The following is a 55973-nucleotide window of genomic DNA, read 5'->3' on the forward strand; positions in this document are numbered from 1 at the left end:
TATCCGCACAGGATCCATCATCAGTTGGTTGAATTGGGGTATGGCGCCAGCGCCCATGCCAGCGACGGGACTTCGGTGGCGTTTAACGTTCAGGCGCGCCCAACCGGCCAGTTGTTGATCGGCTCATCGCGCCAGTTTGACGCCCCAGGCAATGACATCGATTTTCCGTTGCTGGCCGCAATGTTGGCGCGCGCCAACGCTTTTCTGCCTACGCTGGCACAGATGAACGTCATTCGCTGTTGGACCGGCCAGCGTGCCGCCTCCGCCGACGGTTTGCCGCTGTTGGGCCCGCATCCGCAACACCGTTGGCTGTGGCTGGCGCTGGGGCACGAAGGGTTAGGCGTCACCACCGCGTTGGGCAGTGCTGAGCTGATTTCCGCCCAGATCCATCATCATCGCCCGGCGATTGACGACACGCCTTATCTGGCTGCGCGCATGTTCAGTACGGAGGTATTGCCGGTATGAGCCAAAAGCAGGATCTACTGAATGTGACCCTTAACGGTGAAAGCCTCTGGGTTCCGGAAGGGGTTAGCGTGGCGGCGGCGCTCAGTCTGAGTGGCGAGGACAGCTGTCGCGTTTCGGTCAGCGGGCAAGTGCGCACGCCGTTTTGTGGCATGGGAGTTTGCCAAGAGTGCCGCGTGACCGTAAATGGCCTGCGGCGGCTGGCGTGTCAGACCCTCTGCCAGCCGGGAATGCAGATTGAGAGGACGGAGAATGGGTGACCTCGTGTGCGATGTGTTGGTTATCGGTGCGGGCCCGGCCGGGCTTGCGGCGGCCCGGGCGGCGGCAGAAAGTGGCCAGTCGGTGCTGGTGCTTGATGATAACCTGCGCCCGGGCGGGCAGATCTGGCGTGACGGACCCAACGTGGCGCTACCGGCGCTGGCGCAGCAGTATCGGCGGGCGGTGGAAGCGCTGAGCAACGTGACCCTGCTGAACGGGGTGAAAATCATCGCTTGTTGTGGGCCGCAGAAAATCCTCTACGAAGCTGCGACTGGCAGCGGAGTGGTGGACTATCAAACATTGATCTTGTGCTGTGGCGCACGTGAGTTGCTATTGCCGTTTCCCGGTTGGACGTTGCCTGGCGTCACCGGTGCCGGTGGGTTGCAGGCGCAGATTAAACAGGGATTGCCGATCAAAGGGGAGCGGGTGGCGATTGCCGGCAGTGGCCCGTTACTGATGGCGGTGGCCGACAGTGTGATTAAAGCAGGGGGAGAAGTGGTGAGGGTGGCAGAACAGGCGTCAGCCATGCACCTGGCGGCGTTTGCTGGCGGGTTGTGGCGTTGGCCAGCCAAATTACGCCAGTCATTTGCCCTGTTCAACCGTCATTATCGTCCTGACAGCTTTGTGCTGGAGGCAATAGGTGATCAACGGCTGACGGCGATACGGCTGCAGACGGGCACTCGCGTGACGACGCTGGCCTGCGAACGCTTGGCCTGCGGTTTTGGCCTGGTGGCGAACGTCGAACTGGCGATGCTGCTGGGCTGCCGCCTTAGTGATGACGCCGTTGCCGTGGACGAGAACCAGCAAACCAGCCAGCCGAAAATTTATGCCGCCGGTGAATGCACCGGAATAGGGGGCAGCGAACTGGCACTGACGGAAGGAGCGATTGCCGGGTATGTCGCCACCGACAATCAACAACGGGCGAAGGGATTGATGCGACAACGTGATAAATGGAGGCGATTCGCCGATGCTGTGGCACAGGCTTTTGCCTTGAATCCCGCGCTGAAAGCGTTGGCAGAACCGCAAACTTTGGTGTGCCGTTGTGAAGATGTTTCCTTAGGCCAGCTAAACGGCTTTCCTGACTGGACGGCGGCCAAGCTGAGCAGCCGCTGTGGCATGGGGGCTTGCCAGGGGAAGATTTGCGCGACGGCGGCGCGTCATTTGCTTGGCTGGCCGCTACCGGCACCGCGGATACCATTGACGCCGGTAAGGATCGAAACCTTGGCCCGATTGAACGACATCGAGACTGACGAATAAGCCTGCTACACTCAGGCAAGATGACCGGACAAATCGGGCGGATAACGGATGACGAATGCACTGATTACGCTGGGGCTGTGCCTGCTGTTAATACCGCTTTTGTTGTGGTTGATTAGCCGGGCGCTATCGGCCGCAAAAGATAAAAAGCCGCAAGGTGGTAAACCTAAACCCAGGACCGGCATGCCGCATGGCGATGATGAGTGATCCTTACGGGCGCGTGGGGCAGTGCGCCGACCGCGCCGTTGGTATTACCTTCACTGTGGCCAGTAATAGGTTTTCTCATGCCAGCCTTTACCATACATGCAGGCTTCTATGGTCGCTGAGCGAGCATCTTCGTTACGATCGTTCTGCACTGTCTTGAACGAGGGCTGTTTTTCGTAGCGGTAACCTGCCGGGCAGTCTTTTTTGTCTTTTTTACAGCTTTGGTATTGGTTTTCGTAGCTAAACTCAAAATCTCTCACCACATCGGGAGGGAAACGTTCGTAACCGCGAGCTTTGCATTCAGCATATTCCATGTCGCGGGTGGCATTGCCGGCACCGGGTTTCTCCCACTGGGTGCAGGCGGTTAATGTCATTAATGGCAAAATAATCAAAAAGCTAAACGTCTTCATGGTATCCCTAACTCTTCCTTTCGTCCTGTATTCACACGCTAAGAATCTTCCTAAGCGAGATAGGGCATGAGTGTAATAAACTGATGTTAAAATTGGAAATGATAATAGTTATTGTTTAGGCGAGGTTGATGTAATACCGACAGTGCAGGGCTAAGAACGTTACTCCCAATCATGAAATAGTCCCGCTTGTTATAATGTACCTGCTAACTTTTATTGAATATATATGGGAAGTGATTTTTTAAGATATTTACCTAAAGATTAATTCTTATTATTGGTTACACAAAGGTATTTGAAGAACCGTGAATTAGAATAGGGACTTTTTTATTGCTTTTTATAAATTATCGAAATTAAAACTATTATTAAATTTGCCGGTAATACGATTGCAATTCATGCGCAAATTTTTTAGATTCAGGATCGAGAAGTGATTGTCATGATGATGAAGACGTTAAAGGGAGTTTTATTTTGGCGAATAAATCGGAAGTACCTAAAGACAGTGCTGATTTACCTTCATTATCAGAAGATTGTGACAGGTTAAGAAACCTTTCCGATGTTGGGGATTCATTGGGTTATGGTCGTACTCGTTTTTATCAATGGTGCCGGGGACGCGGTTTTCTCACGCTGATGAATGCGCCTTCAGCAGAGATGATAAGCGCGGGTTACATGGTGACGACGTTATCAGATAATGGTTACTCACGCGTTTATGTGACTGAGGATGGTTTTAATTTTGTGGGTGACGCCTTTCGCGAAGACATTCAAAAACGTATGGTCAAGCTTTAAGGAAATTATAAAAATCTTATTCATTTCAATATACTAACTACGGAATTTTCTTATGCTATCGACCGCGTTGTCTAACAAACATCGCGGTTGGCGAGGACCAATCCGTTGTGCTCCCGATGTTCTTCAGATCACTGGAAATTATCTTATTTTTGTATTGATGTTATCCCAGCGCTACAGCCGCAGCCTATTCTGTTGCTACTATAAAGACTGGTTTTTCCCAGGAGCTCAGGATGAAGCATTACGCCGCGTTATTTGTTACTACCTTGCTGTTGTCTGGCTGCGCTACGCAGTCCGTTCCGCTGCAGCAGGCCGAATTACCGCCTCCTAGCCGACTGTTGCTTTATCAAAATATGCCGCAGACGCCTTATGCGACCCTGGTGGTAGTACGTGACAGCGGAATGTTGGCAGGCAGTTGCCGAACCGGGGTTTATATCAACGGGGAGTTTGCTGCGTCGCTGGCGGCGAAAGAAAAGGCTGAGTTCCGGGTTCCGGTCGGCAATAATGAAATCAGCATTGGGCAGGATATGATCGAAAACAGTCTGTGTATCTGGCGCGATACCAGCGGCCGGCTACCGATGACGTTGCGTGCCGGTGAAAGTCGCTATTTCCGCGTGGCAGGAGATATGCAACGCGGATTTGTTCTGCAGGCCGGCAGGCCGTAATTCTGGCGGGGCAGTCAACGCCCCTGCCACCATCCCCACAGGGTAATCAAAAGCCAGGCCGCTGCGATCCAACATATTACCGCAGCGGCCAGCGCCCAAGACAATCTCATGCTGTTGATAAAGAAATACAGCGAGATCAGGTACACCAGATAGGGTAAAACGGCCCACATGCCAAAAATCAGCGTGGTTCTCAACGCTTCGATTGAGCGTTCGCTGCCGACGATGTAATGGGCAATCAGTGCAAAGGTAGGGAACAACGGCACCAAACCGGCAATATAGTAGCTGCGACTTTTGGCAAGCAGGCCAATGAGTACCACCACCAGTGCGCCAATCAGCGCTTTTACCACGATGCCCATATGTTTCTCTGACGTAAATAAAAACACATTGCCTGAAAGTGTCAGGGTGATCAATCACAGGGGCAGGGGGAAAACGGGCCCGCGGTTATGGCAGGCCGGAAGTGCGGCAGCTTATTGGCGGTAGGCGTGCTTAATCTGCTGAATGCTGTTTTTAAAGATCTCGGCCTGGGTGGGATCTTCAATCTGCGCGATAAAGCGTTCCATGTTGATAATGACTTTCCCGGCGTCGGCCTGACCGATCGATTTCAGGATCAGCGTTAGCGTGGCTTTAAGGCAGGCGACTTCTGTCGCCAGCGTTTCCGGGTTTGCAGACGTAGTAAAGTCAACGTTGCTCATTTTCTCTCCTGATTTTTGAGGCCGAAGCCTGAAACAATGTGCTTTTTGACGCGCACCCACACCGATTGAACTTACTCAGACATGCAGATGCGTATTTAACTGGGCGCGGAGTATAGCATAGCATGCAGATATCCATCTGCATTGATAGCGTGAATCGGCCTGAACTGCAGTTATCCGCATGCTGGACGAGAATTAAACGGTCTTAAGATTATAGTGCATACGCACTACTGATTAATAAAGCGATTGACTTCTCATGACATCCCGTTGCCAGAAGAATAATGCTTAAGTTATTTTGGACAAGTTAATAAGTCGTTGTCCACGAGCTTATTGTTTACGGGCTGATATTATTTAAATGTTTAACGCTGCCATCTTGCTCGATGTAACCCAAACGTGAAGTGAATAATTTTTTTCGTAATAGATTTTGTACTGATGGATAATGCCATTTTTACTATTTTGTTTTATTTCAATGCATTACAGTTTTGTTGTGTTCGTGTTAATATAATCTGTGCTGTGATTGTTTACACAGATTTTACCTGCGGTGTAGGATTGACGCAGTATCATAAACTTGGGCATAGTGGGTAATATTGGTGTCGCCTGCTTTTCATCGGCGGACGACCACTTTATCGGGCTACGCTGAGTGACTAAAATTCAAAAATCAGGCCCACAGCGCAAAGTTAATCGGGAGTAAGTATTAATCTGTGTTCATTCTTGGCTGAAAAACAAGTAATATCTCGGGCTATAACAGAGGCTGATTGCGTTACTCCCTTCTTTTTGGAGATTTTTCCTTGATTAGCGTTCTTCTTGTTGATGACCACGAACTGGTGCGCGCAGGGATTCGACGCATTCTTGAAGATATCAAAGGTATAAAAGTTGTCGGGGAGGCCCAGTGCGGTGAGGACGCCGTGAAATGGTGCCGTGGCAATGCTGTAGATATCGTTCTTATGGATATGAATATGCCGGGCATTGGCGGGCTGGAAGCCACGCGTAAAATTGTACGCTATGCGCCGGACGTAAAAGTCATCATGCTGACTATTCACACTGAAAATCCATTGCCTGCAAAGGTGATGCAAGCCGGTGCCGCGGGCTATCTCAGTAAAGGCGCTGCGCCGCAGGATGTGGTGAATGCCATTCGTACTGTGCAAGCTGGGCAGCGTTACATTGCGTCCGATATTGCTCAGCAAATGGCGTTGAGCCAACTGGAGCCGCAAACGGAAACCCCGTTTAGCTGCCTGTCTGAGCGTGAGCTACAGATTATGCTGATGATCACCAAAGGCAAAAAAGTTAACGAGATCTCAGAACAGCTGAGTCTCAGCCCCAAGACAGTGAACAGTTATCGTTACCGCATGTTCAGCAAGCTGAATATCAGCGGTGATGTTGAATTGACACACCTGGCTATTCGACACGGATTGTTCAATGCGGAGACGTTGTTAAGCAGTGAGTGACCGTTTTGATGCCAAAGCATTTCTCAGTACCGTAACCAGCCAGCCTGGCGTCTACCGTATGTACGACGCTACTGGCACGGTTATCTATGTCGGTAAAGCCAAAGACCTGAAAAAGCGCCTCGCCAGTTACTTTCGCCAACAGGTGAGTAGTCGAAAGACTGAGACGTTGGTTAAAAATATCGCCCAAATAGACGTAACTGTTACTCATACCGAAACAGAAGCGCTATTACTGGAACATAACTACATAAAGTTATACCAACCGCGATATAATGTTCTTTTGCGAGACGATAAATCTTATCCGTTGATCTTCCTCAGCGCGGACAGCCACCCACGCCTGGCGGTTCATCGCGGCGCTAAACACGCCAAAGGGGAATATTTCGGGCCGTTCCCCAATTCTTATGCCGTGCGTGAAACGCTGGCGCTGCTGCAGAAATTGTTCCCGATACGCCAGTGCGAGAACAGCGTGTATCGCAACCGTTCGCGTCCCTGCCTGCAATATCAGATTGGGCGTTGCCTGGGGCCTTGCGTCGCCGGATTGGTGAGTGAGGAAGAGTACCGGCAGCAGGTGGATTACGTGCGCCTGTTCCTGTCCGGTAAAGATCAGCAGGTATTACACCAGTTGATCGAAAGGATGGAAAACGCCAGCAAGACACTGAACTTTGAAGAAGCGGCACGCATTCGCGATCAGATCCAGGCGGTGCGAAGGGTGACCGAACGTCAGTTCGTTTCCGGCAATAGCGACGATCTGGACGTCATCGGCGTGGCCTTCGATGCCGGTATGGCTTGCCTGCACGTGCTGTTTATCCGTCAGGGTAAAGTGTTGGGCAGCCGCAGTTACTTCCCGAAAGTGCCGGGCGGCACCGACATGAGCGAAGTGGTGCAAACCTTTGTCGGCCAGTTTTATTTGCAGGGCAGCCAGATGCGCACCTTGCCGGCGGAAATTCTATTGGACTTTACTCTGCCGGAGAAAGACCTGCTGGCTGAGTCGCTTTCAGAACTTGCCGGCCGGAAAATTCAGATTCAGAGCAAACCGCGAGGGGATCGCGCACGCTACCTTAAATTGGCTCGTACCAACGCGGCGACGGCGCTAACCACCAAGCTTTCACAGCAGTCGACTATCCATCAGCGGTTGGCCGAATTGGCGAAGGTGCTCAACCTTGCCGAAATTAACCGCATGGAATGTTTCGACATCAGCCACACCATGGGTGAGCAAACCGTGGCTTCCTGTGTGGTATTTGACTCGAATGGTCCGCTACGTTCGGAATATCGGCGCTATAATATCACCGGCATAACGCCAGGGGATGATTATGCCGCGATGGCGCAGGTATTGAAGCGCCGTTACGGTAAGGCTCTCGAAGAGAAAAAAATCCCCGACGTTATCTTTATCGACGGCGGCAAGGGGCAACTCGGTATGGCGATTGATGTATTTAACTCGCTGAACGTGACCTGGGATAAAAACAAACCCTTGCTGATTGGCATCGCCAAAGGGGCCGACCGCAAAGCCGGGTTGGAAACGCTGTTCTTTGTACCGGAAGGCGAGGGTATTGCCTTGCCGTCGGATTCACCGGCGCTGCATGTTATCCAGCATATCCGCGATGATTCGCATAACCACGCGATAACCGGGCATCGGCAGAGAAGGGCAAAAGTAAGAAACACCAGCGCGTTGGAACTGATCGACGGCGTTGGGCCAAAACGGCGACAGGTGCTGTTGAAGTATATGGGCGGACTTCAACCATTATTGAACGCCAGCGTTGAGGAAATTGCAAAAGTGCCGGGTATTTCACAAGCATTGGCAGAAAAGATCTACAATGCATTGAAACACTGAGGGCAATGTAGCAACATACTCTTAATTCCCACTCCAGCCAGATAGTTACCGTAGCATTATGCAATTGAATATACCGACTTGGCTTACTCTGTTTCGCGTAGTTCTGATCCCATTCTTTGTTCTGGCATTTTACCTGCCGTTCACTTGGGCTCCGATGGTTTGCGCCGTCATTTTTGTGTTTGCTGCCATAACCGACTGGTTTGACGGCTTCCTGGCCCGTCGCTGGAAGCAAACGACCCGTTTTGGGGCGTTCCTCGATCCTGTGGCGGACAAAGTGATGGTGGCGGTTGCGCTGGTGCTGGTGGCAGAACACTATCACACTTGGTGGATTACCCTGCCTGCGGCGACCATGATTGCCCGTGAAATTATCATCTCGTCGCTGCGTGAGTGGATGGCGGAGATCGGCAAGCGCAGCAGCGTGGCGGTGTCCTGGATTGGCAAAGTCAAAACCATGGCGCAAATGATGTCGCTGGTCGGGTTGCTGTGGCGTCCCGATCGCACCGTCGAGTATGTGTCTTTTGGTTTGCTGTACATCGCGGCGGTGCTGACTTTCTGGTCAATGTTCCAATATTTGAACGCTGCGCGGAAAGATTTGCTGGAACCCTGATCAAAGCGATGCAAAAATCGTCAAACGAACGTAATGAGACAACAATTTTATTGACTCATTACGTCAGGTAAGTAGAATGCATCGCATCAGACGGCAGCGGTGATTTGGCGAAAGATAGCAAAAAAATCAGTAAGTTCTGATTAATGCGGGAATAGCTCAGTTGGTAGAGCACGACCTTGCCAAGGTCGGGGTCGCGAGTTCGAGTCTCGTTTCCCGCTCCAAATTTGATGAAGCTGGTGTTTCACGAGCTTTAGCCTGATAAAGGCAAACAAGAATTTAGGCGCGTTAACAAAGCGGTTATGTAGCGGATTGCAAATCCGTCTAGTCCGGTTCGACTCCGGAACGCGCCTCCAATTTTCCCGAGCCCGGGTGGTGAAATCGGTAGACACAAGGGATTTAAAATCCCTCGGCTTATGGCTGTGCGGGTTCAAGTCCCGCCCCGGGTACCAGGAAAATAAATTCCAGAATAATCAAAGCAATAAGTAGTAATGTCGTGACCGCCGGAAGGCGGTTTTTTTGTGTCTGAAATTCCCCTTTCCCCGATTTTTCTCTTCCGGTTTTATTCTGTTCTCATGCCTTGAACAATTTACTGTTGCCTACAATAGGGGCTATCATCCGGCTGTCAGTTTTAAACATGGATGCATGGCCGTTTTTTAAAGACGGTTGGCGATAAGTGAACTATAACCAGATAGTGCAATAGATAAGGAGTGTTGGATGAGAGGGGGGCTATTTTTATTGGCGATTGTCATGCTATCTGGGTGTTCGGGGTCTTTTGGATCGATCCTGGGTGTGATCCCGCAAAGCTCCGATGTTTGCCCTCAAGGGAAAAATGCCATCACCGGTGAATGCCGTTAGGCAACATCGTCGATTTATTGCCGGGCCGAACCCTTTGGCCAGTGTGGATCTCTTTCGATAACCCAATCAAGCCATATCCGGCTGTTTGATCGCTGTGCCGATCGCCGGATACTGCCTGTTCCAGGCCTTAGAACCTAACCTCCGCTGCCCAGGAACGGAAGACTATTCGCACTGCAGTTTGCCACCCACATCACGGCCACGACGACGGCGATGGAAATGATCGCGCACAGATCCGATTTGCGCATGCTTCTCCTTAGCGAGCGTTGATCCCAATAACCTCGATTGCCGCTCTGTGCAGTTTCTGACAGTACTCGTCGGGTTGCCTTTCAATTTCAGCGATGAGATAGGCGAGAATGTTTTGCTTGCTGATGGGTTTGTTCGCGGAAAGCACCTGAATAACGCCTTTGCCGAGCAGGCTGTATATTTGTTCACGGTATGTCTCGATATCTCTATCGTGGAGACCGTAAAGGGAGTAATCGATCATAGAATTTTACCGCTGGTGAAATTTAAAGTGCCAGCCGAAGCTGGCAGAGAAGCCATTAAAAAAATAAAGTCGTGCAAATTTCACTTAGGCTGATATCTAAGTGGAATGTTAACGATAACGTAGTAAGAATATTCCCATCAATAGGCAGTTGTAAGCCAAACCGCTAATTAGGAAAAACCTCAGGCTAGCGCCGCAGCGGTGATATTTACCGTTGAAGGCCCGGCAAACGGCGCGGTGGCAGAGTCTCAATCTTCTGTCTGTGACCCCAGGCTTTCGGGCAATAACTGCGCCAGCAGCAGGTCGAGAGTCAGCATCAGTCCATAGCGTGCCGTACTGCCGCCGCTGAGTGGCAACACCTTATCCGCCAGCCCGGCCAGCGTAGTGCCCGCAGGGGTTAGGGCGATGCGATAAGCACCGGTCGCGCCGGCCAGTTTGGCCGCGTTCAGCAAATCGCTGTTTTCCCCACTCATAGACAGCAGGATCACGCACTGTTGCGTGCTGAGCGTGGAGGCCGTCATGCGCATCAGCGCCGCGTCCTGGCAGATAAATGCAGGGTAACCCAAGCCCACCAGGCGCTGTTGCAGCTCATTGGCATAAAGCGCCATGCTGTTTACGCCAAAAATATGTACGCTCTTGGATTGGCTCAGCTGCTGGCAAGCATCGATCAGCGCTGCATGTTCTACTTGCTGCAGCTGTTGATGCAAGGTGGTTTCCACGTCGTTGACGCGCTGTAGCCACAGCCGCGGTGGGCCATTAGGCGTGGCTTGGGCGGTCAAATAGCGTGAGCCGCTCACGCTGGCCTGAGCCAGTTTCATGCGCAGATCGCGAATATCGTCGCAGCCAATGGTTTTGGCAAATCGGGTAATGGTGGCCGGGCTGACCCCCGCTTGGCTGGCCAGCAATTCGATGGTGGCGGAGGAGGCGAAGGCAATATCGTCCAAAATGGTCTGTGCGACTTTGGCCTCCTGCTGACTGAACTGATTTTGTCGTGCGCGGATCTGATAGACGATGTCGCCAATATCTTCACAACCGATGGATTTAGCAAAACGGCTGAGGGTGGTGGAGCTGACGCCAGGCAGTTTGCCGATGCCGGCCGCGGAGGCAAAGGCGATATCCATGCCGCCGAGCACGGGTTGGGCTACCTCAGTAGGAGGGGGGGTTGCCGTCGACGGGGAGCGCATTAGCGCGATAAAGTCGTTAAGATCCTGACAGCCAAGGGATTGGGCAAAATGAGCGACGATCTCGGTGCTGACACCTGCTCGCTCTGCCAATTGCTCAATGGTTGCTGTTGATGTAAACCCCGGGTTGTCCAGTATGGTTCGGGCAACTTTTGCTTCCTGGCGGCTGAACGGATCCTGGCGAAACTGAATGTGGTAAACGAGATCCATGACTGCAGTGTCCCTTCTGTAATGCCAACCGGCGATCTGTGCTTCAAATTAGCCTGTTTTTCACACGGCATAAAGCGATAACCAGAAGAATAAGCCAATGAAAATAATTTTCAATCAGGACAGATTTGAAACGAGATGCTCTTCGCATTGTTTATCAGGTAGTGATTTATCACTTTGTTTTTAAACGTTAAAGACAGGTTTTAAATTTTGTGGTTATGAAAAATTAGATCGCCGATCACAGTGTTGAAAAAAATTTTCACGACGAAAATTCTTTAATGCATTGTTTTTAAACGATTAGCCAAAAGTCATAATCAAATCGTATGGAATCAAGGTATTTACAAGAGTGTTACGGAACTGTTTTATATTTGCATCGCCAAGTGGCTAACAACCGGGATACTAAAAATGCAAACCATCGTCTTATGCTGCGCAGCAGGCATGTCGACCAGCATGCTGGTACAAAAAATGAAAGCTGAGGCGCAAAAACGGGCGCTGGATATCGTGATTGAAGCCGTGCCGGTGGCGGATTTCGAGCGCATCGTCGAGCGTGCGGACATTGTACTGCTGGGGCCGCAGGTGAAATATGAACACGCACGCCTTTCCGAACTTGCTGCGCCCTTGGGTAAAACTGTCGCGGTGATCGACATGATGGATTACGGCACCATGCGTGGAGACAAGGTGCTGGATAAGGCGCTGGGCTTGTTAGCCTGATAACACCCTGAGGGGCTTGGCCCCATTTATCCTTTATTTATTCATCGACCGCGGGTTATTTCATGACTCTCGGCGGGATCGCTGCGCCTGAAATAAGGCCGGGGAGGTGATGGTGGATTTGGAAACTAGCGTTATGGAGTTGCTGGTTCATGCCGGCAGCGCTCGCAGTTCGCTGCTTTCGGCGCTGCAACTGGCACGTCGCGGTCAGTTCGCAGCCGCAGAGGTTAAGTTGGAAGAGGCGAAGGCCGGCATCGGGAGGGCGCACGGCATGCAGACGGAGCTGATTGGCATGGATGAGGGGGTTGGGAAAATACCGGTCAGTCTGATTCTGGTGCATGCGCAGGATCATTTGATGAATGCCATGCTGATTCAAGATCTGGCCACCGACATGATCGAGCTTTATCGCCGTTTACCGCAGGGGCAAAGCAATGACTAAGATAACCGTAATTGGCGGGGGCAGCAGCTACACGCCGGAGTTGGTCGAGGGGCTGATCGCCCACTATCAGGACGTCCCGTTAACCGAACTGGCGTTGGTAGATGTAGAGTGCGGCCGCGAGAAAGTGGGCATCATTGCCGAACTGACCAAAAGAATGCTCAAGCGCAACGGGCTGGAGCAGGTGGTGGTGTCGGTACATTTCGAGCTGGAACCGGCCATTCGCGGTGCCAGCTTTGTACTGACTCAACTGCGGGTCGGGCAACTGGCAGCCCGTGCTGCCGATGAACGCCTGGGTTTGAAATACCAGCGTCTGGGGCAAGAGACCACCGGTGTCGGCGGCTTCGCCAAGGCATTGCGCACCATTCCTGTCATGCTGGAAGTGGCGCGTACCGTAGAAGCGGTAGCGCCGGACGCCTGGATCATCAATTTTACCAATCCGGCCGGTATTGTCACCGAAGCGGTCTCCCGTTACAGCAAGGCGAAGATTATCGGCTTGTGCAACGTACCGATCACCATGCACCACATGATCGCCGACATGCTGAAGGCACCTCATGATCAGGTCGATCTCCGTTTTGCTGGACTGAACCATATGGTGTGGGTACATCAGGTAACGCAAAGCGGCATGGATGTGACCGCCCAGGTGTTGGAGATGCTGAGCAATGGCGAAACGCTGTCGATGAACAACATCAAGGATCTGCCTTGGCCGCCGGCGTTTTTGCAGGCGCTGGGTGCGATCCCTTGCCCATATCATCGCTATTTCTACCAAACCGCCGGCATGCTGGAAGAAGAGCTTGAAGCCGCTGCGGCTCAGGGAACCCGTGCTGAACAAGTGATGAAGGTAGAGGCAGAGCTATTTGCACTGTACGCCGACCCAACGCTGGATAAAAAACCAGAGCAGTTGAGCTTCCGTGGCGGTGCTTTCTATTCAGAAGTGGCGGTCGAGCTGATCCGTGCCATTCACAATAACAGCGGCAAGGTGCTGGTGGTGAACACCCGCAATAATGGTGCGATTCAGGGCCTGCCGGATGACGCAGTGATTGAAACCAACTGCGTGATCGACGCACAGGGCGCTCACCCGCTGAGCTTCGGGCCGCTGCCGCTGGCCATGAACGGGCTGACTCAGCAGGTGAAAGATTTCGAACGTTTGACCATTGAGGCCGCGGTGCATGGCGATCGTCACAGTGCGCTGTTGGCGCTGGTGGTGAATCCGCTGATTGGTGGCGTCGGTATCGCAGAACCTTTGCTGGATGAGGTGCTGAACCTTAACCAAGCCTATTTGCCGCAGTTCAACTAAGTCGATATTCCATAATAATAATCACGATGCCGGCTTGGCCGGGCAGGGGGAATGATGGCGGGTTTAAATAGCATTCTGGAACGTTACGTATTGCCGACGGCGTTAAAAATCGCCGGGCAAAAACACATTTTATCGGTACGAGACGGCATAATTCTCAATATGCCGTTTATGTTGATCGGGTCATTTTTCCTGATCTTCGCCTACTTGCCGATCCCGAGCTATGCCAACCTGATGGGGGAGGTATTCGGTGCGGCCTGGCGCGACAAGCTGTTGTATCCGGTCAAAGCGACCTACGACATCATGGCGATTATCTCCAGCTTTGGCATTGCCTACCGGCTGGCGGAAAAATACCGTGGTATGGACCCGCTCAGTACCGGTGCGGTTTCGTTAGTAGCGTTTATCATGACCATTCCTCAACACACCCTTTTTGCCCCGGTGAAAGGTGCCGCGGAGCAGATTGTCAAAGGCGTGCTGCCGATGAACTTTATCGGCAGCCAGGGATTGTTCGTGGCAATCGTGGTGGCGCTGTTGTCGACGGAAATCTACCGGTTCGTGCATAACCGCAATCTGGTGATCAATATGCCTGAAGGCGTGCCGCCAGCGGTGGCGAAATCCTTCCTGGCGTTGATTCCGGGATTTTGCGTACTGGCAGTGATCCTTCTGCTGCGCCTGATCGTCGAAGCCACGCCGTTTGGCGATATCAACACCATGATCGCTACGCTGATCGGTATCCCGATGCATCACGTGGGCGGAACGCTGCCGGGAATGATTTTCTCAGTGATCCTGATTGGCCTGTTATGGACGTTGGGGCTGCACGGTGATGCCATCGTATTGGTGTTCATTCAGCCGGTGTGGTTGGCGAATATGTCGGAAAACCTGGTGGCGTTTCAGAACAACCAGCCTATCCCGCACATTATTACCCAGCAATTTTACGATTTATGGATAGCGCCCGGCGGAACCGGTGCCCTGTTGGGGTTGGTGATCTTCATGCTGGTGCGCAGCCGTAGCGCGCAGATGAAGCAGTTGGGGAAAATCGCCGCGCCGGGTTGCCTGTTTAATATCAGTGAGCCCATGGTGTTTGGCATCCCGTTGGTGATGAACCCGTACTTCTTCCTGCCGTTTATCCTGACACCAGTGGTGCTGGTGATCGTGACCTACAGTGCGATGGCAACCGGTTTGGTGACGCCGCCGGTTGGTATAGCCTTACCGTTTACCACGCCGATTTTCATTAGCGGCTATCTGGCAACCGGAGGCCATATTTCAGGAACGGTGATCCAGGTGGTCAATCTGCTGATTTCAATGGCAATTTACTACCCGTTCTTCCGTGCCTGGGATAAGCAGAAGTACCGCGAAGAAAATCAGGCCGCGGCATCGGCACCCAGCGCTGCGGTTGGTGAACAATCCCTGACGCCATAGCGGGATAAACCATCTTCCTGCGGCAGCGCACCTAACCGCTACCGCAGGAAGGATAAAAGCCGTTTTGCACACGAATTGTTACATCATAACAACGTTATTTTTCTCCTCCCTGGCAACGCCCGCCTAAATTACCTGTCAGATAACCACCCAGTAGCAGGGGGAGAGAAACTCTCACAACAACCTGTATCTGGCAGATGGCTATGAACTCACATTGGCAGGAATGGTATCAATAATGCAGAAGTTCCGACGTTGGACCCAGTTGCAGGTCTCCTTTTTTATCGCTTTCTATCTCGGTGTATTACTCAATATCCCTATTTTTTATCGTCGTTATCAACAGCTTCATAACGATAACCTGCTGTCGATTGGCATTGAAATTGTCGCGGCCTTTTGCCTCGTATGCTTTATCACGCTGCTTATCTCCTTTTTGGGGCGCCGGTTGTTTCGTTTTTTGGCCACGCTGCTGGTCCTGAGCTCGGTTGCTGCCAGCTATTACATGGTGTTGTTCCACGTCGATATCGGCTACGGCATTCTGGCGGCGGTGATGACCACCGACGTTGATTTATCCAAAGAGTCGGTAGGCTGGCATTTTGGCGTATGGATGGTGCTGGTGAGCCTGTTGCCGCTGCTGTTGATTTGGCTGGCCCCGATGCACGAAGCCGCATTCAAACGCGGAAATCAGCTGGCGTTGATCAAAAAAGGCGGGATTATGTTGGCCGCTGGTCTGTTCTGCTGGCTACCGCTTCAGTTGATGGGCCAGGTGCAGGATCAACACGACCGTGAAAATAATCAGATGATGGCGAGCTATGGCGGGGTCGTTGCCGGCAGCTATTCACCGTCTAACTGGCTTTCGGCCCTGGGGCTGCTGACTTACAGTTCCTACAGCCAGGCGGAGGACAGCCGGAATCTGTTTGATCCGGCGGCGCATTTCACCTACCAGCCGCCAAAAGACGTGAATGATCTTTATGTGGTATTCGTGATTGGTGAAAGTGCCAGACGCGATCATATGGGGGTTTACGGCTACCAGCGCGACAATACGCCGAATCTGGATAAGGAAACCAACCTGGCGGTGCTGCAAGGCTATTCTTGCGACACGTCAACCAAGCTCTCTCTGCGTTGCATGTTCGTCAGAGAAGGCGGGGCATCGGAAGAGCCGCAGCGCACACTGAAGGAAATGAACGTTTTCTCGGTGCTGAAGAAGCAGGGGTTTTCCTCCGAGCTATTCTCTATGCAAAGCGAAGCCTGGTTTTATAATAAGACCCAGGCGGACAGCTATGCTCTTCGAGAAAGCATTCAGGCGGAAAAACGCAATGCCGGTAAACCCGTTGATGATATTGCGTTGATCGATGAACTGCAGGATTCGCTGGACCGCCATCCTCAGGGCAAACATTTGGTGATTTTGCATACCAAAGGCTCACACTATATGTACACAGAACGCTATCCGCGGGCTTTTGCTCGCTATCAGCCGGAATGCCAGGGTATTGACGATACGTGTTCAACGGAATCGATGATCAACTCTTACGACAACAGCCTGTTGTACACCGACTATGTTCTTGAGCAGGTGTTCAATCAGTTGCGCAACCGTAACGCTATCGTGTTTTACGCCTCTGATCACGGTGAGTCGATCTCGGAAAATATGCATTTCCACGGCACGCCGCGCGATCACGCGCCGAAAGAACAGCGTACTGTGCCAATTATGGTCTGGGCATCCGACAAGTTTCTCAGTCAGCCCGATCACCAGGCGGCATTTAATCAGTTAAAGGCGCTGCAAAAGGCAAAAACGCCGGTGTTTCATGAAAAGCTGTTCGACAGCGTGCTGGGTTGTATCGGCTATACCTCGCCGGACGGCGGGATTGTGAAGCAGCGTAACTGGTGCCAGGTCAACTGAGTTGCCAGCCGTATGACTAACCGCCGAAAGGCGGTTTTTTTATGCATTAAGCTGGCGGAAAGCCCCCTTAACGAAGACTCTCAATCCAGTGGAAGATCCGCGCCAGGGCGTGCGTGATATCGCCAATGTTAAATAACGCGCCTATCCATATCGCAATCATGATGGCTACGGCAATAACGATCGGCATATCCATTCTACTCATTGGCTATCTTCTTCAATGGGTTAACTTGATTTCAAGCCTGGCATCAAACCTCGCCGGGATAAAATATTAGGCTAATAGTGTCAAAATCCGGTTTGCCGAAATCACACTGTGGCCGCTTATACCCCGATGATTACTGCCGGTGAAAAACGGCGGTCGAGCATGGGGCGCAGAAGGAAGTTTGTGCAAATTTACGCTCGGAGGTTGACCCGATTACGGCAATAAAAAAGCCACCCGAAGGTGGCTTGTCGTTAGAACGCTGTTTAGTCCAGTTTTGGATGCTGGTCGATCAACGTCTGTTTTTTCTTTTCCAACTCGGCAATCTGCTCGTTGATGTCTTCGACTTTCTGTTCGATGTTGTCGTAGTTTTCTTGCAGCAGCTCTTTGGCTTCCGAACGATCCGAAGCCGCCGGGGTGGCACCGCGCAGCGGTTTATTGGCGGTTTTTTTCATGTACAGGCCGGTGATCAGACCGATGACGGCGACGACCATCAGATAATAAGCCGGCATATACAGGTTCCCGGTCGCTTCGACCAGCCAGGCGGCTACCGTCGGCGTCGCACCGGCAACCAGTACCGAGATGTTGAATGAAATCGCCAACGCGCTGTAACGAATATGCGTCGGGAACATCGCCGGCAGGGTGGAGGCCATCACACCGGTGAAGGAGTTCAGCAGCACCGCCAGCACCAACAGACCGACGAAGATCAGACCAATCACGTTACTGTTGATCAGAATAAAGCAGGGGATAGACAGAGCCAACAGACCGACGCTGCCGCCGATAATAAACGGCTTACGGCCGATGCGGTCACTGGCCAGGCCTATGACCGGCTGCACGAACAACATACCGATCATGATGGCGATAATGATCAGTACGCCGTGATCTTCCGAATAGTGCAGGTTATGCGACAGGTAGCTCGGCATGTAAGTCAGCAACATGTAATAGGTCACGTTGGTTGAAATCACGATACCGACGCAGACCAGCAGGCTTCTCCAGTGCTTGGCCGCGATCTCTTTGAAAGAGGTCTTCGGCGGATTTTCGATGGCGTTGCGGTCGTCTTTCTCCATCTTTTCCACGTGCTGCTGGAAGGCCGGTGTTTCTTCCAGCGCATGGCGCAGGTACAAACCGATCAGACCCAAAGGCGCTGCGATAAAGAACGGAATACGCCAGCCCCAGTCGAGGAAGTTGGTTTCACCGACGATGCTGGAGATCAGCACCACCACGCCAGCACCCAGGACGAAACCGGCAATGGAGCCAAAATCAAGCCAGCTGCCCATAAAGCCGCGTTTTCTGTCCGGTGAGTATTCGGCTACGAAGATAGCCGCGCCGGAGTATTCGCCACCTACCGAGAAGCCCTGTGCCAATTTGGCCAGCAACAGCAGAACCGGTGCCCAGATGCCGATAGAGGCATAGGAGGGGATCAGGCCGATACAGAAGGTACTGACCGCCATGATAATAATGGTGATGGAGAGTACTTTCTGGCGCCCGAATTTATCGCCCATCGCGCCAAAGAAGATACCGCCTAATGGACGTACCAGGAAGGGAACGGAAAAGGTCGCCAGTGCGGCAATCATCTGTACGCCAGGGGTGGCGCCAGGGAAAAAGACTTGCCCAAGGGCGTAGGCCACAAAGCCATATACACCGAAGTCGAACCATTCCATTGCGTTACCTAATGCGGCCGCGGTAATGGCTTTTTTCAGCTTGCTGTCATCGATGATGGTGATGTCATTAATATGCATCGGTTTATGTCGTTTTTTTCTTAACTTCATATAATCATCCCTTAATCAATTTTAGTCGTACGTGAATTCGCAATCCTCGTTCACTTCTTCTGCCCAGTTATCAGCGTGGCTAATCTTATTGCGATGTTGCCAGATTCGCCACTGCCTTTTTTGTGTGATGCGAGTCACGTAATAAGTCAATTTTCACCGGGAATATGTCATTTAGGTGACTAATTATTTTGCATCTATAGCTTAGCGTTATATCTTGCGGCGATCAAATTTAGCAGTTTATCTTATCAATTTGCACCGATTTAGCGCATAAATAGATTAATTATTGTTCATAATGGTGGTTTTTTGTCTGGGAAGGGATGAAACAAGTATAGAAAGAACTGCAGTAAAAACGGGCAAAATTAATGCATTCCAGATGAAAAAGCCTGGCGCGATCGCCAGGCTCAGCCTTACTGCGCAGATCCACCAAACTCCAGATAGAGTTGCGCCAGGTTTTGGTATTGAGCGAACCGGTTTTCATCCACGGCCAGCTCCGCCAACCGACGGCGATTTTGCGCATCCAGCCAGAAATTGATCGGCACCGAGCCTTGCCGGTAGCGGCTTTCATTCAATCGTTCAGATTTACGCGCCAGCGCCAATGCCGCCTTCAGGTGTTTCTCCTGTGCCATCAGTTGCGTACGTAACGATAGGGCATCATCAATATCGGCCATGGCTTTATACAGCGCCTGCTTGAATTCCAGCAGCTGCAGTTCATAGTCGCTGCGAGCGATTTTGATATCGACGTCCATTTGCCGCCATTCGAGGAACGGCAGCGACAGTCCGGCACCTACCGTTGCCAGCGGATTACGCAAAAACTCCAGCAATGCGGTGCTGCTGGCACCTAATGAGCCCGTCAGGCTGAAGGCCGGGTAGTACTGGGTGCGTTTGATGTCCACGTTAGCCAGAGTTTCACGCAGTCGCCACTCTTTGGCACTGATATCCGGGCGATGGCGCAGCACGCTGGCCGGGATGCCGGCATTGATTTGCGGCAATGGACCGGTCGGCAGGCTCTCGGGCTCAATCAACGTATTTCCCGGCGGCACACCCAGCAGTACCGTCTGTTCGTTCAGCGCCTGTTGACGCTCACGCAGCAGTGCCAGATGGCTGCTTTGCTGATTAATCAGGTTCTGTTCGGCATCCACCACGTCCAATGAAGAGACGCTGCCCGCGCGGTAGCGTGCCTTGACCAGCCCTAGGGTTTGTTGGGAATAGTCGATGCTTTGCTGACTGACGCGGATTCGCTGATTGATAAAGCCGATACGCCAGTAATTCTTGCTGGCGCTGGCGAGCAAAGCCAGACGCGCACTTTGCAAATCCTGTTGCGTGGCCTGGCTGGCCCATTCCGCGGCGTCACGTTGCCGCGCCAGTTTGCCCCACAGATCGACCTCATAGCTGACGCCGAGATTTGCGCTGCTGCTTTTGTTCCAAGGCGAGGAGTCGGAAAGGGCGGTATTGGCTCCGCTGCTGAGCGTTGCGTTCACACTTGGCGCGGTGCCGATATCAGCCCGCTGCGCCGCCAGTTGGGCACGGTAGACGCGCAGTGCGGCGGCGGCCAAATCGTTATTGGCCGCCATCACCTGCTGCAGCCATCGGTCCAACTGGGGATCGCGGAAATCACGCCAGTTGAATGGTTCTGACGTGTCGGCTTCGGCGTTTTGCTGCCAGTCGGCCGGATACTGCACCTTTGGAGACTGATACTCGCTTTTAAGCGCATTGCCGCAACCGGTACTGAGCAAGGCCGCGAGGCATAATGCGAGAGGGGATAAGGTTTTCATAAGTTACTCGCTGGCCAGAGAAATGACCGGATCCATCCGCGCCGCTTTGCGGGCAGGGAGATAACCGAAGATCATGCCAATCAGGGTGGAGCAGCAGAAGGCCACGGCAGCAGCCTGCCAGGAATAGATGGCGGTGAGCATGCCCCCCGCCAACAGGGTAAACAGCGAACCAGCGGCGAATGACAGCAATATGCCCAATACACCGCCGATCAGGCAAACCAGCACGGCTTCTATCATAAATTGCTGCATGATGTCGCTACGCCGGGCACCGACGGCCATACGCACGCCGATTTCATGGGTGCGTTCAGTAACCGACACCAACATAATGTTCATCACGCCCAGACTGCCAATAATCAGCGAAATTGAGGCGACCATGAGGATCAGCAGACTCAGGGTCATTGAGGTATGTTCGATTGATTTACGAAATTTATCGCGGTTGAACAGCATAAAGTCTTTCACGCCATGGCGCTGGGTTAACAATTGGCTGATGGCGCTGACCGCGGCCTCGTTAGCGACGTCATCTTTCAATCGCACGCTGATGCTGCTCAGGGTCGGTTTACCCACCATGCGATACATCACGGTGGAGAACGGCATCCACACGCTGATGCGGTTGGGGGCCGAATCCTGGTTGCTTTGCACCACGCCGACGACCCGGGCCGGCACTGCGCCGAGAAACACAATTTGGCCCAACGGCTCTACGCCAAACTCGCCGAACAGCGAGCGACGTGCATTTTCGTCAATGATCACTTCCTGCAATGCATTACGATCATCCCGGAAAGTGCTGCCTTGCACCAACGTGAGACCATTAACGCGGAAGTAATCGCGGCCGACGCCGTTGATGGAGGCGGTCGCCGATTTGCTGCGAAAGCGAATGCTGTCTGAGGCGTTGATTTCAGGGCTGACGCTATCGACAAAGTTCTGGCTGGCCAGCGCGTCGGCATCCGCAGGTACCAGTGTACGGATACTGTCGATGGCATCGTCGAAGAAATCACGTCCGGGATAGATGCTGACGACGTTGGTGCCAAGCCCTTTAATGTTTTCCAACGTGCGTTGTTTGGCACCCTCTCCAAGAGCTACCACCGTGACCACCGCGGCGATGCCGAAAATGATGCCGGTCATGGTCAGTGCCGTGCGCAAACGGTGGGCATTCATGGCTTTCAGGGCCATTTGCAGCGACTCACGAGTACGATCGAGCAGGCTTTGCCAGTAGCCCTGTGCGGCAGGCGCGGTCTTTTGCATCGCTGGCAGCGGAGTTAACGATTTACGGCCGCTGTCGGCGACGATCTCGCCATCCTGCAGTTCGATAATACGCTGTGCGTGCTGGGCCACTTTCATGTCGTGGGTGACGATCACCACAGTGTGGCCACGCTGGTTCAGTTCGCTGAGGATCTCCAGCACTTCCTGCCCGGATTTGGAGTCCAACGCACCGGTCGGTTCATCCGCCAGTATGATTTCCCCGCCGTTGATTAACGAGCGGGCGATACTGACGCGTTGCTGTTGGCCGCCGGACAGTTGGCCGGGCTTATGGTGCTCACGGCCCTCCAACCCCAGGCGCGCCAACAATTGTGCCGCGCGCAGGCGGCGTTGGTCGCGTTTACTGTTGGCGTAGATCGCCGGGATCTCGACATTGCCCAACGCGCTGATGTCCGGCATCAGATGATAACGCTGGAAGATAAAACCTATGTGTTCGCGACGAAGCCTGGCCAACTCGTCCGGCGACAGGTGCGCGGCGTTATGCCCGCCGATGTGATAATCCCCCTGATCAGGCACGTCCAGACAGCCGATGATGTTCATCAGCGTTGATTTGCCCGAACCCGAGGCACCGATAATGGCGACCAACTCACCGGCGGCGATCTTGAGGTTGATGTTTTTCAGTACGGTGAGCGGCTGGCTGCTGTTGGTATAGGTGCGGCCGATGCCTTTCAGCTCAATGATTGTATTCACAGAAAGAGGCCATCCTCACCCGGTTTGGCGCTTTCCTGCGCCAGCACTACATTATCGCCCACCTTCAACCCGCTCAGGATCTGGACATCAACGTTGTTGGTAATACCGGTTTTCACCTCACGCATTTCCAACTTGTGATCCTTGGCCAAGACCTGTACCTGCTGCTTTTTATCTGCGGTTTTATGCACTGCCTGAATCGGGATCAGCAGCGTGTTTTTGGCTTCACCCAGCAATAATGAGACCTGAGCCGTCATGGCAATACGCAGCCGGTTGTCGGGATTGGGCACGTCGAGCAACGCGTTGTAATACACGGAAGCATTGGAGGTGCCGGAGCCTGAGGCGGTACTGCCGCCGGAAAGTGAATCGTCTTTCATAACGGACTCAGGTGCCAGTTCTACAGTGCGCAGCGTGGCGTCGTACCTTTTGTCCGGCTCGGAGAAAATGGTGAAGTAAGCTTTTTGCCCTTGGGTAACGCGGGTAATGTCGGCTTCGGAAATCTGCGCTTTGATGGTCATCACGTCCAGCTGCGCCAATTTAACAATGGTAGGGGCGCTCTGATTGGCGTTTACCGTTTGACCTTGCTGGGTAATGACGGCAATGACAATGCCGTCCATCGGGGCCAGGATGCGGGTGTAACTCAGATCGACCTTTTTCTTGTCTACTTCGATCTGCGCCTGAACGATACGTGCATTCAGCGCGAGCAGTTCTGCACGGGTAGCGGCAAGCGTGGCCTCTGCCGTTTCAAAATCTTCGCGTGAGCCGGCTTCATCGTTCAACATGCGTTTTTGGCGCTTAAAGCGAGACTCGGCCTGTTTTAACAGCGCCTGTTTGGCTTGCAAATCCGCTTTCGCAACGTTCAGCGCCGCTTCAGCGTTGCGTAAATCATTGCGTTGCGGCAGATCATCAATGTCGGCGATCGGTTGGCCTTTGGTGACCCGGTCGCCAAGTTTGACCTTCAGGGATTTCACCTGGCCAGAAACCTGCGCACCGACGTTGACCCGTTCGAATGCGTCCAATTTACCTGTGGCCAGCACGGCATTTTCTATATCGCCAAGGCGAACCTGTGCGGTGACATAGGCGTCCTGAGAAGGGGATTGCAAAGAGAACGCCGCCATGAAGGCAATAATCACCAGCAGGGCGCCAGCCAGTATAAACGCCCAACGGCGCGGAGTAACTTTCATAGTGTTGTCCATAACGGAGAGAACGACTTTCCCAGAAAGCACTTATAGTGGCATTCAGTGCTTTAACTAACAATAAACATGCAGCAGACGCTGCAATAAAGGTTTCATTGGTTAACTATCGCGCAATGAAAACAATCACCACTCTGGACGCTTAATAGTCATAAATGCAGGATTTATCTTAAAATTCAGGTATTAATAGTGCTTTTTGTTGAATCCTTAGTATCAATATGGATAATAAAGTCCCGAAGCGAAGGAATGCGCTATTAACTCAGTTGGCAGAGTGATTGGTTTTAAAATGCTTATTTTGGCTACAAAATTGATAGACGCGGGTTCGAGTCCTGCATAGCGCGCCAGCTTCCTTTTCGGGAACAGTTACCGTAAAGCGCATCCGGGTTGATTTGCACTATCGGCTCCTTGTTGGGATTTTCGGGTGCGCTTTACCGTAACGGGTTCTCTCCTTTTCTTAATCTTCTTCTGTTGTAATCGATCTTTGCTAGACTCTAATCAGGCAGGTTCGCTGCCCGGCAACAGGAGATCGCCATGTCTGAGTCCGATCAACTGCAGGAGTTATTGCAACGTGTGGCGGCGCTCGAAGCCAGAGAGAAGTCGCTTACTGCCGCCTCCAACGCCTATCAGGCAATTATCACCATCATGCTGGGCAACCTGGCTCAACAGGAGCGTGACAAGATTATTGCGATGATCGATCAGGCGCATGAACTGGCTTATGCGCGTGCTATTCAGCGCTGCAACGAGCCGCAAAAGCAAAAAATCAAACAGGCCGACGATATCGCCCAGCGGATGTTTATGTTTGCTCAAGGCAAAAACTCGCTGCAACGCTAGCCGCAGCAGGTATAACAGTTACCGATATTAAATTGCATAACTGATCTACCTGGGCAAACTGTACCTGTGTTAGTTTGAGGAATGATTATTGATAGCAATAATGTCCCCCCAAGGCATAAGGTTGTAGCTATGGACGCGATTAAAAGCATCTTGGTAAAAGAAATCGAACGGATCAATCGACAGGAAGGACGTGACGGCAAGTTGCGCTTCAATAGCGAGTTTGCCCGCGATCACCGTTATCTGTGTCTCGCCATGTTTGCCGGTTATTTTGCCGTGATCGCCGTGATGTATCAGGTTCCTTACATGGGCTTCATCGCGTTTTTGGCTTTCACCGCCTTCGTTCTGTTCATGTTCGCCATGCTGCTGATTGAAATCAAACCGGTCTATCGCTTTGAAGATATTGGCGTGCTGGATCTGCGCGTTTGTTATAACGGCGAGTGGTATTTCACCCGCGCGCTGTCGCCGCAGTCGGTGAAGGCATTGCTGGATGAACCGACAATCGGTGCCGCGACGAAAAATCGCATGCAGGAAATCATCGCCAATAAAGGCGAGATCGATTTCTATGACGTCTACGATCTGGCGTACTCAAAGAAGCCGCAGGATGAGCAGCCGCAGGTGGCCGTGCTTAACTGAGGGTTTCCGCTCGCGCGGTTGTCGATTATACTCACGCATTGAAGTCAGATAAGCCTGAGGAATTTACGATGAGTGATGATATTTTCGATTTTGATATCGATGCCGAATTGGCGCAAGCAGAAGAAAAAGCGGCGCAGAAAGTGAAAGAACTCCCCGAGATCCTTGAGGACGAGGCGGACTGCGAAGGCTGTAAAATCTGATCGCCATCGCCTTTAAAGAACCGCTTCGGCGGTTTTTTTATGCTCCAAATTTGGGGTTGCGGGCAAAAAAAATGCCCGTTTCAGGCGGGCCAACACTTAAGTCGTATGAGGGATTATTTTTATAACCATCTGCGTCTAGCTTACGCGCAATGGCCGGTAAGTGATTTCGGTGTTTTGTAACAAAACAGTAGTTGTAGTGTTGCTATGTTACTGCGCCTGGCTGGGGATTAATCCAGTACAAATCCCCATATCAGCAATACCGCCACAATAATCACGCAGAGTGCGGAGACGGTAACCAGTATCTTTCCCAGAATGTCTTTTTCTTGCTGCTGTGCCACGTTAACGTTATCCAATTAAGAGTCTATGGACCAAATCGGCGACGCCCAGGTCCAGCACTATAACAGTCAGTGCGATCCCCAACATGGCCGATAGAAATCGAATTTTACTGTTCAAATCGATACCCATCACCGCGATGCGATGTTCCCAGAGTAAAGGTTAAAACGCCGGAGCTGAATGCCCGGTTTGGGTTATTCCAGAGGTTAAGAACCTTCCTAGACGTATAAGTTCCGTCTGTTTGAAAGGTCCGCTGCGGGCATGGCCGCACAGCGGGCTGGTCTTGCGGAAGGATCAGTCAGTAACAATTCTTACGCCGACTTTACTGATCGCATTGCCATCCATTTCGGCGATGGTCCAGGTCAGGCCATCCCATTCGATCTGATCGCCCACTACCGGTTCGCCGCCAATCAGTTGAATGACGAATTGGCCGAGGGTTTGCTGTTCATCCACGCCTTCGTGCAGATTCAGACCATAAACCTGTGAAATATCGCTCAGGCGCGCGTCCGACTGCAGGATAAAATCACCGAAGAAGCGTTCATCCAACGTAACCACCGGCGCCTGGCTAAATAACTTACCCAGCACCGGCAGGTCGTGCTCGTGACCGATAACACACAGAATGTCATCTTCGCGTAGTCGTGTGCTGCCGCTGGGGTGCAACAGTTCTTTGCCTCGGAACAATGCGGCAATGCGCGTACCCGGTGGCATTTTCAGCTCACGCAGCGCGGCACCGACGCACCAGTTTTCGGACGACAGCTGATAAACAAACTGCTCCCACTGGTTTTCAGGATGAACATCCAGCCCAACCCGTGAAATCGGCGCCAGCGCTGGTGGGACGATCACCTTGGCTTTCTTCGCGGCGAACGACAGGGTGGTGCCCTGCAGCAACAGGGAAACCAGCACCACAAAGAAGGCGACATTAAAGAACAGCTGAGCATTGGGCAGGCCGGCCATCATCGGGAAGACGGCCAGAATCACCGGTACGGCCCCGCGCAGGCCGACCCAGGAAATAAAGCTGCGCTCGCGCAGGGTAAAACTGCGGAACGGCAACAGCCCTATAAATACCGACAGCGGTCGGGCAAATAAGATCATCCACAGCGAAAGCAGCAGGGCAGGGATGGCGATCGGCAGCAGCTCATGCGGGTTCAGCAATAATCCCAGCACCAGGAACATGCCGATCTGGCTCAGCCATGCCAGGCCGTCAAAGGTTTGCACGATGCCGTGCCGGTTGCGGATCGGGCGATTACCCAGCATCAGGCCACACAGGTATACCGCCAGAATGCCGCTGCCGTCCAGTGCGGTGGTCAGGGCAAAAATCAGAATGCCGCCGCTGACGGCCAGCAGCGGATACAGGCCTTCTGCCAGTTTAATGTGGTTGATTAACGTCAGCAGTAGCCAACCGCCGCCAAGACCAAAGACAATCCCCATGCCGAACTGCTGCAACAGATGGAGAGGGAACATCCAGCTCAGCGTGGTTTCGCCTGCGGCGATCATCGCAATCAGCGTAATGGTAAGGAACACCGCCATGGGATCGTTGCTGCCGGATTCGATTTCCAGCGTGGCGCTGACGCGTTCGTTCAGTCCTTTACCACCTAATAGCGAGAAGACTGCCGCGGCGTCGGTGGAGCCGATAATGGCGCCAATCAGCATGCCCTGCAGCAGGTCGAGGTTGAATAGCCAGGCGGCGGCCAGCCCGGTCAGCCCGGCGGTGATCACCACGCCGATAGTTGCCAGCGAAAGTGCCGGCCACAGCGCGACGCGGAATGAGCTGACTCGGGTGCGCATCCCGCCGTCCAGCAGGATCACCGCAAGCGCCAGGTTACTGACCAGATAGGCCACCGGATAGTTGCTGAAAACGATACCGCCCGGACCATCGACCCCCGCCAACATGCCAATGGCCAGGAAGATCACCAGAATAGGAATACCCAGGCGTGACGAAAATGAACTGAGAAGAATACTTGCCCCCACCAACACGGCACCGATGATGAACAAACTGTTAATGGTGCTGGCATCCAAAATGACGTTCTCCTGCAGGCTGGGGGGAAGGGCGTTGCGCGCTAGCGCAGATACCCCCTGATGATAGCCTGTTTTTCAGGTAAAACGCCAAGGCTGATTCATAAAACAGTTTGACCTTTATTGTCATTTAAGCGGAGAAGCGTATGGAAGTGGGGAGAAACCGGTGAACTTCTTTCTTTTATCTATATTTATCAGCTTGCTGTGATTGCGCTTAGACAATAAATGGTGGGCGTTTCCGTGCCCGGATAAGGAAAAACCATTAAACCCCCTCCAGGAGGCTTAATGGTTTGCAGGCGAGGCGTTATAAATGGTCGAGTGACTGCAGGGCCCGTCTGATCAGCTCGGCAGCCAGTTTTCTTTCTGACTCTGAGATACCGTCAAGGTTAAGGCTGGAAAGTTCGGCGACCAGAATGCTGCGATCCTTGCCGCTGATCGACGAATCCAGTGCGGAAAGCAACCGGCCAAGAATTTTCAGTAGGGTGGCGTTCTCTGGCACGGCTTCCTGAGCCGAAGTGTCTTTATCAGTCATTAAAAATCCTCTCTGTCGTGACGGAAGGGAGATGCTGCAAGCCTTGTCGCGATGGTGACAAGGCCATCCCTTAGGGTTCATTGAGCCCAATCGCTACCGTAAGGCAGGGATGTGGATTTCCACTTATGCATTGCCGTTATAACAACTCGCGGCAATATGCTCCAGCATAACTTTGCCTTAACTTTCGTCATAGGGGTGAGCAATCTGTGCTCAGTGCTTGAATCACCAGGCGCGTTGCCGGTGCGAAGGTAAATGATAAAGGTATTGGTAGACGAAGCGATGACCGTGAGCTACCCGGCAAGCCGAAACGGCTGCCGGGCAGTAGGATTATTGTGGTTTACCGGAGAACAGGAAACGGAACAGCGGGATACGCTTGTGCAGTTCATATAACAGGAAGGCGCAAGAGAAGACAAACACCAAGCCAGCCAGAAAACCCAGCAGGTTATTGTTGATATGCGGCGTCACAAAAGCGCCATATATCAGGGTCAACGGATGGTGCACCAGATATATAAACAGCGATGCATTCACTAGATAGGTGATACGCGGTGAGTGATAGTTCAGCAGATTATGTCCGAATGAGAAAATCACGTTGGCCATCAGGATCCCCAACAGGGTTTTGATCAGCACTTCCAGCTCAAACATATAGCTGCTGTGAGCCAGAAACTTCTGATTCAGCATATAGGCAATGAACAGCAACAGCGAACCCAGCAGCGCGCCGAGGGACGGTTTTAGGAAAATCTCTTTCAGCCACACGTACTTAAAGGCATAGGCGCCCAGGATGAAGAACGGCAGGTAGAACATCGTCTCCATCACCACAAAATTGAACAGGCCATTGGAGAGTAAAGCTGGCGCAAAAATTAAAATAATACGGTGCGCGGCCGAATAGCATAAAGCATAAATAAGAAAGAGCAGTGAGATGTTTCCTAATCCGGTCATTTTATTTATCGGGTAGGGAACGGTATTATTTTTAAGTGCCTTGATTTTTTTGAACAGATAAAAACATAGGGTGGTCAGCAATGACAGAGTTAATAAAAACCACAGGTGAGAAACCAGTTCCCAAACTGTTACATTTATTTTCTGATAGAGCGAAAAATTTTCCCAACCGTTTAATTTGTCCGTGAAGTATTTCAGCATGAAAAACTGCGGCACCGTTATTAACGGAATCGAACTCAGCAGGGGGATCGCCACTCGCTCAAGCCTGACCTTCAGCCACTGGTGGCGCTCGTAGCGCTCATAGAGCATGTAAGAGAAGTAGCCGGAAATCACGAAGAACACCTGCATGCGGAAAGCATGGATGAAGTCGTTCAGCACCGTCAGCGAGAAGGAGGGGCTGGCGCTGTTCACCGCCCAGGTATGGCTGGAATAAATCAGAGAAAGATGAAAAGGGATGCCGAGCAACATCAAATAAGCCCGGATCGAATCGAGGAAAAACTCGCGTTGGTTGCTGCCTTTAGTCATAGGTTACCGCTGGTGATTTTATCGAGTGGTCATTAACACGCTTAATAAGTCGGCAATGGTTAAATCGAATCACAAACCCTACTATACCGTTTCACATTTTTCCATAGCGTCTTGATGCGCGGCTTGCTACGCTGGTGTTTAGTCAGCTGCTTAAACTATGAGCCATAAACATGAACCATCCATTTATCATGTTGTCGGAAAGCTGAATAATCCATTAATATGGATTTAAATGATTTGAGCACACGAATAGGGGGGGATGTGCTAGTTAATATATTATCCAAAAAACCACGCGCCGCGAGCGTACGTTGGTTAGGTGCGACCGTATTGTTCACGCTGTTTACTTCGCCGGCATGGGCTTTTTCTATAGATGATGTGGCCAAGCAGGCGCAGGATCTGGCAGGAAAAGGCTTCGAAGCCCCGAAGAGCAACCTTCCTTCTCAATTCCGCGAGATGAAATTCGCGGACTATCAGCAGATTCAGTTCAATCACGATAAAGCCTATTGGAGCAAACTGAAAACCCCTTTCAAGCTTGAGTTTTATCATCAGGGGATGTACTTCGATACGCCGGTGAAAATCAATGAAGTCACCGCGACCAGCGTAAAACAGATCAAGTACAGCCCGGACTACTTCAACTTCGGTTCGGTAAAACACGATCCGGAGTCGGTAAAAAACCTCGGTTTTGCCGGTTTCAAGGTGATTTATCCGATCAACAGTGCGGATAAGAACGACGAAATTATGAGCCTGCTGGGCGCGAGCTACTTCCGCGTGGTAGGTAAAGGGCAGGTTTACGGGCTTTCCGCACGTGGCCTGGCGATTGATACTGCGTTGCCGTCCGGCGAAGAATTCCCGCGTTTCCGCGAATTCTGGGTTGAACGTCCGAAGCAGGGCGACAAGCATCTGGTGATTTACGCGCTGCTGGATTCACCGCGTGCTACCGGGGCTTACCGTTTTGTGGTTTATCCGGGCCGCGACACCACCGTGGACGTCGAGTCCAAAGTGTTCCTGCGCGACAAAGTCGGCAAACTGGGCATGGCACCGCTGACCAGCATGTACCTGTTCGGGCCGAGCCAGCCGTCGCCAACCCTGAACTACCGTCCGGCGCTGCATGACTCCAACGGTCTGTCTATCCATGCCGGTAACGGCGAGTGGATCTGGCGTCCGTTGAATAATCCGAAGCATCTGTCCGTCAGCACTTACCAGGTCGAAAACCCGAAAGGTTTCGGTCTGCTGCAGCGCGGCCGTAACTTCAAGGATTACGAAGATCTGGACGATCGCTACGATCTGCGCCCAAGCGCCTGGATCGAGCCACGCGGCGACTGGGGCAAGGGCAAGGTTGAGCTGGTGGAGATCCCGACAGCGGATGAAACCAATGACAACATCGTTGCTTTCTGGACGCCAGACGTTCTGCCGGACGCCAAAACTCCGCTGGCGTTGAGCTATCGCCTGCATTTCACCCGTGACGAAGACAAACTGCATTCGCAGGACATTGCCTACGTCAGCCAGACCATGCGTTCAACCGGTGACGTGAAGCAGTCCAACCTGATCCGCGAGCCAGACGGCAGCGTGGCATTCCTGGTTGACTTCGTTGGCCCGGTACTGAAAGGCTTGGACGGCGCTACGCCGGTAGCCTCTCAGGTGAGCATCGGCGACAACGGTGAAATGGTAGAAAACAATGTCCGCTATAATCCAGTGACCAAAGGCTGGCGCCTGACGCTGCGTCTGAAAGTGAAAGACGACAAGAAGCCGGTAGAAATGCGCGCAGCGCTGGTCAATGGTGATAAGACCCTGTCGGAAACCTGGAGCTATCAGCTACCTGCCAATGAATAAGCCTACTCAACTTGCCCAGGATTATCTTGCGGCAATGCCTCTGACCGCTGAGCGGTCAGAGGCGCTTAAACCACAGCCGGGGGCGGATGACGCCCAGGCTTTTGAGGCGCTGCATCGCAAGATGGGCGCTGACGATGCCAACGTCAATACGCTGTCTGCCGATGACGTCACGCTGGCCTCGGTCAAAACACGAATCGAAGACGCCTGGCCGGATGCGGTTAGCGACAAAGATTTCGATACCGACGTGGAAGGGCGCAGCATTCTCAAGGCTACGCCGCCAATCAAACGCACCAGCATGTTCCCGGAAGCCTGGCGTACCAACCCGGTAGCGCGCTTCTGGGATTCTCTGCTGGGGCGCACGCCACACAACCGTCACGCCTCCAAAGAGGAAGCCGCGGCGGAAAACCGCTGGCGTGTGGTCGGCTCGATGCGTCGTTATGTGCTGTTGGTGCTGATGCTGGTGCAGACCGGCATCGCCACCTGGTACATGAAAACGATTCTGCCGTATCAGGGCTGGGCGCTGATCGACCCGATGGCCATGTGGGATCAGGATCTGATGCAGTCGGTACTGCAACTGCTGCCTTATGTGTTGCAAACCGGCATTCTGATCCTGTTCGCGATCCTGTTCTGTTGGGTCTCGGCCGGTTTCTGGACTGCGCTGATGGGCTTCCTGCAGTTACTGATCGGCAAAGACAAATACAGTATTTCTTCCACCATCAAAGGCGATGAGCCGATCGACCCGACGCATCGCACCGCGTTGATCATGCCAATCTGTAACGAAGACGTCGAACGCGTGTTCGCCGGCCTGCGCGCGACCTATGAGTCCGTCGCGGCCACCGGCCAGCTCGAGCATTTCGATATCTACGTGCTGAGCGACAGCTACGACCCGGATATCTGCATGGCGGAACAGAAAGCCTGGATGGAACTGTGCCGCGACGTAGATGGCCATGGCCGTATCTTCTATCGCCGTCGCCGTCGCCGCGTGAAACGCAAAAGCGGCAACATCGACGACTTCTGTCGTCGCTGGGGTGGCGAATACAGCTACATGGTGATCCTGGATGCTGACAGCGTGATGAGCGGTGAGTGTCTCACCGGTCTGGTGCGCCTGATGGAAGCCAACCCGAACGCCGGTATTATTCAGTCTGCGCCGAAAGCATCAGGCATGGATACGCTGTATGCCCGCGTGCAGCAGTTTGCCACCCGGGTTTACGGGCCGCTGTTTACTGCCGGTCTGCATTTCTGGCAGTTGGGTGAATCGCACTATTGGGGCCATAACGCCATTATCCGCGTGAAGCCGTTTATCGAACACTGTGCGCTGGCACCACTGCCTGGCGAAGGCTCTTTTGCCGGCTCCATCTTGTCGCATGACTTTGTGGAAGCCGCGTTGATGCGCCGTGCCGGTTGGGGCGTGTGGATTGCTTACGATCTGCCGGGCAGCTATGAAGAACTGCCGCCGAACCTGCTGGATGAGTTGAAGCGTGACCGTCGCTGGTGCCACGGTAACCTGATGAACTTCCGCCTGTTCCTGGTCAAGGGCATGCACCCGGTACACCGTGCGGTGTTCCTGACCGGTGTGATGTCCTACCTGTCGGCACCGCTGTGGTTTATGTTCCTGGCGCTGTCTACCGCGCTGCAGGTGGTGCATACCCTGATGGAGCCGCAGTACTTCCTGCAACCGCGCCAGCTGTTCCCGGTGTGGCCGCAGTGGCGTCCTGAACTGGCGATAGCGCTGTTCTCTACCACGCTGGTGCTGCTGTTCTTGCCTAAACTGTTGAGCATTGTGCTGATCTGGGCGAAGGGTGCCAAGGAGTACGGCGGCGGTATACGCCTGTTCCTGTCGATGCTGATGGAAATGCTGTTCTCGGTGCTGCTGGCGCCGGTGCGCATGCTGTTCCACACGGTATTCGTGGTCAGTGCCTTCCTGGGTTGGGAAGTGGTATGGAACTCGCCACAGCGTGACGATGATGACACCCCTTGGGGCGAAGCCTTTAAACGCCACGGTTCACAGATGCTGCTCGGTCTGGTCTGGGCTGGCGGTATGGCCTGGCTGGATCTGCGCTTCCTGTGGTGGCTGTCGCCAATCGTCTTCTCGCTGATCCTGTCGCCGTTCGTTTCGGTCTTGTCGAGCCGTGCGACGTTAGGTATCAAGAGCAAGCGTGCCAAGCTGTTCCTGATCCCGGAAGAATATTCGCCGCCGCGTGAACTGCTGGCGACGGAAGAATATCTGCAGCTTAATCGTGAGCGAGCATTGAGCAATGGCTTTATGCACGCGGTGGTTAACCCGTCCTTCAACGCATTGGCGACGGCGCTGGCTACTGCGCGTCACCATCTGCGCGGCGCTATCGAGCGTAATCGTGAAGAGCGAGTGAACGAGGCGTTGGAGCTGGGGCCGGAGAAGCTGGTGAAAGGCAAACGTCTTGAGCTGCTGAGCGATCCTGTCGCGCTGTCGCGTTTGCATCAGCGGGTTTGGCTACTGCCGCAGGGCGCCGCTTGGCGCGAGTTTTATCAGCAACTGCCGCACAATGAGCGGGCTCATCCGGTGGGTCAGCGTTAAAGGCTGATCGGGTGACCTGTACGGGGAATACGCATAGCGTGTTCCCCGTTTTTTTTGGTATTTGGCGTACGCAACGCCGACAAACTCGCGTGAAAAACTGTGTTAAAATTCGCGCCGGGCGTTGTGGCCCCACAAAACAAACCCGGGGCAAAAATCATTTTGGTGAATCTCTCTTCTCTTCTTCGTCTGGTATTGCTGGTGGCAGGAGTCACGGCGTTAACCGGCTGCGGCAGTATTATCAGTCGCACAGTGCCGGGGGCCGGGCACGGCCATCAATATTATCCGGGCGTTCAGTGGGATCTGCGCGATAGCCCCTGGCGGTATATCACGGTCATTGATGTGCCGCTGTCGATGGTGGTAGATACCTTTATGCTGCCGTTTGACGCCCAACACGGCCCCTACGAATAAGCTAATCCCCGGTAGCAAATACCACCAGTTGGTAACCCTGATCACCACAGCGGAACGGAGCCAGCACCGTCATCTGCAAGCCCTGTACATGAGCCGCTAACGAATGCGGGTTACTGTCGTCAATAAAGAGCGCGCCCACGTCGAACTCCTTGCTGGTACGCGCCTTGACGGCGGCGTAGAGCTGCTTCAGCACGCCTTTGCCACGCCAGGCGCTGTCAAGGCACACCGGACCATACAGAAACACCCGCTGCTCACTCAGTGGCCGTCCCTTGAATGATTGGCCGGCCAGCGTGTCCAGCATCGCATCCACCACCGGCGGGTGCGGTTGCGCATTCGTCGGCATCAGGCAGACAAACCCGGCCAGCGCTTCACCTTCGACCGCCACCAGAATGCCCAGCCCCTGGTTAATGCTTGTGAGCTGCGCTTCATTCATGCGCGAGACGATAAATCCCTGGCGCTTTTGGCTGTCGCTCAAGTTTGCCGGGGTGTTTTGTGTTTGCAGTTGCAAAATCGCGGGGAAATCTTCGGGACGCGCCTGGCGGATAATCATGCAGCCTCTCAGAAAATCATAGGGTGAAGGGCGGGGGATTGTCTGCTCCCGCCCGTGATCATTCAACGCTCATCCCACTCGTCGGCGGCTGTTTGGCCCTCTTCGGTATCCAACGGCGGATCGAGCTGGAAGTCTCCTTCTTCCCACTCGTGCAGCGTATTTTCCTCAATCCATTCGGCGCTGATTTCGACTTCGTCATAATCCCCGTCGAAAATAGCCTGAGCGGCAGCGCCGCTGCGTAACGTAAGGCATTCGACCGATTCGCCTTCTTGTTCAAAGAATTCGGCCTGCCACATGATATCACCATCCAGCATCACGTATTTTTGCAGATTGAACTGTTGCGGCACCGGCGGTTCGTCGTCGTTACCGCCTTCGGCAGACTCGATAAACTCCTCGCGCGCCGCTTCAACGGCTTCTTCCAGGGTTGCATACAGGCTCATATTTTTCTCCAGTCAGTGTAAGCATTGCTCAGGGCTGGGTGCGCCGAAGCGCCATGACAAACGTCAGAAGTAATTGTTGCCGCACTGGCGCAGGATGCAAATTTTTTTGTTGTCCGTTTCGCGACGATGGTTGTCCGCTAAGCGGGAGCAGGAGGGATCACGGCAGGAAATAATAGGGCATTGCTTATTACCGCCAGGAGAGTGCCATGTTAACCGACCCTTCAATCAAATACCGTCCGTTCCCGCCCGTGACCTTGCCGGATCGCCAGTGGCCGGGCCGCACTTTGCAGCAGGCACCGCGCTGGTGCTCCAGCGATTTGCGTGACGGCAATCAGGCGCTGGCGGAACCTATGGATAACGCCCGCAAACACCAGTTCTACCAGATGCTTCTGGCGTGCGGGTTCAAAGAGATTGAGGTGGCGTTTCCTTCTGCCTCGCAAACGGACTTCGATTTTGTCCGCTCGCTGATTGATGAGCAGTTGATCCCGGATGACGTCAGTATTCAGGTGCTGACCCAATCGCGAGACGATTTGATCGACCGTACCTTCGACGCGTTGCGTGGTGCACCACGTGCCATCGTGCACCTGTATAACGCTACCGCACCGATGTTTCGTGAAATCGTCTTCAAACAGGACAAAGCGGCAACGGTAGCGCTGGCGGTTAACGGCGCGCTGCGTATTCGACAGCAGTGCGAGCAGCAGCCGGAAACGGCATGGACCTTCGAATATTCACCGGAGACTTTCTGCTTTACCGAGCTGGAGTTTGCGCTGGAAATCTGTGAAGCCGTTGCCGATGTCTGGCAGCCTGGGCCGGGGCGGCCGATGATCATCAATCTGCCGGCCACGGTGGAGGTCAGTACGCCGAACGTCTACGCCGACCAGATTGAGTGGTTCTGCCGCCGCTTCAGTCAGCGCAACCGGGTGACCATCAGCGTGCATCCGCATAACGATCGTGGCACCGGAGTGGCCTGCGCCGAGCTGGCAATGCTGGCCGGTGCCGACCGGGTAGAAGGTTGTCTGTTCGGCAACGGTGAACGCACCGGCAATGTCGATCTGGTGACGCTGGCGCTCAACCTGTATACCCAGGGCGTTGCGCCGGGGCTGGATTTCAGCCAACTGAAGCAGGTGGTGGAGGTGGTTGAGCAGTGTAACCAACTGCCGGTTCATCCGCGCCATCCTTACGCCGGTGAGTTGGTGTTCACCGCCTTTTCCGGCTCTCATCAGGATGCGATTAAAAAAGGCTTTGCCGCCCAACAGCAGAGGCAGGACGGTCTGTGGCAGGTGCCTTATTTACCGCTCGATCCGGCGGACGTCGGCTGCAGCTATGAGGCGGTGATCCGGGTTAACAGCCAGTCGGGCAAAAGCGGCGCTGCCTGGCTACTGGAACAGAACCATGGGCTGTCGTTGCCGCGTGGGCTGCAAATTGATTTCAGCAAGGTGGTGCAGCAGGCGACCGACGGCAGCGGCAAAGAGATGACCACCGCCGAGCTGTGGCGGCTGTTTAGAATCAGCTATGGATTGGTGGAACAACCGCGGCTGCAGTTGCTGAGCTATCAGACCGAAAGCCACAGCATCGAGGCTTATAGTTTCAGTGCCAGGGTGTTGTTCGAAGGGCAACAGCAACGGCTGCTGGGGGTAGGGAACGGTTTGTTGTCCAGCGCGGTGGATGCGCTGCGCCAGCGCTTTGGCTTGAATTTGGCGATAGAGGACTACCACGAACACACGTTGGGGCATCAGAGCCAAAGCCGTGCCGTGGCCTATATTCGCTGTACGCTGGCGCACGGTGAGGCGGCTTACGGGGTCGGCATCGACGTCGATTCTGCCAGCGCTTCCCTGCAGGCGTTGTTCAACGTGGCTGCGCGTTATTTAGCGAAATAAGTGCTGGGCGCAACGCCCAGCTGGCGGCGGAACATGGCGCTGAAAGCACTGGGGCTGTCATAGCCCAAGTCCAGCGCCACTTCCAGCACCGAATGCCCGGCGGCCAGGGCATTCAATGCCGCCAGCAAACGGGCGCGGCGCACCCAGTCGCCAAAACGCAGCCCGGTTTCTCGTTGAAAACGTCGTGACAGCGTGCGGCCGCTGACGTTGATGTAACCAGCGGCCTGTTCTAATTCCCAGGGGTGTGCCAGCGATTGCTGAATATGCCGGCACAACCTTAATAGGGCATCGCTGCGCGGTTCGGGCAAATTCAGCGGCAGGATTGGCAGCACACGCAATTCATCCAGGATCAGCTCCATAATTCGTTCTTCACGACCTCCCGCCGGATAATCCGCCGTAATGTCCATCGCACAGATAATCAGCTCACGCAGCAACGGGGATATTTGCACCACTTCGCAGCTTGCCGGCAGGTCGGCTCGTGCCAGCGGATCGACTAACAGCGCTCTTGCCGCCACTTTGCCGGTGATCTGCAGACTGTGTTCTACCCGCGCAGGCAGCCAAACGCCACGCCCAGGGGGGACCACCCAACTGCCCAGACGAGTATTCACTTGCACTACGCCGCTCAGGCTATGAATCAACTGTGCACAGTCGTGGTAATGGAGCGGTTCGAACTCGCCGTGCTGATAATCTTTAGCGACCGGCACAATCGAGCGGTTCGCGGGCACAGCGTCATGAAAAAGCAGCATTTCTTGGGGCATCCCCGGTCCACGGAAAATCATAATGGCAGCATGCCACGCCGATACCTTTCATACCAGCCTCTGGTACGGTGAGGCGTTATAGTCTATAAATAAACAATATATAATTTAGTAAATTGTTTGGAGGTAAGATGGATATCGGCAGTATGCGGCAGGCGGCAACGCAGGCCGGGGCATTGCTGCGGGCGCTGGGCAATGAAGATCGTTTACTGCTGCTGTGCCAACTCAGCCAGGGCGAGATGTCGGTGGGGGAGTTGTCACAGGCGCTGGAGATCCGCCAGCCGACGCTTTCGCAACAGCTTGGGGTATTGCGTCAGGAAGGGCTGGTATCAACGCGGCGCGACGGTAAACAAATCTACTATGCCGTTTGCGATCCGAAGGCGCTGACGCTGCTTAATACTTTATATCAACTCTTTTGCCCGGCACGGGAGGAGAGGCCATGACCGTCGACTGGTTGCATTTTACCCCGCTGTCCGCGCTGGTCGGCGGGGGGATAATCGGCAGTGCGGTGGCGCTGTTGTTGCTGTTTAACGGCCGCGTCGCCGGCATCAGTGGCATTACCGGTGGCTTGCTGACGCCGCAGGGTAAAGAGAAAGGCTGGCGGGCCGCATTTCTTGTCGGGTTGCTGATTTCGCCCTGGCTGTATCGTATCGCCAGGCCTTTACCGGACATGCCGGTTAACGGCAGCAGTTTATGGCTGATCGCCGCCGGGATATTGGTCGGGCTGGGTACTCGCCTGGGCGGCGGCTGTACCAGCGGTCACGGTGTTTGCGGCGTGGCGAGATTGTCTCCGCGTTCATTACTGGCCACGGCGGTATTTATGCTGTTGGGGTTTATTACGGTATGGGCCCTACGCCAGTGGGGAGGAGTTTAACGTGATGTACCGATCCGTGTTTGCCTTACTGAGTGGCGCCATCTTTGGCCTTGGTCTGATCGTCGCCGGAATGGCCAATCCCGCGAAGGTGCTGGCTTTTCTCGATGTCACCGGCCACTGGGATCCGTCACTGGCCCTGGTGATGGTGGGAGCGATTGCGGTGGCGGCACCGGCGTTCTTTTGGGTTCGCCTCCGACCACGTACCTTGTTGGGTGAAACAGTACAACTCCCATCTTCCCGCCGCATCGACCGCCGCTTATTGGCAGGCAGCACGCTGTTTGGCATCGGGTGGGGAATGGCGGGCATCTGTCCCGGCCCGGCCTGGGTGCTGGCCGGAGCGGGCTCGTCAGCCGGCTGGCAGTTCGTTGCGGCAATGCTGGCAGGAATGGCGTTGTATGAAGTTATTCTGTTTTGGAGAAAATAATGCCGATAGCTAACGCGGTGTTGCGCATTGCCCGCCCGACCGACAGGTTACAGGAGATTGCGACCCTGTACTGCCAGGGCTTGGGCTTCGAACGGCTGGGTGAGTTCCGCGATCATCAGGGTTTTGATGGCGTAATGGTCGGGCACCCACAACGGGGTTATCACCTTGAGTTTACTCATCATCGGGGAGTGGCGGTGGGGCAGGCGCCGACGCAGGATCATCTGCTGGTGTTTTATCTGCCGGATGAACAGGAGTGGGTTACAGGATGCCAACGCATGTTGACCGCCGGTTTTCGGCGCGTTGCGGCCTACAATCCCTACTGGGATGCCCATGGGGAGACGTTTGAAGATCCGGACGGTTACCGGGTGGTGCTGCAACAGCGGGCGTGGGGGCAATAAAAAAGCCAGCGCACCGGGCGCTGGCTGAAAGGGTCAAGCGGAAAAGCTATCAGGCGTTGGTCGCCGGTTTCTGCGCGCTTTTACCCTGAGTATTTTCCATCATGCGACGGATAGGGACGATCAACAGGGTCAATACCGCGGCACAAATCAGCAGCGCAATTGAGCAGCGTGCGAACAGGTTAGGCAGCATTTCCAGTTGGTCGGCCTTAACATGGCCACCGATCAGGCCGGCAGCCAGGTTACCCAGCGCGCTGGCACAGAACCACAGGCCCATCATCTGGCCGCGCATTCTTTCCGGGGCCAGCAGGGTCATGGTCGCCAACCCGATTGGGCTAAGGCAGAGTTCGCCCAGCGTCAGCATCAGGATACTGCCCACCAGCCACATCGGCGACACACCGGCACCGCCGTTGCTCAGTACGTTCTGCGCGGCCAGCATCATCAGGCCAAAGCCTGCTGCGGCGAACAGAATGCCGATAACGAACTTGGTGATGCTGCTCAGGCGTACCTTGTTACGTGCCAGCGCAGGCCATGCCCAGCTAAATACCGGTGCCAGCAGGATAATAAACAGGGCGTTGATTGACTGGAACCACACCGCCGGGATCTCGAAATCGCCGATCATACGGTTGGTGTAGTCGTTAGCGAACAGGTTGAACGAGGTCGGTTTCTGTTCGAATGCGGACCAGAAGAAGGCGGCTGACACCAGCAGGATAAAGCAGACCAGCAGGCGGGCACGCTCTTTGCGGCTCAGGCCGGCAAACATGAACAGATAAATAAAGTACAGGGTCACCGAGGCGGCAATCACGTAAACCAGCATGCTGGCTACCGCTACCGGGTTAATCACGATGATGCCTTGGGCAATCAGGGTGATAATCACCGCCACGCCGACGGCTAACGCCAGCAGCCAGCGACCGACGCCGTTTTTCTTGGCGACCGGGCTGTTCCAGGTGGAGTCCAGGCCGACTTCGCTGTCATAGCGTTTCATCGCCGGTACCGCAAAGACGCGGAAGATCACCAGCGCCACCAGCATCCCGATCCCGCCGATGCCGAAGCCCCAATGCCAGCCATGGGAACGGATCAACCAACCGGAGATCAGCGGGGCGATGAATGAGCCCATGTTGATGCCCATATAAAACAGCGAGAAGCCACCGTCGCGGCGGTTGTCGCCTTTCTTATACAGCGTGCCGACCATCACCGAGATACAGGTCTTGAACAGACCGGACCCCAGCACGATAAACATCAGGCCGATGAAGAACAGGTTATTGCCCATGACGGCAGACAGGGCGATCGACAGGTGGCCCAGCGCGATCAGAATCGAGCCGTACCACACCGCTTTTTGCTGGCCAAGCCAGTTATCCGCCAACCAGCCGCCCGGCAGGGCAGCCAGGTACATGCTGCCGGCGAAAATGCCGACAATCGCCGAGGCGTTTTCACGTGCCAACCCCATACCGCCGTCGTACACGGTGGCGGCCATGAACAGGATCAGTAATGGGCGAATGCCGTAAAACGAGAACCGCTCCCACATTTCGGTAAAGAACAGGGATCCGAGCGGATAAGGATGGCCGAAGAAGGTCCGGCTTTCTTGTTTATTAACAGAGGATTGCATAACGTCTTCCCAATAAAATGCGCCGCATTGATGCAGCTTATACTGTGGTATGTATGTGTATTTAAGGAAGGTGATCCGCCCAATGCGGATTACCCGACAAAACCGTAGCTGCAGCGCCTGTGAACCGTGGAAAGCGCGTTAGCCTTTTTTCACTTGGCCAATGATTTACAACTGGCGTGATATTATTTAACCATTTGATAACTGGATGATGGTTTTGTCTAGTCCCTGTATCCCATTTTTTAGATGAAAAGTCGACAAACATCTCCTTTCCTGGTTTTTATGTTGGTTAAGGCGGGATTGTTATTGACAGCTGGTTTATTGCGCTAAAAGTTAATTATCTGTTTAAAAACATGGAATTACATTGAGATTATTCTTATGGGAATAGGGTGAAGAGGCGCAGAGGGTATCAATACTAAAAGTAAGGTAAACAGGGGCTCGGCTCTGTTTGAGCGCAGAACTGGTGATAAATACGGCTATTGTTCTTCCTGCAGAGTGTCTTCTCTCATTCGCGCCGGGCGGCGTTGCAAACACCACCAGGAATAAATCGCGTTGAACAGTACTACCATGGCGGTAACGCAGAACACTGCCCTGAAACCATAGCTGGCGGAAACCGCCGCACCCAACAGCGGGCCGCTGACGTTACCTATGTCCCGGAACGATTGGTTATAGCTGAAGATCCGGCCGGCCACCTGATTAGTGCAGTTATAAATCAACAGTGTTTGCACGGCCGGCAGCAGTGCGCCATCGGCGGCGCCAAGCAGGAAGCGCAGCACGCCGAGCTGCCATGGGGTTTGCACAAAGGCCATGGGGATCAGCAACAGCACCGATACGATTAGCATAAACACCAGAATGCGCTCCGGACCTATCCGGTCGCCCAGTTTGCCCAGCCGTGGTGCACTCATCAGTGCGGCTACGCCCGGCACCGAGGCTATCAGGCCGCTGACAAAGGCCAGGTTATGAATATTGCCGGCCAAATCGCGCACGTACAGCGTCAGAATCGGCGCAATGGATCCTGTGGCAACCTGAATAATCATGGTGGTCACAAACAGGCTAAGGATCAGTTTGGGACTTTTCAGCGCTGCGAATACCTGACGGGCATGCAGCATATCTTTCTTCTGTACTGGGGTGAATTGTTCTTTAACGTACAGCAGCGTTAAAACAAAACAGGCCAACAGCACGCCAGCGGTGATGTAGAACACAGGTCGTAAACCATACTGGTCGGCCAGCAGGCCGCCGATCAACGGGCCAATCAGCGCGCCACTGACACCGCCGGTGGACAGGGTGCCCAGCGCCCAGCCGCTGCGATTGCGCGGTACCTGGGTGGCAATCAGCGCGTTGGCGTTGGGAAAAAAACCGCCGAGAAGGCCCAACACCGCGCGCAACGCCAAGAACTGCCAGATATTCTGCGCCATACCCATTAAAAGCATCACAATCGACATACCCAGCGCCGATCGCAGCAGCATCAACTTACGCCCGCGGCGGTCGGCCAGACCGCCCCAGAATGGGGAAGCAATTGCTGAAAACAGGAAGGTGATGCTGAATACCAGACCGGACCACATGTTCAAGGCTTCGTGACCGGTAACACCGAGGGTTTCTACATAGAGTGGCAGGAAGGGCATGATCAGGCTGAACGCGGCACCGGTCAGGAAGCACCCCAGCCAGGTGACGAAAAGGTTGCGTTTCCAGTTGATGGGTTCTGGTGCCGAAGCCATAAATTCCTGCTGCAAAAAGAGGAGCGCTTTGCGCGTGTGCACAGGCCATGGGGCAAAGCAAAAAAGTTAGCCTGGTAAGTATGCGCTTAATTATAGGCTGCATCAATCGATGTGGCAGGGGATATTCTGAAAATGAAATAAAGTTTTAAAAATTGAATATAGACAGTATTCCGCGCTGTGCGCGCGGAAAAAAGCTTACTTAAAGCCCGGCGAGCAGTTCAAAACCGCTGGAGGTTGTCGAGAGGGCTACGTCGGTTATCTCATAGTGAGCCACGGCATTGAAGGGATCTTGCGCCACGATGGTATCCAACTGTGAACGATCTATCCCTTTCACCAGGATCACACCGCCGGTGCGCGGGTTTTTGCGACCGGAGGCGATAAAGGTGCCGTCCTGGAAGTATTTTTTCAACCAGGCAATGTGCCCCTCGAGGTGGCTATCGACTTCTTCTATCGGGCGATGGTAGGTCAGGCTAACGATGTACATAACGGCTCCAGGATGAACGACGAAGGCTTTACCATCCCACCGTTGCTGTCGTTTCTCAAGGTCTGCGGCATAAAAAACTAACCCGCCAAACGGCGGGTCAGAAGTCAGTAGAGTGAAGGCTCGCCTTCTGGGCGGGTCTTGAAGCGACGGTGTAGCCACATGTATTGATCCGGTGCCATCAGGATCTCTTTTTCGACCACTTTATTCATAAACGCAGCGGCCTCGAGCTCATTATCCAGCGGGAAGTTTTCCACCGCCGGCTGCATAATCAGCTCATACCCTTTAGCGTCCGGCAAGCGGCGTGGGGTAAAGGGAATAATGGCCGGTTTGCCCATTCGTACCAGCACGTAGCTGCCGGTGGTGGTGGCGGCTTTTTCAACGGCGAACAACGGGGCGAACACGCTGCTGCGCGGGCCGTAGTCGTGGTCCGGAGCGTACCAGATAATATCACCCTGTTTCAGGGCCCGGATCATGCCTTTCACGTCTTTGCGGTCCAGCATGGATTTGTTGGAGCGCATGCGGCCCCAGGTTTGCAGCCAGTCCATCAGCTTGTTGTCGTGCGGCCGATAAACTCCGATGCCCGGGTTGTGAATGCCAAAGATGCGGGCGCCCAGTTCCAGCGTCAGAAAGTGCAGACCGATCAACAAAACGCCCTGATGGTTGTCGCGCGCTTTTTGGATATGCTCCAGTCCGCTGACTTTGAACCAACGCTCGATACGCCAGTTCGGCCAAAACCACGCCATGCCGGTTTCAAATAGCCCCATGCCGACGGATTCAAAGTTCTGCACGACCAGCGCATCGCGCTCGGCTTGCGGCATGTCCGGGAAGCATAACACCAGGTTACGTTGTGCAATGGCCACACGGCGCTTGAGAAAGCGCATGGAAAAACGGCCCAGCCAGGTGCCCAGACGATAAATAATCGGGTAAGGCAGCAAGACCAATAAGTAGAGCAAACCGATGCCGAACCAGGTAAGCCAGTAACGTGGATGCAGTAAAGAGCGATTAAAAGAGGGAACTTGAGTCATGTGTTCTCAGCTTAGAAGCAGTCATTTAATGATAATAACAGAGTCATAGTATGGCCTACATCCGCAGGAGGTTTGGCCATGTATCAACTTTCTGCCGTTTATAACCGAGTATTGTGGCACTTTTATCGCGCAACGTGAAAAAACACCGCATTAAAACATAATTTTTAGTGATGAATGGACATGATTTGGCGATTAATTGGGCTGATGCGCTCAAAAGGATAAAGTTGGCAGACGTGGGCGGCGTATAATTTTGCCCAAATTTTTAGGGGGATGTATGTTGGCTTCATGGTTAAGTGCGGGTTTATTAGTCTCAGGAGCACTGTTGGGCAGCGTTGGCGCACACCTGCAGTTTAATCCGTTACTGCTGGTGGCAGGTGTCGCATTGCTGGCAGGTATCGTGATTTCCGGTTTTACCGAATGCCGGGGCAGAGGCTGAGCATCTACCCCAGAATCATCAGTCGTTTTTGAACAACCCTTTCAATACGTGCGGTTCAGAACGCCAATACTGCGGTGGCGCGCTGACCTTCTCGCCCAATTTGGCGGCGGCGTGCCATGGCCAACGTGGGTTGTAAAGGATACCGCGCGCCAGCGCCACCATATCCGCCTGCCCGGTGGCGACAATCGCTTCCGCCTGTTCCGGCTCGGTGATTAATCCCACGGCAATGGTCGGCAGCCCGCTTTCCCGCTTGATGGTCTCGGCGAACGGTACCTGGTAATTCGGCCCCACCGGGATTTTCTGCAGTGGCGAAAGGCCACCGCTGGAAACATGGATGTAGTCGCAACCCAGCTCCTTCAGTGCTTTTGCCAAGGCTACCGACTGCTGTTCATCCCAGCCGCCCTCGACCCAGTCGCTAGCGGAAATACGCACGCCAAGCGCTTTTTGTGCCGGGAATACGGCACGCACTTCATTGTAAATCTCCAGCAGCAGACGCATGCGGTTTTGCAATGAACCGCCGTACTGGTCGTTACGTTGGTTAGACAGCGGTGACAGGAACTGGTGTAACAGATAACCGTGTGCGCCATGCAGTTCAATCAGTTCAAAACCCAGACGATCGGCGCGCTTCGCCGCAGTAACGAACTGCGCTTTCAATTGTTCAATTTGTTCCAGGCTCATTGCTGCCGGAGAGGCATCATGCTGGGCGAAGGGGATATCCGAGGCGGACAGCGTCTGCCAGCCGCCGTCTGTCCTGTTCAGTTGGCCCCCACCGGCCCAGGGAACTGCACAGGAGGCTTTGCGCCCGGCGTGGCCGAGTTGAATGCCCAGCGGCAAGGTGGCGTGTTTTCTTACCGCTTGTACCACTTCTGCAAGCGCCTGTTCCGTCGCGTCGTCCCACAGGCCGAGATCGTTGGGGGTGATGCGTCCTTCGGGGGCGACCGATGTGGCCTCGACAATCAACAGGCCTGCGCCGGACAATGCCAGATGACCGAGATGCATCGTGTGCCATTCGGTGGCCTTGCCGTCATCGGCGGAGTATTGGCACATCGGTGCGATAACTATACGGTTGGGCAAACTCAGTTTCCCCAGCGTAATCGGGGTAAATAGCTGACTCATGACGTCCTCCAGGTCCGTGGTAAAAATGGGATAAGCTCCCTTAAGGCTTATCGAGATTTGTGAGCGACGTCAAGCTTCCAGCCTTTGTTATCACCGGTGCGTTAATGCTGTTTTGAGCTACATTTTCGGGTATTATGTGCGCCGCGCGTGGGCCGGCGGCCGGCGCGCATCAAAATCAGTCACCTCCGAAAGACAGGAAAGTACACCATGCCAGTGTTACATAACCGAATTTCTAACGAGGAACTGAAGGCGCGCATGCTGGCGGAAACCGAGCCGCGCACCACAGTTTCTTTTTATAAATACTTCACCATCGACGATCCCAAAGCGTTTCGCGACAGCCTCTACGTTCAGTTCGACAAGCTGAAGGTTTTTGGCCGCATTTATGTGGCGAAAGAGGGCATCAACGCGCAAATCAGCGTACCGCAGAACAAGTTCGAGGCGTTTAAAGCCGCGTTGTTTGCCTCGCATCCGGCGTTGGATCAGGTGCGTCTGAATATCGCACTGGAAGACGACGGCAAATCCTTCTGGGTGCTGCGCCTGAAGGTGCGCGATCGCATCGTCGCCGATGGCATCGATGATGAAAGCTTCAACCCAGCGAATGTCGGTGAGTATTTACAGGCCGATCGCGTAAACCAGATGATTGACGATCCGGATACGCTGTTTGTCGATATGCGTAACCACTACGAATATGAAGTCGGCCACTTCGAGAACGCCATCGAAGTGCCTTCAGATACTTTCCGCGACCAGTTGCCGATGGCGGTCGAGATGTTGCAGGACAATAAAGACAAAAATATTGTCATGTATTGCACCGGCGGTATTCGCTGTGAAAAAGCCAGTGCGTATATGCTGCATAACGGCTTCAAAAACGTCTATCACGTGGAAGGCGGCATTATTGAGTACGCGCGCAAGGCGAAAGAGCAGGGGCTGCCGCTGAAGTTCGTCGGCAAAAACTTTGTGTTCGACGAGCGCATGGGCGAGCGGATTTCTGACGATGTGATCGCCAATTGCCACCAGTGCGGCGCACCTTGCGATACCCATACCAACTGCAAGAATGACGGCTGTCACCTGCTGTTTATTCAGTGCCCGAGCTGTGCCGCCAAGTTTGAAGGTTGCTGCAGCGAGATCTGCCGCGAAGAGCTGAAGCTGCCGCGTGAAGAGCAGCGTGCGCGCCGAGCTGGCCGTGAGAATGGCATCAAGATTTTCAATAAGTCGAAAGGGTTATTGCAGACCACGATGCATATTCCGGCACCGGAAGAAGATAAAGGCTCAGCCAACTGAGCCTGAAATAAGCGCGGCGTTCTTGCCGCGCTTTTGCATTACTTCGCGCGAACGCCTTCCACGGAAATAATCAGCTCTACGTCCTGAGACGCCGGGCCGAGATCGGTAGTGATGCCGAAGTCTTTAAGCTTGATTTTACCGTTGGCTTCGAAGCCGGCACGGTAGCCGCCCCAAGGGTCATTGCCTTGACCGATCAGTTTAGCGTCCAGCGTTACCGGTTTGGTCACGCCGTTCAGCGTCAGGTTACCGACAACCGCATAACCTTCACCGTTCTTTTTCACTTCGGTAGATTCAAACTTGGCCTGCTTGTTTTTCTCCACATTCAGGAATTCTGCGCTGCGCAGGTGCTTGTCACGCTCAGCGTGGTTGGTGTCGACGCTGGCGGTGTTGATGGTGACGCTAACCTTGTCCTTGGACGGATCTTTTTCGTCGAAGGTGAAGCCGCCGTCAAAGTCTTTAAAGGTGCCGTACAACCAGCTGTAGCCCAGGTGCTGGATGCGGAATTCGATAAAGGCGTGCTGGCCCTGTTTGTCAATTTTGTAGTCGGCAGCCAGCGCGGAACCGGCGCTCAGCAGCAGGGCACCTGCGGTCAAGCCCAGTACGGTTTTCTTCAACATAGCAATCTCCATAAGTCCAAAGGTTAATCGGCGCTGCTACCCAGCATCCGTTTCAAAGTAACATCACGATCAACGAAGTGATGTTTAAGCGCAGCCAGAGCGTGCAGTACTGACAGCACCACGACGGCCCAAGCCAGGTAAAGATGAATGGTACCGGCGGTATCGGCCTGCTCCGCCATACCTGTGGCGGTCGCGGGGATATCGAACCAGCCGAATACGCTGATTGGTTGACCGTCGGCGGTCGAAATCAGGTAGCCGCTAATCAGGATACTGAACAGCACAACATACAGCGCCAGATGGGCCAGAATCGCACTGACGCGCGTAAAACGACCGTAGCTGGCCAGCGGTTTGGGCGGCGGCGAAACAAAACGCCAGATCACCCGGACCACCATCACGATGAACAGCAGCGTGCCGATACTTTTATGAATTTCCGGTGCCTGGTGGTACCAGACATCGTAATAGCCCAACGTGACCATCCATAGGCCCAGGGCGAACATACCGTACACCGTCAGCGCAACCAACCAGTGGATCAACACTGAAATATGACCAAAGCGGTTGGCGGTATTTTTCCAAAGCATGGTGTTTCCCTACTTTCAACATTTTCTGGCTGCAATAATTAAACTTTAAGAAACATAAAATCAATAATAAATTTAACTATGTTACTTCTTTAAAATATTAATCAGTGAATTTGGCTGAGATAGCGTCAGGTTAATCAGTGAAATCGTTGAAGGTAATAATTGTGATTGTGTATTGTTGGATTGTTATTGATTGAAAAATAATGGTTTTATTTATTATTGTCAGCTTTTGTCATTTTACGTAAATAGCGTGGATTGTTCTGGCGAATAAATCGCTAGTCAAGTTTGTCGATTATTTCCAGTCAATGTTCTGCAAAAGTGGGACGTTTATTCATACAGCAATACCTCTGCGGCAGGACAACAGAGTTTGCTAACATAAGACACATCGGATGGCCCGCAGGGTCACACCATTAACACAAAGGAAATGTCATGGGTCGAACCCTGTTGACCGATCGCAGCCTGCGCCTGGCTATCTTGCTGGCAATGTTGGTCATTATTCTCGCCGGCGTCAAAGCGGCTGCGGATATCGTGGTGCCATTCTTACTGGCTGTGTTTCTCGCTATGGTACTGAATCCGCTGGTAACGCAGCTAGAACGCTGGCGTATACCGCGCGTGCTCGGTGTGACTTTACTGGTGGTGCTGGTCGTGGTGGCGTTGATGTTGTTCATCGGCATATTGGGCGCATCGCTGAACGAATTTGCCCGTTCGCTCCCCCAGTACCGCGGTATGATGATGGAAAAACTGAGTGAGCTGCAGCATTACGCCGATCGCCTCAACATCACCATATCCCCCGAAGCGATGCTGCAGTATGTTGACCCCAGCTCGGCGATGAATTTGATCACCCGCCTGTTAAGCCGTTTCTCGGAGGCCATGACCAATATTTTCCTGCTGCTGATGACTGTGGTATTTATGCTGTTTGAAGTGCAGCTGTTGCCTTACAAACTGCAGCAGGCGCTGGATAAACCTAGCGAAGGCATCGCCAATATTCGGCGTGCGTTAGACGGGGTCACGCGTTATCTGGTGATCAAAACGGCGATCAGTCTGGCAACCGGCGTCATCGTCTGGGGATTTTTGGCTGCGGTCGATGTGCGCTTTGCCTTTATTTGGGGGCTGCTGGCATTTTTGCTGAATTATATTCCCAACATCGGCTCGGTGATCGCCGCGGTTCCGCCACTGATCCAGGCGCTGCTATTTAACGGCTTTGGTGATGCGCTGGTGGTAGCCGCAGGTTTTATCGCGATCAATCTGGTGATTGGCAATATGCTGGAGCCGCGTGTCATGGGGCGAGGACTTGGGTTATCGACGCTGGTGGTTTTCCTGTCGTTGATCTTCTGGGGCTGGCTGATGGGGCCGGTAGGGATGTTACTGTCGGTGCCGCTGACCATTATTACCCGCATTGCCCTGGAGACCACCGAAGGGGGACATAAATTGGCGGTTATTCTCGGCGATGGTCAGCCAGGCAAACCGGTTACTCCGGAGTAAAGAAGACTTTCCCCTGGGTTTTGCTGTCGGCGGCGTGTTGCAGTGCCAGTTTATAATGCCGCAACGGATAAATAGCCGCCGGGCTTTGCAACACCAATTGGCCGCGTCTCACCAGATTGAACAGCTGTTGGAATGCCGCCTGCCACTGCACCGCAGTTGCCTGTGCGTTCCATTTACGCAGGTGAAACAGGGAAGTGCGAAGCCGGAGTTGGCGAGAAATATACTGCCAGTCCACCTGCCGGTTGCCGAGCAACCCCAGGGCGACAAAATCGCCGTTCACGCTGACCGAAAGTGCCAGATGCAAGCCATCTTCACCGCCGACGCAGTCGATCGCGGCACGCGCCGCATGGCCCGTGAGCTGTTGCAAACGATATTGCTGCAGTAATTGTCCTTCTACAACCCGCCAGGCACCGGCATTCAGCAGCGCCTGGCGATGGGTGGGATTACGCACCACAACCACCAATCTGATACCGCGCAAAGCCGCCAACTGACAAAACAGCAGGCCGATCGCCGAACCGCCGCCGTTAATCATCAGGATGTCCCCCGCGTTTAGCTGCAACCATTGTGTCAGCAATACCCAGCAGGTCAGTGGATTAATGTAGATTTGTGCCGCAGTGGCGTCGTCGATGTCGTCCGGTACCCAAATGGCTTTGGCGCTATCGATAGTGACAAAGCTTTGCCAACTGCCATCGCCCATGACTGTCAGCACGCGCCTGTTGGTAGATTGACCGCGAGGATCAACCGCGACCCCAACCCCTTCGTAGCCAGGAACCTGAGGCAGGAGGGTACGGTGTGCATACTGTCCATAGATGGGAATCAAATCGGATGGATTTATCGGTGCGTAGCGCATCTGCACTAGCTGTTGATTGGGCTGTGGTGCCGGAATGACGGCATCTTCAAGGGCAATCACCTGGTCCGGTGAACCGAATTGGCAAAAGCGCAAACGGGGAAAAGTCTGCGGCATGGGGCTAAGGCATAAAGAAGAAATAGACGTCCAGCGCCAACAGCACCAGCCACAGGCAGATATACAGCACCAGATGTTCGCGGACGTTGTTGACGATCGCCGACAGTATTTTGTTTAGCATTCTCAGCAGCCAAAAGATAAGGACGGGCTGATTATAGTATTTTTGCAGCCAGCGTTAATACTGCCGAGAAGGCAAAGTCGGGTATCGGGGGGAATCTTCGTGTGAAAACAGCCTGCTTTGCGGCAGGCTTCGGTTATACCGCCATCAACGAAGGTGACATAGCGTTGACGGGAACGCTCGGCGGATAAAAATAACGCAGCACGTTATACAGCGAATAAAATTCGAGCCGATTACGGGCGTTGATTTTCTCTGTGATGTGGCGTTTGTGCACATAAACGGTGTGCGAGCTGATTTGCAGCTTTTTTGCGATGCGGTAATTGGGCATTTCCGCCATCCAGTGTTTCATCACCGTCAGCTCCTGCGGGCTGAACAGAGAGTGTTCCACGCTGCAATCCATCAGTGAGACCGGTTTTTCACGCATCATACGCAGGGTGACGGGTAATGTGGCTTTGTTGAACAGAAAAGCGTGGTCAGCGATGCGCATCGGTGTTTCGCTGTATGGGTACGGCGTGTCCAGATAAATAAACAACAGCGCGGATGGGGTGGCCTCGATAAAAGCCTGCAATTGAGCATCATCCTCACTGTAACGACAGTGTTTGGTAAGGTTGACCAGGATATGGCTTGGGCGGTAGTGATCCAGCAGCGGAGTTGCTTGTTCCAGGCTGTGGCAACATTTTACCTGGCTGAAAACATTGTCCGTAAAATAGTTATCGATACCGACCCGGGTGAAGCAGCATTCGTCCACGACAAGCAGTTTCATGGTGACGTCCTTGTTGAGCGAGAAATTACCAGGGGCATATCAGCTGTAAAATAGAACTTACACCACGGGGGATCAATTCGGAAATCCGGATACTTGCGCCAGAAATTTCCGTTGAAATATTATTCCCACTATATTTCAAATTGATACGCTAAATTCAGTGTGTAACTGCGGGGCATAACCGCCTCCGAACGTGTTGACGGGGGCGGTTGTGTCCATTGAGGAGGGTTATTTAAAGCGTTTGAGCGTAAAGGCAGAGATATCTATCGGTAAGGTTTTGTCCTCGGCAAACAGGGCGGCAATCTCGCCTAGCACGCTGGCAAATTTGAAGCCGTGGCCGCTCAGGCCGCTGATAACCATCAAGCGATCGCAGTCCGGCAGGGTATCAATAATGAAATCTTCATCCGGACTCATATCATAGCTGCATGCTTCACCGTGTAAACATACCCCTACACCCGGCAAGAATTGACGCAGGAAGTGGAAAACCTCGGTTCCGTCACTGGTGAAACTGCCAAAGGGCTTGCGCTGATCCGGCGTTTCCATCGGTTGCCCGCCATCGTGCTTGCCGATTTTCAGCCCGTCGTTATCGGCAGGGAAGCCGTAATAATGGCTGCCGTCTTGCGCTTCGACGGTGAACGCCGGGAAACGGTTGTTTATGCTGTAGCGGCCGTCGGCCTGATGCCAGGAAAATACTTTGCGCAGCGGCGAAATCGGCAATTGCGGCAGCAAAGCCTTGACCCAGGTACCGGTGGTGACCACGGCCTTACGGCCCTGAAAGCGGCCTTCGGAGGTGACCACTTCGACACCGCCCTCGACAGGTTGCACCCCCGTGACCGGACAATTGAACAGCTGGCTGCAACCGGCTTCTTTGGCAAGCTTGATCAGGCTGGCAACCGCCTTTTCAGAACGCAGGAACCCGGCATCAGGTTCAAACACGCCGACGTAACCTTCCGGTGCATTGAATTCCGGCCAGCGTTGGTTAATCTGTTCTGCGCTCAGAAATTGTGTGTTAAGGCGGAATTTCTTCGCGCTGTTTTGCGCATTGTGGATGAATTCAGACGGCTCCGGACCCATATTCAGCACGCCGCAGTCCTGAAACAGTTCTTCGCCGGTTTGTTTTATCAACGCATTCCATAAGGCCTGGGCGCGGAGAATGAGCGGGACATATTTTTCGCCTTCGCCATAGGCATGGCGGATGATGCGGGTGTCACCGTGGTGGCTGCCGTTACGGTGTGGAGGCATGGCGCTGTCTATCATTAACACTTTCAAGCCGGCTTGAGTCGCATAGTAGCCTGCCGCCGCACCTACCGAACCGCTGCCCACAACAATTAAGTCATATTCCACGTGCCGTAACCTCTCTGTTATACGTTTCTTATTTCGTTATGATAAAAGGTTGAGCGCCGCAATGCACCCGTTGCGCTGCCTGTCGGCAAAGAAAAAGGCGCCAGAGAAAATCGCTGGCGCCTTAGGTTTTTTGGTGCGGTGAATTAGTGTTTTCTACGATCAAGGTCCTGGTAATCCGTTGCTTCAATCTTGGCGATGCCGGCTTCTAAGATATTGATTAATTGACGTGCGACATCTGTGGTGAGCCAAAGCGTTCTGTCTACTTGGGCGTCTTCGGGCGTCTGGTCTAGTGAAGACAGGTAATGAAGGCGTATCATCATGGCGTCATAAACGTCGACAGTACTGATATCCCAACCAACAAGCGGGTGCGTCTGAATTACTTCATCATTTCTGTCCATAAAGACCCCTTATTGAGTAGTAACTACCGTGAGTGACTAACGAGGATCAATGCGGCCCATCATCATGTGAGCCTTTACAGTATACGCATCTGGTTTCGCGGGTGGAGCTTTTCCCTGCTTATTTTGTAAAATAAATATTTATTTGAGTGATTATTCTCCAGCACGCCTTGAGAATACATACAGCATGGGGACGTCGCCGTCATTCAACAGCAGGAGGGGGCGGGGCGGCATGTAACCGTTTTTCCAGTTCTGCGGCCAGATGGGCAAAGTGATTCTGCGTTTCCGCATCACGATTTTGATTCTGCGACTCCAGCTTCAGGCTGTGAATCAATAGTTGATTGGCTTTGTCATCCAAACCAAAGGCCAGGTAGGAAAATGCCACTTCAAGTACGCTCAGCCGGCGTTTTTGATCGGCAATCAGCGCCAGCAGTTCGCCAAAGGTCATCGTTTCTTCGGTTTTAACCTTGTCCGGGGCCATGTCAAAGATCTCCTGTTAAAGCATTCAGTACAGACCAGATAAGGCTTTTCTTCCAGCAGAAATTTAACCGCGCGTTGCCGGGCTTCAAATACAAAAAAGCCGGAGAGCGACCCCCGGCAAAAAACTACCTTGCAGTATTATTCTGCGCTAAACCAATCGTCGGCACTTTCCCAGGTTTCCTGGAGAATTTCCTCGATCAGGTCTTTATCTGTTTTCAGGCCGCCCAGTACTGAGAGCCCGTTGGAACCGGCATAACGCACCTGAACCACAGCATCTGGAAATTGGCGGTTTACCCGTTTGCCCAGCTCGCCGGTCAGCGCTTCAATGGCGCCTGCCGGTAGCGGTTTGGTTTTATCTATAGTGACTTCAACACGCATAATTGCCCCCGAAGCGATTTACTGGATATTTATACAGTTAACTGCGCGTGGGGGCAATAGGCTGCGTTAAAAAAAGAAGATTATGCTTTCACTGACCACTTCAGTGTCTCTCCGGCCAGGAAGGGCACCACCGTTTCGCTGCCCATGGCGATCTCTTCTGCTTGAGTGGTTGGCACGCGCTGCAGTTCGATGAAGTCGGCATTGACCGGCAGACCATAGAAGCCTGGCCCGTTCAGGGAACAGAAAGCTTCCAGGTGCTCTAATGCGCCCAGTTCTTCGAACACGCTGGCATAGGCCGGAATAGCGTTAGGCGCGTTGAATACGCCTGCACAACCGCAGCTCGATTCCTTACGGTGTTTGGCATGAGGGGCGGAGTCGGTACCGAGGAAGAAACGATCCGAACCGCTGGCAACGGCTTTGCGCAGCGCATCCTGGTGAATATTACGCTTGAGGATCGGCAGGCAGAACAGGTGCGGACGAATGCCACCCACCAGCATGTGGTTACGGTTAAACATCAGATGCTGCGGGGTGATAGTCGCGCCAAGGAATCGATTGCCTTCTTGCACGTACTGCGCCGCTTCTTTAGTAGTGATGTGCTCGAAGACTATTTTCAACTCTGGGAACTGGCGGCGAATCGGCTCCATAACCTGGTCAATAAAGCGAGCCTCGCGATCGAAAATGTCGACGGCGGCATCGGTCACTTCACCGTGAATCAGCAGCGGCATGCCGATTTTTTGCATTTGCTCAAACAGCGGGTAGATGGCCTTCACATCGCTGACGCCATGGCTGGAGTTGGTCGTGGCATTGGCAGGGTAGAGCTTAGCCGCAGTGAAAACGCCTTGCTCAAACCCATTAACCAGTTCTGCCGCGGCCAGTGAATTGGTCAGGTAGCAGGTCATCAGCGGGGTAAAGTTGTGCCCCTGAGGGACGGCTGCCAGAATGCGATCGCGATACGCTCGGGCGGCTTCTACGGTAGTAATTGGCGGAGCCAGGTTGGGCATCACAATCGCCCGGCCAAATACCTGACTGGTATAGGGCAAAACCGTTTTCAGCATATCGTCGTCACGCAAATGGATATGCCAGTCGTCAGGGCGGCGGATTTTCAGGGCTTGAGGCTGTGCGGTCATGTTACAAGGCTCCGGCGGTTAGATTCGGGTCTAAGTAAAAGC

Annotated in this window: 59 protein-coding genes and 4 tRNA genes (1 of these 63 cut by a window edge); 31 read left to right on the top strand and 32 right to left on the bottom strand. The window is 53.6% G+C overall.

The genetic code is table 11. From position 1 onward, the window contains the following. The 3 genes in view from NR114_RS02965 to NR114_RS02975 are tightly spaced (each overlapping or abutting the next) and all read left to right on the top strand, a layout consistent with a single transcriptional unit that may run on beyond the window. Positions 1–465, top strand: partial view of an FAD-binding oxidoreductase gene (locus NR114_RS02965; RefSeq protein WP_234530416.1) — the 3' portion only. 660 nt of this gene lie to the left of the window's left edge; the window shows 465 of its 1125 coding nt (coding positions 661–1125); its start codon lies off the left edge, out of view; it ends in the stop codon at positions 463–465. After that, positions 462–722, top strand: coding sequence for a (2Fe-2S)-binding protein (locus tag NR114_RS02970; protein ID WP_234530415.1), 261 nt, complete (start codon positions 462–464; stop codon positions 720–722). The genes NR114_RS02965 and NR114_RS02970 overlap by 4 nt, the downstream gene beginning before the upstream one ends. Next, positions 715–1977 (top strand): FAD/NAD(P)-binding oxidoreductase, encoded by a 1263-nt coding sequence (locus NR114_RS02975; RefSeq protein ID WP_234530414.1) that lies wholly within the window; start codon positions 715–717, stop codon positions 1975–1977. The genes NR114_RS02970 and NR114_RS02975 overlap by 8 nt, the downstream gene beginning before the upstream one ends. A gap of 254 nt (positions 1978–2231) precedes the next feature. On the opposite strand, the gene NR114_RS02980 is transcribed toward NR114_RS02975, so the two are convergent. After that, a complete protein-coding gene (locus NR114_RS02980) occupies positions 2232–2588 on the bottom strand; it encodes a hypothetical protein (protein WP_020826230.1) in 357 nt (118 codons plus the stop codon). A gap of 462 nt (positions 2589–3050) precedes the next feature. Between NR114_RS02980 and NR114_RS02985 the strand changes: the two genes are divergently transcribed. After that, the gene (locus NR114_RS02985; protein ID WP_071844565.1) at positions 3051–3365 is read left to right on the top strand and encodes a hypothetical protein; all 315 of its coding nucleotides are present in this window, start codon (positions 3051–3053) and stop codon (positions 3363–3365) included. 230 nt (positions 3366–3595) lie between these two features. Continuing rightward, positions 3596–4027, top strand: a complete 432-nt coding sequence (locus NR114_RS02990; RefSeq protein WP_046373938.1) for a hypothetical protein — start codon at positions 3596–3598, stop codon at positions 4025–4027. 14 nt (positions 4028–4041) lie between these two features. Here NR114_RS02990 and NR114_RS02995 read toward each other — a convergent pair whose 3' ends face one another. Further along, positions 4042–4383 carry a GlpM family protein gene (locus tag NR114_RS02995; protein WP_020826234.1) on the bottom strand — a complete coding sequence of 114 codons (342 nt, stop codon included), beginning with the start codon at positions 4381–4383 and terminating at the stop codon, positions 4042–4044. Between the two features lie 111 nt (positions 4384–4494). After that, the gene (locus NR114_RS03000) at positions 4495–4719 is read right to left on the bottom strand and encodes a DUF2594 family protein (protein WP_020826235.1); all 225 of its coding nucleotides are present in this window, start codon (positions 4717–4719) and stop codon (positions 4495–4497) included. A 785-nt stretch (positions 4720–5504) separates the two neighbouring features. Here NR114_RS03000 and uvrY point away from each other — a divergent pair. The 6 genes from uvrY (at position 5505) to NR114_RS03030 (ending at position 9042) form a co-directional block, all read left to right on the top strand. Next, positions 5505–6161, top strand: coding sequence for a UvrY/SirA/GacA family response regulator transcription factor (gene uvrY / locus NR114_RS03005; RefSeq protein ID WP_041414407.1), 657 nt, complete (start codon positions 5505–5507; stop codon positions 6159–6161). After that, on the top strand, positions 6154–7986 hold the full coding sequence (gene uvrC, locus NR114_RS03010) for an excinuclease ABC subunit UvrC (protein WP_020826237.1): 1833 nt from the start codon (positions 6154–6156) through the stop codon (positions 7984–7986). The genes uvrY and uvrC overlap by 8 nt, the downstream gene beginning before the upstream one ends. Before the next feature lie 58 nt (positions 7987–8044). Beyond that, positions 8045–8593, top strand: coding sequence for a CDP-diacylglycerol--glycerol-3-phosphate 3-phosphatidyltransferase (pgsA, locus tag NR114_RS03015; protein WP_020826238.1), 549 nt, complete (start codon positions 8045–8047; stop codon positions 8591–8593). 145 nt (positions 8594–8738) lie between these two features. Beyond that, a tRNA-Gly gene (locus NR114_RS03020) sits at positions 8739–8814 on the top strand. A 58-nt stretch (positions 8815–8872) separates the two neighbouring features. Next, a tRNA-Cys gene (locus NR114_RS03025) sits at positions 8873–8946 on the top strand. A 10-nt stretch (positions 8947–8956) separates the two neighbouring features. Then, a tRNA-Leu gene (locus NR114_RS03030) sits at positions 8957–9042 on the top strand. A gap of 659 nt (positions 9043–9701) precedes the next feature. On the opposite strand, the gene NR114_RS03035 is transcribed toward NR114_RS03030, so the two are convergent. Continuing rightward, a complete protein-coding gene (locus NR114_RS03035) occupies positions 9702–9932 on the bottom strand; it encodes a biofilm development regulator YmgB/AriR family protein (RefSeq protein WP_020826240.1) in 231 nt (76 codons plus the stop codon). 245 nt (positions 9933–10177) lie between these two features. Beyond that, positions 10178–11320: a MurR/RpiR family transcriptional regulator gene (locus tag NR114_RS03040; protein ID WP_234530412.1), complete on the bottom strand. Its 1143-nt coding sequence runs from the start codon at positions 11318–11320 to the stop codon at positions 10178–10180. Between the two features lie 402 nt (positions 11321–11722). Between NR114_RS03040 and NR114_RS03045 the strand changes: the two genes are divergently transcribed. The 5 genes from NR114_RS03045 (at position 11723) to eptB (ending at position 17059) form a co-directional block, all read left to right on the top strand. Then, positions 11723–12028 (top strand): PTS sugar transporter subunit IIB, encoded by a 306-nt coding sequence (locus NR114_RS03045; protein WP_020826242.1) that lies wholly within the window; start codon positions 11723–11725, stop codon positions 12026–12028. Between the two features lie 109 nt (positions 12029–12137). Beyond that, on the top strand, positions 12138–12464 hold the full coding sequence (locus tag NR114_RS03050; RefSeq protein ID WP_115059177.1) for a PTS lactose/cellobiose transporter subunit IIA: 327 nt from the start codon (positions 12138–12140) through the stop codon (positions 12462–12464). After that, positions 12457–13758 (top strand): 6-phospho-beta-glucosidase, encoded by a 1302-nt coding sequence (locus NR114_RS03055; protein ID WP_256813989.1) that lies wholly within the window; start codon positions 12457–12459, stop codon positions 13756–13758. The genes NR114_RS03050 and NR114_RS03055 overlap by 8 nt, the downstream gene beginning before the upstream one ends. Before the next feature lie 54 nt (positions 13759–13812). Next, positions 13813–15174: a PTS cellobiose transporter subunit IIC gene (gene celB, locus NR114_RS03060; RefSeq protein ID WP_122078548.1), complete on the top strand. Its 1362-nt coding sequence runs from the start codon at positions 13813–13815 to the stop codon at positions 15172–15174. 232 nt (positions 15175–15406) lie between these two features. After that, on the top strand, positions 15407–17059 hold the full coding sequence (gene eptB / locus NR114_RS03065) for a kdo(2)-lipid A phosphoethanolamine 7''-transferase (RefSeq protein ID WP_234530411.1): 1653 nt from the start codon (positions 15407–15409) through the stop codon (positions 17057–17059). Positions 17060–17126: 67 nt separating this feature from the next. On the opposite strand, the gene NR114_RS03070 is transcribed toward eptB, so the two are convergent. The 5 genes from NR114_RS03070 to NR114_RS03090 all read right to left on the bottom strand — a co-directional run bounded on the left by NR114_RS03070 (position 17127) and on the right by NR114_RS03090 (position 23921). Next, complete coding sequence (locus NR114_RS03070) at positions 17127–17261, bottom strand: hypothetical protein (protein ID WP_020826247.1); 135 nt, start codon at positions 17259–17261, stop codon at positions 17127–17129. 260 nt (positions 17262–17521) lie between these two features. Beyond that, positions 17522–19024 (bottom strand): glycine betaine/L-proline transporter ProP, encoded by a 1503-nt coding sequence (gene proP, locus NR114_RS03075; RefSeq protein ID WP_256824818.1) that lies wholly within the window; start codon positions 19022–19024, stop codon positions 17522–17524. 407 nt (positions 19025–19431) lie between these two features. Beyond that, positions 19432–20796, bottom strand: a complete 1365-nt coding sequence (locus NR114_RS03080) for a TolC family protein (RefSeq protein ID WP_256813990.1) — start codon at positions 20794–20796, stop codon at positions 19432–19434. A gap of 3 nt (positions 20797–20799) precedes the next feature. Beyond that, the gene (locus NR114_RS03085; RefSeq protein WP_234530285.1) at positions 20800–22740 is read right to left on the bottom strand and encodes a MacB family efflux pump subunit; all 1941 of its coding nucleotides are present in this window, start codon (positions 22738–22740) and stop codon (positions 20800–20802) included. After that, positions 22737–23921, bottom strand: a complete 1185-nt coding sequence (locus NR114_RS03090) for an efflux RND transporter periplasmic adaptor subunit (RefSeq protein WP_234530288.1) — start codon at positions 23919–23921, stop codon at positions 22737–22739. Before NR114_RS03090 ends, NR114_RS03085 begins: the two co-directional genes overlap by 4 nt. Before the next feature lie 257 nt (positions 23922–24178). Between NR114_RS03090 and NR114_RS03095 the strand changes: the two genes are divergently transcribed. From NR114_RS03095 to NR114_RS03110, 4 genes are all read left to right on the top strand, one after another. Then, positions 24179–24274, top strand: a tRNA-OTHER gene (locus NR114_RS03095). Positions 24275–24461: 187 nt separating this feature from the next. Further along, a complete protein-coding gene (locus tag NR114_RS03100; RefSeq protein WP_234530290.1) occupies positions 24462–24761 on the top strand; it encodes a hypothetical protein in 300 nt (99 codons plus the stop codon). 129 nt (positions 24762–24890) lie between these two features. Next, positions 24891–25394: a YlaC family protein gene (locus tag NR114_RS03105; RefSeq protein ID WP_020826298.1), complete on the top strand. Its 504-nt coding sequence runs from the start codon at positions 24891–24893 to the stop codon at positions 25392–25394. A gap of 68 nt (positions 25395–25462) precedes the next feature. Beyond that, entirely contained in the window at positions 25463–25594 is a 132-nt protein-coding gene (locus NR114_RS03110) for a hypothetical protein (protein WP_012006291.1), read from the top strand. Between the two features lie 227 nt (positions 25595–25821). Here the strand turns inward: NR114_RS03110 and NR114_RS03115 are convergent, their stop codons facing one another. From NR114_RS03115 to mdoC, 4 genes are all read right to left on the bottom strand, one after another. Further along, positions 25822–25947 (bottom strand): hypothetical protein, encoded by a 126-nt coding sequence (locus tag NR114_RS03115; RefSeq protein WP_255417459.1) that lies wholly within the window; start codon positions 25945–25947, stop codon positions 25822–25824. 274 nt (positions 25948–26221) lie between these two features. Then, a complete protein-coding gene (locus tag NR114_RS03120; RefSeq protein WP_020826299.1) occupies positions 26222–27943 on the bottom strand; it encodes a potassium/proton antiporter in 1722 nt (573 codons plus the stop codon). A gap of 301 nt (positions 27944–28244) precedes the next feature. Then, the gene (locus NR114_RS03125) at positions 28245–28472 is read right to left on the bottom strand and encodes a hypothetical protein (RefSeq protein WP_020826300.1); all 228 of its coding nucleotides are present in this window, start codon (positions 28470–28472) and stop codon (positions 28245–28247) included. Positions 28473–28799: 327 nt separating this feature from the next. Next, positions 28800–29930 (bottom strand): glucans biosynthesis protein MdoC, encoded by a 1131-nt coding sequence (gene mdoC, locus NR114_RS03130; RefSeq protein ID WP_020826301.1) that lies wholly within the window; start codon positions 29928–29930, stop codon positions 28800–28802. Between the two features lie 258 nt (positions 29931–30188). Here mdoC and NR114_RS03135 point away from each other — a divergent pair, with 258 nt between their 5' ends. The 3 genes from NR114_RS03135 (at position 30189) to NR114_RS03145 (ending at position 34719) form a co-directional block, all read left to right on the top strand. Next, positions 30189–31757, top strand: coding sequence for a glucan biosynthesis protein G (locus NR114_RS03135; RefSeq protein ID WP_020826302.1), 1569 nt, complete (start codon positions 30189–30191; stop codon positions 31755–31757). Further along, positions 31750–34311: a glucans biosynthesis glucosyltransferase MdoH gene (gene mdoH / locus NR114_RS03140; protein ID WP_116690766.1), complete on the top strand. Its 2562-nt coding sequence runs from the start codon at positions 31750–31752 to the stop codon at positions 34309–34311. Before NR114_RS03135 ends, mdoH begins: the two co-directional genes overlap by 8 nt. Positions 34312–34473: 162 nt before the next feature. After that, positions 34474–34719, top strand: coding sequence for a YceK/YidQ family lipoprotein (locus NR114_RS03145; RefSeq protein ID WP_104410961.1), 246 nt, complete (start codon positions 34474–34476; stop codon positions 34717–34719). Position 34720: 1 nt separating this feature from the next. Here NR114_RS03145 and NR114_RS03150 read toward each other — a convergent pair whose 3' ends face one another. Together NR114_RS03150 and NR114_RS03155 are read right to left on the bottom strand one after the other, a co-directional pair. Further along, positions 34721–35269, bottom strand: coding sequence for a GNAT family N-acetyltransferase (locus NR114_RS03150; RefSeq protein WP_234530292.1), 549 nt, complete (start codon positions 35267–35269; stop codon positions 34721–34723). A 62-nt stretch (positions 35270–35331) separates the two neighbouring features. Next, entirely contained in the window at positions 35332–35709 is a 378-nt protein-coding gene (locus tag NR114_RS03155) for a MysB family protein (RefSeq protein ID WP_020826306.1), read from the bottom strand. A 206-nt stretch (positions 35710–35915) separates the two neighbouring features. On the opposite strand from NR114_RS03155, the gene leuA reads away from it, so the two are divergent. Further along, on the top strand, positions 35916–37586 hold the full coding sequence (gene leuA, locus NR114_RS03160) for a 2-isopropylmalate synthase (protein ID WP_048762066.1): 1671 nt from the start codon (positions 35916–35918) through the stop codon (positions 37584–37586). Here leuA and NR114_RS03165 read toward each other — a convergent pair. Then, entirely contained in the window at positions 37571–38332 is a 762-nt protein-coding gene (locus tag NR114_RS03165; RefSeq protein ID WP_046373925.1) for a helix-turn-helix transcriptional regulator, read from the bottom strand. The two genes, leuA and NR114_RS03165, sit on opposite strands and share 16 nt — an antisense overlap. Positions 38333–38472: 140 nt before the next feature. Here NR114_RS03165 and NR114_RS03170 point away from each other — a divergent pair, with 140 nt between their 5' ends. From NR114_RS03170 to NR114_RS03185, 4 genes are read left to right on the top strand one after another with little or no spacing between them, the layout of a single operon-like run. Continuing rightward, entirely contained in the window at positions 38473–38784 is a 312-nt protein-coding gene (locus NR114_RS03170) for a helix-turn-helix transcriptional regulator (protein WP_234530293.1), read from the top strand. Beyond that, on the top strand, positions 38781–39215 hold the full coding sequence (locus NR114_RS03175; protein ID WP_234530296.1) for a YeeE/YedE family protein: 435 nt from the start codon (positions 38781–38783) through the stop codon (positions 39213–39215). Before NR114_RS03170 ends, NR114_RS03175 begins: the two co-directional genes overlap by 4 nt. A gap of 4 nt (positions 39216–39219) precedes the next feature. After that, on the top strand, positions 39220–39639 hold the full coding sequence (locus NR114_RS03180; RefSeq protein WP_234530303.1) for a YeeE/YedE family protein: 420 nt from the start codon (positions 39220–39222) through the stop codon (positions 39637–39639). Beyond that, positions 39639–40037 carry a VOC family protein gene (locus NR114_RS03185; RefSeq protein WP_129982520.1) on the top strand — a complete coding sequence of 133 codons (399 nt, stop codon included), beginning with the start codon at positions 39639–39641 and terminating at the stop codon, positions 40035–40037. Before NR114_RS03180 ends, NR114_RS03185 begins: the two co-directional genes overlap by 1 nt. Before the next feature lie 49 nt (positions 40038–40086). Here the strand turns inward: NR114_RS03185 and NR114_RS03190 are convergent, their stop codons facing one another. From NR114_RS03190 to NR114_RS03205, 4 genes are all read right to left on the bottom strand, one after another. Then, a complete protein-coding gene (locus NR114_RS03190; protein WP_198639798.1) occupies positions 40087–41640 on the bottom strand; it encodes a peptide MFS transporter in 1554 nt (517 codons plus the stop codon). A gap of 473 nt (positions 41641–42113) precedes the next feature. Beyond that, complete coding sequence (gene mdtG / locus NR114_RS03195; protein WP_256824819.1) at positions 42114–43352, bottom strand: multidrug efflux MFS transporter MdtG; 1239 nt, start codon at positions 43350–43352, stop codon at positions 42114–42116. 199 nt (positions 43353–43551) lie between these two features. Beyond that, a complete protein-coding gene (locus NR114_RS03200) occupies positions 43552–43836 on the bottom strand; it encodes a YciI family protein (protein ID WP_020826315.1) in 285 nt (94 codons plus the stop codon). A 104-nt stretch (positions 43837–43940) separates the two neighbouring features. Next, positions 43941–44861: a Kdo(2)-lipid IV(A) acyltransferase gene (locus tag NR114_RS03205; protein ID WP_020826316.1), complete on the bottom strand. Its 921-nt coding sequence runs from the start codon at positions 44859–44861 to the stop codon at positions 43941–43943. 274 nt (positions 44862–45135) lie between these two features. On the opposite strand from NR114_RS03205, the gene NR114_RS03210 reads away from it, so the two are divergent. Then, positions 45136–45297 carry a hypothetical protein gene (locus tag NR114_RS03210; RefSeq protein WP_041414433.1) on the top strand — a complete coding sequence of 54 codons (162 nt, stop codon included), beginning with the start codon at positions 45136–45138 and terminating at the stop codon, positions 45295–45297. Between the two features lie 18 nt (positions 45298–45315). On the opposite strand, the gene NR114_RS03215 is transcribed toward NR114_RS03210, so the two are convergent. Continuing rightward, on the bottom strand, positions 45316–46413 hold the full coding sequence (locus NR114_RS03215; RefSeq protein WP_129982522.1) for an NADH:flavin oxidoreductase/NADH oxidase: 1098 nt from the start codon (positions 46411–46413) through the stop codon (positions 45316–45318). 207 nt (positions 46414–46620) lie between these two features. Between NR114_RS03215 and NR114_RS03220 the strand changes: the two genes are divergently transcribed. Further along, entirely contained in the window at positions 46621–47691 is a 1071-nt protein-coding gene (locus NR114_RS03220) for a rhodanese-related sulfurtransferase (protein WP_046373920.1), read from the top strand. Between the two features lie 38 nt (positions 47692–47729). On the opposite strand, the gene NR114_RS03225 is transcribed toward NR114_RS03220, so the two are convergent. Both NR114_RS03225 and NR114_RS03230 read right to left on the bottom strand, forming a co-directional pair. Beyond that, entirely contained in the window at positions 47730–48308 is a 579-nt protein-coding gene (locus NR114_RS03225; RefSeq protein WP_020826320.1) for a YceI family protein, read from the bottom strand. Positions 48309–48331: 23 nt separating this feature from the next. After that, the gene (locus NR114_RS03230) at positions 48332–48886 is read right to left on the bottom strand and encodes a cytochrome b (protein ID WP_046373919.1); all 555 of its coding nucleotides are present in this window, start codon (positions 48884–48886) and stop codon (positions 48332–48334) included. Positions 48887–49312: 426 nt separating this feature from the next. Between NR114_RS03230 and NR114_RS03235 the strand changes: the two genes are divergently transcribed. Continuing rightward, a complete protein-coding gene (locus tag NR114_RS03235; protein WP_234530299.1) occupies positions 49313–50365 on the top strand; it encodes an AI-2E family transporter in 1053 nt (350 codons plus the stop codon). On the opposite strand, the gene NR114_RS03240 is transcribed toward NR114_RS03235, so the two are convergent. The 8 genes from NR114_RS03240 to pyrC all read right to left on the bottom strand — a co-directional run bounded on the left by NR114_RS03240 (position 50352) and on the right by pyrC (position 55931). Next, positions 50352–51329, bottom strand: a complete 978-nt coding sequence (locus NR114_RS03240) for a zinc-dependent alcohol dehydrogenase family protein (protein WP_116690756.1) — start codon at positions 51327–51329, stop codon at positions 50352–50354. The genes NR114_RS03235 and NR114_RS03240 overlap by 14 nt on opposite strands. Positions 51330–51333: 4 nt before the next feature. Next, complete coding sequence (locus tag NR114_RS03245; RefSeq protein WP_012006315.1) at positions 51334–51450, bottom strand: DUF2770 family protein; 117 nt, start codon at positions 51448–51450, stop codon at positions 51334–51336. A gap of 133 nt (positions 51451–51583) precedes the next feature. Next, positions 51584–52210 (bottom strand): LuxR C-terminal-related transcriptional regulator, encoded by a 627-nt coding sequence (locus NR114_RS03250; protein WP_116690755.1) that lies wholly within the window; start codon positions 52208–52210, stop codon positions 51584–51586. A 225-nt stretch (positions 52211–52435) separates the two neighbouring features. Then, positions 52436–53551 carry an N-methyl-L-tryptophan oxidase gene (solA, locus tag NR114_RS03255; RefSeq protein ID WP_234530301.1) on the bottom strand — a complete coding sequence of 372 codons (1116 nt, stop codon included), beginning with the start codon at positions 53549–53551 and terminating at the stop codon, positions 52436–52438. A 143-nt stretch (positions 53552–53694) separates the two neighbouring features. Further along, positions 53695–53949 carry a biofilm formation regulator BssS gene (gene bssS, locus NR114_RS03260; RefSeq protein WP_020826326.1) on the bottom strand — a complete coding sequence of 85 codons (255 nt, stop codon included), beginning with the start codon at positions 53947–53949 and terminating at the stop codon, positions 53695–53697. Between the two features lie 199 nt (positions 53950–54148). Continuing rightward, the gene (locus NR114_RS03265) at positions 54149–54427 is read right to left on the bottom strand and encodes a hypothetical protein (RefSeq protein ID WP_020826327.1); all 279 of its coding nucleotides are present in this window, start codon (positions 54425–54427) and stop codon (positions 54149–54151) included. A gap of 137 nt (positions 54428–54564) precedes the next feature. Then, on the bottom strand, positions 54565–54804 hold the full coding sequence (dinI, locus tag NR114_RS03270; protein ID WP_020826328.1) for a DNA damage-inducible protein I: 240 nt from the start codon (positions 54802–54804) through the stop codon (positions 54565–54567). Positions 54805–54884: 80 nt separating this feature from the next. Further along, positions 54885–55931, bottom strand: coding sequence for a dihydroorotase (gene pyrC, locus NR114_RS03275; RefSeq protein ID WP_115059153.1), 1047 nt, complete (start codon positions 55929–55931; stop codon positions 54885–54887). Positions 55932–55973 lie beyond the last annotated feature (42 nt).

The sequence above is a fragment of the Serratia sp. Ser99 genome, from assembly GCF_024519545.1.
Lineage (GTDB): Bacteria > Pseudomonadota > Gammaproteobacteria > Enterobacterales > Enterobacteriaceae > Serratia > Serratia liquefaciens.

Bases quoted from the DNA above. Each gene is read 5' to 3' on its own strand.
- NR114_RS02970 (WP_234530415.1), top strand. From the start codon at position 462: ATGAGCCAAAAGCAGGATCTACTGAATGTGACCCTTAACGGTGAAAGC.
- NR114_RS02975 (WP_234530414.1), top strand. From the start codon at position 715: ATGGGTGACCTCGTGTGCGATGTGTTGGTTATCGGTGCGGGCCCGGCC.
- NR114_RS02980 (WP_020826230.1), bottom strand. From the start codon at position 2,588: ATGAAGACGTTTAGCTTTTTGATTATTTTGCCATTAATGACATTAACC.
- NR114_RS02990 (WP_046373938.1), top strand. From the start codon at position 3,596: ATGAAGCATTACGCCGCGTTATTTGTTACTACCTTGCTGTTGTCTGGC.
- NR114_RS02995 (WP_020826234.1), bottom strand. From the start codon at position 4,383: ATGGGCATCGTGGTAAAAGCGCTGATTGGCGCACTGGTGGTGGTACTC.
- NR114_RS03000 (WP_020826235.1), bottom strand. From the start codon at position 4,719: ATGAGCAACGTTGACTTTACTACGTCTGCAAACCCGGAAACGCTGGCG.
- pgsA (WP_020826238.1), top strand. From the start codon at position 8,045: ATGCAATTGAATATACCGACTTGGCTTACTCTGTTTCGCGTAGTTCTG.
- NR114_RS03035 (WP_020826240.1), bottom strand. From the start codon at position 9,932: ATGATCGATTACTCCCTTTACGGTCTCCACGATAGAGATATCGAGACA.
- NR114_RS03040 (WP_234530412.1), bottom strand. From the start codon at position 11,320: ATGGATCTCGTTTACCACATTCAGTTTCGCCAGGATCCGTTCAGCCGC.
- NR114_RS03045 (WP_020826242.1), top strand. From the start codon at position 11,723: ATGCAAACCATCGTCTTATGCTGCGCAGCAGGCATGTCGACCAGCATG.
- NR114_RS03050 (WP_115059177.1), top strand. From the start codon at position 12,138: ATGGTGGATTTGGAAACTAGCGTTATGGAGTTGCTGGTTCATGCCGGC.
- NR114_RS03055 (WP_256813989.1), top strand. From the start codon at position 12,457: ATGACTAAGATAACCGTAATTGGCGGGGGCAGCAGCTACACGCCGGAG.
- celB (WP_122078548.1), top strand. From the start codon at position 13,813: ATGGCGGGTTTAAATAGCATTCTGGAACGTTACGTATTGCCGACGGCG.
- eptB (WP_234530411.1), top strand. From the start codon at position 15,407: ATGCAGAAGTTCCGACGTTGGACCCAGTTGCAGGTCTCCTTTTTTATC.
- NR114_RS03070 (WP_020826247.1), bottom strand. From the start codon at position 17,261: ATGAGTAGAATGGATATGCCGATCGTTATTGCCGTAGCCATCATGATT.
- proP (WP_256824818.1), bottom strand. From the start codon at position 19,024: ATGAAGTTAAGAAAAAAACGACATAAACCGATGCATATTAATGACATC.
- NR114_RS03080 (WP_256813990.1), bottom strand. From the start codon at position 20,796: ATGAAAACCTTATCCCCTCTCGCATTATGCCTCGCGGCCTTGCTCAGT.
- NR114_RS03090 (WP_234530288.1), bottom strand. From the start codon at position 23,921: ATGAAAGTTACTCCGCGCCGTTGGGCGTTTATACTGGCTGGCGCCCTG.
- NR114_RS03100 (WP_234530290.1), top strand. From the start codon at position 24,462: ATGTCTGAGTCCGATCAACTGCAGGAGTTATTGCAACGTGTGGCGGCG.
- NR114_RS03105 (WP_020826298.1), top strand. From the start codon at position 24,891: ATGGACGCGATTAAAAGCATCTTGGTAAAAGAAATCGAACGGATCAAT.
- NR114_RS03110 (WP_012006291.1), top strand. From the start codon at position 25,463: ATGAGTGATGATATTTTCGATTTTGATATCGATGCCGAATTGGCGCAA.
- NR114_RS03125 (WP_020826300.1), bottom strand. From the start codon at position 28,472: ATGACTGATAAAGACACTTCGGCTCAGGAAGCCGTGCCAGAGAACGCC.
- mdoC (WP_020826301.1), bottom strand. From the start codon at position 29,930: ATGACTAAAGGCAGCAACCAACGCGAGTTTTTCCTCGATTCGATCCGG.
- mdoH (WP_116690766.1), top strand. From the start codon at position 31,750: ATGAATAAGCCTACTCAACTTGCCCAGGATTATCTTGCGGCAATGCCT.
- NR114_RS03150 (WP_234530292.1), bottom strand. From the start codon at position 35,269: ATGATTATCCGCCAGGCGCGTCCCGAAGATTTCCCCGCGATTTTGCAA.
- NR114_RS03155 (WP_020826306.1), bottom strand. From the start codon at position 35,709: ATGAGCCTGTATGCAACCCTGGAAGAAGCCGTTGAAGCGGCGCGCGAG.
- leuA (WP_048762066.1), top strand. From the start codon at position 35,916: ATGTTAACCGACCCTTCAATCAAATACCGTCCGTTCCCGCCCGTGACC.
- NR114_RS03165 (WP_046373925.1), bottom strand. From the start codon at position 38,332: ATGCTGCTTTTTCATGACGCTGTGCCCGCGAACCGCTCGATTGTGCCG.
- NR114_RS03170 (WP_234530293.1), top strand. From the start codon at position 38,473: ATGGATATCGGCAGTATGCGGCAGGCGGCAACGCAGGCCGGGGCATTG.
- NR114_RS03175 (WP_234530296.1), top strand. From the start codon at position 38,781: ATGACCGTCGACTGGTTGCATTTTACCCCGCTGTCCGCGCTGGTCGGC.
- NR114_RS03180 (WP_234530303.1), top strand. From the start codon at position 39,220: ATGTACCGATCCGTGTTTGCCTTACTGAGTGGCGCCATCTTTGGCCTT.
- NR114_RS03185 (WP_129982520.1), top strand. From the start codon at position 39,639: ATGCCGATAGCTAACGCGGTGTTGCGCATTGCCCGCCCGACCGACAGG.
- NR114_RS03190 (WP_198639798.1), bottom strand. From the start codon at position 41,640: ATGCAATCCTCTGTTAATAAACAAGAAAGCCGGACCTTCTTCGGCCAT.
- mdtG (WP_256824819.1), bottom strand. From the start codon at position 43,352: ATGGCTTCGGCACCAGAACCCATCAACTGGAAACGCAACCTTTTCGTC.
- NR114_RS03200 (WP_020826315.1), bottom strand. From the start codon at position 43,836: ATGTACATCGTTAGCCTGACCTACCATCGCCCGATAGAAGAAGTCGAT.
- NR114_RS03205 (WP_020826316.1), bottom strand. From the start codon at position 44,861: ATGACTCAAGTTCCCTCTTTTAATCGCTCTTTACTGCATCCACGTTAC.
- NR114_RS03210 (WP_041414433.1), top strand. From the start codon at position 45,136: ATGTTGGCTTCATGGTTAAGTGCGGGTTTATTAGTCTCAGGAGCACTG.
- NR114_RS03215 (WP_129982522.1), bottom strand. From the start codon at position 46,413: ATGAGTCAGCTATTTACCCCGATTACGCTGGGGAAACTGAGTTTGCCC.
- NR114_RS03220 (WP_046373920.1), top strand. From the start codon at position 46,621: ATGCCAGTGTTACATAACCGAATTTCTAACGAGGAACTGAAGGCGCGC.
- NR114_RS03225 (WP_020826320.1), bottom strand. From the start codon at position 48,308: ATGTTGAAGAAAACCGTACTGGGCTTGACCGCAGGTGCCCTGCTGCTG.
- NR114_RS03230 (WP_046373919.1), bottom strand. From the start codon at position 48,886: ATGCTTTGGAAAAATACCGCCAACCGCTTTGGTCATATTTCAGTGTTG.
- NR114_RS03235 (WP_234530299.1), top strand. From the start codon at position 49,313: ATGGGTCGAACCCTGTTGACCGATCGCAGCCTGCGCCTGGCTATCTTG.
- NR114_RS03240 (WP_116690756.1), bottom strand. From the start codon at position 51,329: ATGCCGCAGACTTTTCCCCGTTTGCGCTTTTGCCAATTCGGTTCACCG.
- NR114_RS03245 (WP_012006315.1), bottom strand. From the start codon at position 51,450: ATGCTAAACAAAATACTGTCGGCGATCGTCAACAACGTCCGCGAACAT.
- NR114_RS03250 (WP_116690755.1), bottom strand. From the start codon at position 52,210: ATGAAACTGCTTGTCGTGGACGAATGCTGCTTCACCCGGGTCGGTATC.
- bssS (WP_020826326.1), bottom strand. From the start codon at position 53,949: ATGGACAGAAATGATGAAGTAATTCAGACGCACCCGCTTGTTGGTTGG.
- NR114_RS03265 (WP_020826327.1), bottom strand. From the start codon at position 54,427: ATGGCCCCGGACAAGGTTAAAACCGAAGAAACGATGACCTTTGGCGAA.
- dinI (WP_020826328.1), bottom strand. From the start codon at position 54,804: ATGCGTGTTGAAGTCACTATAGATAAAACCAAACCGCTACCGGCAGGC.
- pyrC (WP_115059153.1), bottom strand. From the start codon at position 55,931: ATGACCGCACAGCCTCAAGCCCTGAAAATCCGCCGCCCTGACGACTGG.